The 56055-nt window shown below is 69.0% G+C and carries 53 protein-coding genes, 2 tRNA genes and 4 pseudogenes (2 of these 59 only partly in view); 37 read left to right on the top strand and 22 right to left on the bottom strand.

Annotation, left to right across the window (positions count from 1 at the left end):
* Positions 1-399: the beginning of a LacI family DNA-binding transcriptional regulator gene (locus tag GB932_RS06960; protein WP_231916050.1), read on the bottom strand. It extends 699 nt beyond the left edge of the window; 399 of the gene's 1098 nt are visible here — the first part of the coding sequence; its start codon is at positions 397-399; its stop codon lies beyond the left edge, outside the window.
* A 160-nt stretch (positions 400-559) separates the two neighbouring features.
* Here GB932_RS06960 and GB932_RS06955 point away from each other — a divergent pair, with 160 nt between their 5' ends.
* The 5 genes from GB932_RS06955 (at position 560) to GB932_RS06935 (ending at position 5984) form a co-directional block, all read left to right on the top strand.
* Entirely contained in the window at positions 560-1717 is a 1158-nt protein-coding gene (locus GB932_RS06955) for an extracellular solute-binding protein (RefSeq protein WP_231916049.1), read from the top strand.
* Positions 1718-1818: 101 nt separating this feature from the next.
* Positions 1819-2676 carry an ABC transporter permease gene (locus GB932_RS06950; protein WP_231916048.1) on the top strand — a complete coding sequence of 286 codons (858 nt, stop codon included), beginning with the start codon at positions 1819-1821 and terminating at the stop codon, positions 2674-2676.
* Positions 2676-3497 carry an ABC transporter permease gene (locus GB932_RS06945; RefSeq protein WP_156759957.1) on the top strand — a complete coding sequence of 274 codons (822 nt, stop codon included), beginning with the start codon at positions 2676-2678 and terminating at the stop codon, positions 3495-3497. The genes GB932_RS06950 and GB932_RS06945 overlap by 1 nt, the downstream gene beginning before the upstream one ends.
* Positions 3498-3504: 7 nt before the next feature.
* Positions 3505-4539 carry an ABC transporter ATP-binding protein gene (locus tag GB932_RS06940; protein WP_156759956.1) on the top strand — a complete coding sequence of 345 codons (1035 nt, stop codon included), beginning with the start codon at positions 3505-3507 and terminating at the stop codon, positions 4537-4539.
* The gene (locus tag GB932_RS06935) at positions 4536-5984 is read left to right on the top strand and encodes an inositol monophosphatase family protein (RefSeq protein ID WP_156759955.1); all 1449 of its coding nucleotides are present in this window, start codon (positions 4536-4538) and stop codon (positions 5982-5984) included. The genes GB932_RS06940 and GB932_RS06935 overlap by 4 nt, the downstream gene beginning before the upstream one ends.
* A gap of 9 nt (positions 5985-5993) precedes the next feature.
* Here GB932_RS06935 and GB932_RS06930 read toward each other — a convergent pair whose 3' ends face one another.
* The 3 genes from GB932_RS06930 to GB932_RS06920 are packed head-to-tail and all read right to left on the bottom strand — an operon-like array spanning position 5994 to position 9616.
* Complete coding sequence (locus tag GB932_RS06930) at positions 5994-7634, bottom strand: DNA repair helicase XPB (protein WP_156759954.1); 1641 nt, start codon at positions 7632-7634, stop codon at positions 5994-5996.
* A gap of 27 nt (positions 7635-7661) precedes the next feature.
* Complete coding sequence (locus tag GB932_RS06925; RefSeq protein ID WP_231916046.1) at positions 7662-9329, bottom strand: helicase-associated domain-containing protein; 1668 nt, start codon at positions 9327-9329, stop codon at positions 7662-7664.
* Positions 9330-9355: 26 nt separating this feature from the next.
* On the bottom strand, positions 9356-9616 hold the full coding sequence (locus GB932_RS06920; protein ID WP_156759952.1) for a multidrug ABC transporter ATPase: 261 nt from the start codon (positions 9614-9616) through the stop codon (positions 9356-9358).
* Between the two features lie 118 nt (positions 9617-9734).
* On the opposite strand from GB932_RS06920, the gene GB932_RS06915 reads away from it, so the two are divergent.
* From GB932_RS06915 to GB932_RS06870, 10 genes are all read left to right on the top strand, one after another.
* Positions 9735-10115: a cold-shock protein gene (locus GB932_RS06915; RefSeq protein WP_156759951.1), complete on the top strand. Its 381-nt coding sequence runs from the start codon at positions 9735-9737 to the stop codon at positions 10113-10115.
* Positions 10099-10626 (top strand): DUF3027 domain-containing protein, encoded by a 528-nt coding sequence (locus GB932_RS06910; RefSeq protein ID WP_156759950.1) that lies wholly within the window; start codon positions 10099-10101, stop codon positions 10624-10626. The genes GB932_RS06915 and GB932_RS06910 overlap by 17 nt, the downstream gene beginning before the upstream one ends.
* A gap of 37 nt (positions 10627-10663) precedes the next feature.
* Positions 10664-11773 carry a phosphoserine transaminase gene (gene serC, locus GB932_RS06905; protein ID WP_438616702.1) on the top strand — a complete coding sequence of 370 codons (1110 nt, stop codon included), beginning with the start codon at positions 10664-10666 and terminating at the stop codon, positions 11771-11773.
* A gap of 80 nt (positions 11774-11853) precedes the next feature.
* Positions 11854-12573 (top strand): iron-dependent transcriptional repressor DtxR, encoded by a 720-nt coding sequence (locus tag GB932_RS06900; protein ID WP_156759948.1) that lies wholly within the window; start codon positions 11854-11856, stop codon positions 12571-12573.
* Positions 12574-12769: 196 nt separating this feature from the next.
* The gene (locus tag GB932_RS06895; protein ID WP_156759947.1) at positions 12770-13711 is read left to right on the top strand and encodes a M23 family metallopeptidase; all 942 of its coding nucleotides are present in this window, start codon (positions 12770-12772) and stop codon (positions 13709-13711) included.
* 163 nt (positions 13712-13874) lie between these two features.
* Positions 13875-14099, top strand: coding sequence for a hypothetical protein (locus GB932_RS06890; protein WP_156759946.1), 225 nt, complete (start codon positions 13875-13877; stop codon positions 14097-14099).
* Entirely contained in the window at positions 14081-14578 is a 498-nt protein-coding gene (locus GB932_RS06885) for an HNH endonuclease (protein ID WP_156759945.1), read from the top strand. The genes GB932_RS06890 and GB932_RS06885 overlap by 19 nt, the downstream gene beginning before the upstream one ends.
* 65 nt (positions 14579-14643) lie before the next feature.
* Entirely contained in the window at positions 14644-14982 is a 339-nt protein-coding gene (locus GB932_RS06880) for a histone-like nucleoid-structuring protein Lsr2 (protein WP_156759944.1), read from the top strand.
* 55 nt (positions 14983-15037) lie between these two features.
* Positions 15038-15110 (top strand) — tRNA-Arg (locus GB932_RS06875).
* Positions 15111-15187: 77 nt separating this feature from the next.
* Complete coding sequence (locus tag GB932_RS06870) at positions 15188-17140, top strand: ABC1 kinase family protein (RefSeq protein WP_156759943.1); 1953 nt, start codon at positions 15188-15190, stop codon at positions 17138-17140.
* 13 nt (positions 17141-17153) lie between these two features.
* Here GB932_RS06870 and GB932_RS06865 read toward each other — a convergent pair whose 3' ends face one another.
* A complete protein-coding gene (locus GB932_RS06865; protein WP_156759942.1) occupies positions 17154-18005 on the bottom strand; it encodes a LuxR C-terminal-related transcriptional regulator in 852 nt (283 codons plus the stop codon).
* 164 nt (positions 18006-18169) lie between these two features.
* On the opposite strand from GB932_RS06865, the gene GB932_RS06860 reads away from it, so the two are divergent.
* Both GB932_RS06860 and GB932_RS06855 read left to right on the top strand, forming a co-directional pair.
* Positions 18170-18520, top strand: a complete 351-nt coding sequence (locus GB932_RS06860; RefSeq protein ID WP_156759941.1) for a DUF485 domain-containing protein — start codon at positions 18170-18172, stop codon at positions 18518-18520.
* Positions 18517-20142 (top strand): monocarboxylic acid transporter, encoded by a 1626-nt coding sequence (locus tag GB932_RS06855; protein WP_197517359.1) that lies wholly within the window; start codon positions 18517-18519, stop codon positions 20140-20142. The genes GB932_RS06860 and GB932_RS06855 overlap by 4 nt, the downstream gene beginning before the upstream one ends.
* 101 nt (positions 20143-20243) lie before the next feature.
* Here the strand turns inward: GB932_RS06855 and GB932_RS06850 are convergent, their stop codons facing one another.
* Positions 20244-20855 (bottom strand): DNA-3-methyladenine glycosylase I, encoded by a 612-nt coding sequence (locus tag GB932_RS06850; RefSeq protein WP_156759940.1) that lies wholly within the window; start codon positions 20853-20855, stop codon positions 20244-20246.
* A 192-nt stretch (positions 20856-21047) separates the two neighbouring features.
* On the opposite strand from GB932_RS06850, the gene GB932_RS06845 reads away from it, so the two are divergent.
* Positions 21048-24746 (top strand): AAA family ATPase, encoded by a 3699-nt coding sequence (locus tag GB932_RS06845; RefSeq protein WP_231916045.1) that lies wholly within the window; start codon positions 21048-21050, stop codon positions 24744-24746.
* 4 nt (positions 24747-24750) lie between these two features.
* Complete coding sequence (locus GB932_RS06840) at positions 24751-24945, top strand: hypothetical protein (protein WP_156759939.1); 195 nt, start codon at positions 24751-24753, stop codon at positions 24943-24945.
* Positions 24946-25151: 206 nt separating this feature from the next.
* On the opposite strand, the gene mscL is transcribed toward GB932_RS06840, so the two are convergent.
* The 3 genes from mscL to GB932_RS06825 all read right to left on the bottom strand — a co-directional run bounded on the left by mscL (position 25152) and on the right by GB932_RS06825 (position 26525).
* Positions 25152-25526: a large conductance mechanosensitive channel protein MscL gene (gene mscL / locus GB932_RS06835; RefSeq protein WP_231916044.1), complete on the bottom strand. Its 375-nt coding sequence runs from the start codon at positions 25524-25526 to the stop codon at positions 25152-25154.
* An 81-nt stretch (positions 25527-25607) separates the two neighbouring features.
* Complete coding sequence (locus GB932_RS06830; RefSeq protein WP_156759937.1) at positions 25608-25892, bottom strand: FmdB family zinc ribbon protein; 285 nt, start codon at positions 25890-25892, stop codon at positions 25608-25610.
* Between the two features lie 51 nt (positions 25893-25943).
* Complete coding sequence (locus GB932_RS06825) at positions 25944-26525, bottom strand: 5-formyltetrahydrofolate cyclo-ligase (RefSeq protein ID WP_197517358.1); 582 nt, start codon at positions 26523-26525, stop codon at positions 25944-25946.
* Between the two features lie 93 nt (positions 26526-26618).
* Here GB932_RS06825 and galU point away from each other — a divergent pair, with 93 nt between their 5' ends.
* Both galU and GB932_RS06815 read left to right on the top strand, forming a co-directional pair.
* A complete protein-coding gene (galU, locus tag GB932_RS06820) occupies positions 26619-27506 on the top strand; it encodes a UTP--glucose-1-phosphate uridylyltransferase GalU (protein WP_156759935.1) in 888 nt (295 codons plus the stop codon).
* A 48-nt stretch (positions 27507-27554) separates the two neighbouring features.
* The gene (locus GB932_RS06815; RefSeq protein ID WP_156759934.1) at positions 27555-28178 is read left to right on the top strand and encodes a GNAT family N-acetyltransferase; all 624 of its coding nucleotides are present in this window, start codon (positions 27555-27557) and stop codon (positions 28176-28178) included.
* Here GB932_RS06815 and GB932_RS06810 read toward each other — a convergent pair.
* Both GB932_RS06810 and GB932_RS06805 read right to left on the bottom strand, forming a co-directional pair.
* Entirely contained in the window at positions 28175-28906 is a 732-nt protein-coding gene (locus GB932_RS06810) for a response regulator (RefSeq protein ID WP_156759933.1), read from the bottom strand. The genes GB932_RS06815 and GB932_RS06810 overlap by 4 nt on opposite strands.
* Positions 28903-30147, bottom strand: coding sequence for a sensor histidine kinase (locus tag GB932_RS06805; protein ID WP_156759932.1), 1245 nt, complete (start codon positions 30145-30147; stop codon positions 28903-28905). Before GB932_RS06805 ends, GB932_RS06810 begins: the two co-directional genes overlap by 4 nt.
* A 155-nt stretch (positions 30148-30302) precedes the next feature.
* On the opposite strand from GB932_RS06805, the gene GB932_RS06800 reads away from it, so the two are divergent.
* From GB932_RS06800 to GB932_RS06780, 5 genes are all read left to right on the top strand, one after another.
* Positions 30303-31283, top strand: coding sequence for a Bug family tripartite tricarboxylate transporter substrate binding protein (locus GB932_RS06800; protein ID WP_231916043.1), 981 nt, complete (start codon positions 30303-30305; stop codon positions 31281-31283).
* Positions 31280-31924, top strand: a complete 645-nt coding sequence (locus GB932_RS06795) for a tripartite tricarboxylate transporter TctB family protein (RefSeq protein ID WP_156759931.1) — start codon at positions 31280-31282, stop codon at positions 31922-31924. The genes GB932_RS06800 and GB932_RS06795 overlap by 4 nt, the downstream gene beginning before the upstream one ends.
* Positions 31912-33441: a tripartite tricarboxylate transporter permease gene (locus tag GB932_RS06790; RefSeq protein ID WP_156759930.1), complete on the top strand. Its 1530-nt coding sequence runs from the start codon at positions 31912-31914 to the stop codon at positions 33439-33441. Before GB932_RS06795 ends, GB932_RS06790 begins: the two co-directional genes overlap by 13 nt.
* 61 nt (positions 33442-33502) lie before the next feature.
* On the top strand, positions 33503-34432 hold the full coding sequence (locus tag GB932_RS06785) for a large exoprotein (RefSeq protein ID WP_156759929.1): 930 nt from the start codon (positions 33503-33505) through the stop codon (positions 34430-34432).
* A 51-nt stretch (positions 34433-34483) separates the two neighbouring features.
* Positions 34484-34559, top strand: a tRNA-Ala gene (locus tag GB932_RS06780).
* An 80-nt stretch (positions 34560-34639) separates the two neighbouring features.
* On the opposite strand, the gene GB932_RS06775 is transcribed toward GB932_RS06780, so the two are convergent.
* A complete protein-coding gene (locus GB932_RS06775) occupies positions 34640-34786 on the bottom strand; it encodes a hypothetical protein (protein ID WP_156759928.1) in 147 nt (48 codons plus the stop codon).
* Between the two features lie 9 nt (positions 34787-34795).
* On the opposite strand from GB932_RS06775, the gene GB932_RS21665 reads away from it, so the two are divergent.
* From GB932_RS21665 to GB932_RS06750, 5 genes are all read left to right on the top strand, one after another.
* The gene (locus GB932_RS21665; RefSeq protein WP_438616701.1) at positions 34796-35047 is read left to right on the top strand and encodes a hypothetical protein; all 252 of its coding nucleotides are present in this window, start codon (positions 34796-34798) and stop codon (positions 35045-35047) included.
* 378 nt (positions 35048-35425) lie between these two features.
* Positions 35426-36118 carry a GntR family transcriptional regulator gene (locus GB932_RS06765; RefSeq protein WP_156759927.1) on the top strand — a complete coding sequence of 231 codons (693 nt, stop codon included), beginning with the start codon at positions 35426-35428 and terminating at the stop codon, positions 36116-36118.
* Positions 36118-37644: an MmgE/PrpD family protein gene (locus GB932_RS06760; protein ID WP_156759926.1), complete on the top strand. Its 1527-nt coding sequence runs from the start codon at positions 36118-36120 to the stop codon at positions 37642-37644. Before GB932_RS06765 ends, GB932_RS06760 begins: the two co-directional genes overlap by 1 nt.
* The gene (prpB, locus tag GB932_RS06755) at positions 37644-38543 is read left to right on the top strand and encodes a methylisocitrate lyase (protein WP_156759925.1); all 900 of its coding nucleotides are present in this window, start codon (positions 37644-37646) and stop codon (positions 38541-38543) included. The genes GB932_RS06760 and prpB overlap by 1 nt, the downstream gene beginning before the upstream one ends.
* 14 nt (positions 38544-38557) lie before the next feature.
* Positions 38558-39742, top strand: a complete 1185-nt coding sequence (locus tag GB932_RS06750; RefSeq protein WP_156759924.1) for a bifunctional 2-methylcitrate synthase/citrate synthase — start codon at positions 38558-38560, stop codon at positions 39740-39742.
* A gap of 455 nt (positions 39743-40197) precedes the next feature.
* Here GB932_RS06750 and GB932_RS19405 read toward each other — a convergent pair whose 3' ends face one another.
* From GB932_RS19405 to GB932_RS06740, 3 genes and pseudogenes are all read right to left on the bottom strand, one after another.
* A complete protein-coding gene (locus GB932_RS19405; protein WP_306769941.1) occupies positions 40198-40566 on the bottom strand; it encodes a glycoside hydrolase family 3 protein in 369 nt (122 codons plus the stop codon).
* Positions 40567-40576: 10 nt separating this feature from the next.
* Positions 40577-40828: pseudogene (locus GB932_RS22605) on the bottom strand (SUMF1/EgtB/PvdO family nonheme iron enzyme); the annotation flags it as partial.
* Positions 40829-41097: 269 nt separating this feature from the next.
* Positions 41098-42192 (bottom strand): NmrA family NAD(P)-binding protein, encoded by a 1095-nt coding sequence (locus GB932_RS06740; RefSeq protein ID WP_156759922.1) that lies wholly within the window; start codon positions 42190-42192, stop codon positions 41098-41100.
* Positions 42193-42378: 186 nt separating this feature from the next.
* Here GB932_RS06740 and GB932_RS06735 point away from each other — a divergent pair, with 186 nt between their 5' ends.
* On the top strand, positions 42379-43014 hold the full coding sequence (locus tag GB932_RS06735) for a TetR/AcrR family transcriptional regulator (protein WP_197517357.1): 636 nt from the start codon (positions 42379-42381) through the stop codon (positions 43012-43014).
* Between the two features lie 23 nt (positions 43015-43037).
* On the opposite strand, the gene GB932_RS06730 is transcribed toward GB932_RS06735, so the two are convergent.
* The 5 genes and pseudogenes from GB932_RS06730 to GB932_RS06710 all read right to left on the bottom strand — a co-directional run bounded on the left by GB932_RS06730 (position 43038) and on the right by GB932_RS06710 (position 48711).
* Positions 43038-44012 (bottom strand): NmrA family NAD(P)-binding protein, encoded by a 975-nt coding sequence (locus GB932_RS06730; protein WP_197517356.1) that lies wholly within the window; start codon positions 44010-44012, stop codon positions 43038-43040.
* A gap of 49 nt (positions 44013-44061) precedes the next feature.
* A complete protein-coding gene (locus GB932_RS06725) occupies positions 44062-45084 on the bottom strand; it encodes an alpha/beta fold hydrolase (RefSeq protein WP_156759920.1) in 1023 nt (340 codons plus the stop codon).
* Between the two features lie 653 nt (positions 45085-45737).
* Positions 45738-46927: pseudogene (locus GB932_RS06720) on the bottom strand (IS3 family transposase).
* Between the two features lie 115 nt (positions 46928-47042).
* Positions 47043-47639 (bottom strand): TetR/AcrR family transcriptional regulator, encoded by a 597-nt coding sequence (locus tag GB932_RS06715; protein WP_156759919.1) that lies wholly within the window; start codon positions 47637-47639, stop codon positions 47043-47045.
* 100 nt (positions 47640-47739) lie between these two features.
* Positions 47740-48711 carry a DNA-directed RNA polymerase subunit alpha gene (locus GB932_RS06710; protein ID WP_156759918.1) on the bottom strand — a complete coding sequence of 324 codons (972 nt, stop codon included), beginning with the start codon at positions 48709-48711 and terminating at the stop codon, positions 47740-47742.
* A gap of 160 nt (positions 48712-48871) precedes the next feature.
* On the opposite strand from GB932_RS06710, the gene GB932_RS06705 reads away from it, so the two are divergent.
* The 3 genes and pseudogenes from GB932_RS06705 to GB932_RS19590 form a co-directional block, all read left to right on the top strand.
* The gene (locus GB932_RS06705) at positions 48872-49711 is read left to right on the top strand and encodes an oxidoreductase (protein WP_156759917.1); all 840 of its coding nucleotides are present in this window, start codon (positions 48872-48874) and stop codon (positions 49709-49711) included.
* Between the two features lie 13 nt (positions 49712-49724).
* Positions 49725-51125: a dihydrolipoyl dehydrogenase gene (gene lpdA / locus GB932_RS06700; protein ID WP_156759916.1), complete on the top strand. Its 1401-nt coding sequence runs from the start codon at positions 49725-49727 to the stop codon at positions 51123-51125.
* A 159-nt stretch (positions 51126-51284) separates the two neighbouring features.
* Positions 51285-51719, top strand: a pseudogene (locus GB932_RS19590) (carboxymuconolactone decarboxylase family protein); the annotation flags it as partial.
* A gap of 168 nt (positions 51720-51887) precedes the next feature.
* On the opposite strand, the gene GB932_RS06690 reads toward GB932_RS19590, so the two are convergent.
* Positions 51888-52331 carry a winged helix-turn-helix transcriptional regulator gene (locus GB932_RS06690; protein WP_156759915.1) on the bottom strand — a complete coding sequence of 148 codons (444 nt, stop codon included), beginning with the start codon at positions 52329-52331 and terminating at the stop codon, positions 51888-51890.
* Between the two features lie 199 nt (positions 52332-52530).
* Between GB932_RS06690 and GB932_RS06685 the strand changes: the two genes are divergently transcribed.
* Both GB932_RS06685 and GB932_RS06680 read left to right on the top strand, forming a co-directional pair.
* Positions 52531-53472 carry an SLAC1 family transporter gene (locus GB932_RS06685; protein ID WP_197517355.1) on the top strand — a complete coding sequence of 314 codons (942 nt, stop codon included), beginning with the start codon at positions 52531-52533 and terminating at the stop codon, positions 53470-53472.
* A complete protein-coding gene (locus tag GB932_RS06680; protein ID WP_156759913.1) occupies positions 53469-54983 on the top strand; it encodes an aldehyde dehydrogenase family protein in 1515 nt (504 codons plus the stop codon). The genes GB932_RS06685 and GB932_RS06680 overlap by 4 nt, the downstream gene beginning before the upstream one ends.
* Positions 54984-55385: 402 nt before the next feature.
* Here the strand turns inward: GB932_RS06680 and GB932_RS19390 are convergent.
* A pseudogene (locus GB932_RS19390) lies at positions 55386-56055 on the bottom strand (IS3 family transposase) (it continues 368 nt past the right edge of the window).

Genomic DNA, 56055 nt, shown 5'->3' with positions numbered 1-56055 from the left:
GGAGCTGAGCGCATCGGGATGGTCACGGGCGTGCGCCCGGCCCGGCAACAGGAGCTGGCCGTATCCGAGCTGGTCGAGGCTGTCCGAGAGGCCGTCCATCGTCGCGAGGGCGACCGGGTTCTGGAACGCGAGGCCGACGCGCTCGGCGATGACGATCCCGACGATTCCGCTCCGGCCTCGGCGCAGCGACCGTGCGACGGGGTGCGGGCCGTCGTAGCCGAGCGTCGACGCGGCTGCGAAGATGCGCTCTCGGGTCGCGTCGCGCACGCGCGGCGAGCCACGGAACGCGAGCGATGCCGTGGAGGTCGAGACGCCCGCGCGCGCCGCGACATCCGCGATCGTCGCGCGCCCTGCGCGGCCGCGCCCCCGTGCCGCATCCGCCGGTGGAGTGATGTTCACGATGCCACCGTACTGTGCGATCGCAACGTTTCGATACGTTCTCCTCGCGAACGGACGCCTGTCGCCATCCGTTCACCGATCGGCCACCCGACGCACGAACGATCGAAACGGTGCGATGACCGTCGCGCCCACACCCCCTCCACAGAAGGAACCGTGCATCGTGAACATCCCTCGCGCATTCTCGATATCCGCGGTCGGCCTCTGCGCCGTCGGCGTCCTGGCGGCGTGCGGCCCCGTCGCAGCGACCGGAACGTCCGCCGACACGACGACCGACGACAGCTCATCCCTCACCGTGTTCATCTCCGGGGACACCAACGTGCAGGACCTGTGGGAGAAGGGCATCATCCCGGCCTATGCCGAGGTCGAGCCGGATGTCGCGGTCACCACCACGATCGATCTCCACGGCGAGCACGACCAGCAGACCGTGGCGAAGCTGACGACAGCGACGGAGGCCGGCGACGCGCCGGGCTTCGACGTCGTCGACGCCGGGTTCGTCGTGTCGAGCGCCGCCGAGGCGGGTGCCCTGCTCGAGGTCGATGCCACCAGCGTGGCGGGCCTCGAGACCGTCCCGGAGGCGACGATCGACGCGGGCAAGGGCGTCGGGATCCCGTACCGCGCCTCGTCGGTCCTCCTCGCCTACGACACGACGAAGGTCGACGAGCCGCCGCAGACGCTCGACGAGCTCCTCGACTGGGTCGAGGACAACCCGGGCGAGTTCGCGTACAACTCGCCTTCGACGGGAGGCTCGGGCGGCGCGTTCGTCACGACGGTGCTCGACAGCTACCTGTCGGACGCCGATCAGGAGGCGATGCGCGCGGGCTACGCGAAGGAGCTCGAGGAGGGCTGGGACGCCGGGTTCGAGCGCCTCGTCGAGATCGGCGACTCCGTCTATCAGGGCGGGGTATACCCGAACGGCAACAACCAGGTGATCGAGCTGCTCGCCGGCGGCGAGATCGCGATGGCTCCCGTGTGGAGCGACCAGTTCATCACGGGACAGGCGACGGGGCTGATCCCGGAGTCGGTGGGGTACACCCAGATCAGCGACCCGAGCTTCACCGGCAGCGCGTCGTACCTGGGGATCCCGAAGACGAGCCCGAACACGGAGGCCGCGATCGATCTCGTGAACTTCGTGCTGAGCCCCGAGGGGCAGCAGATCATCGCCGAGCAGATCTCCGGATATCCCGTCGTCTCCCTCGACGAGCTGCCGGACGAAGTCGCCGATCGCTTCGCAGAGGCCGATCCGACCGCGCTGCGGCCCGGGTACTACAGCGAGATCGGCGCCGACATGTCCAACGAATGGGACCAGCGCGTTCCGTGAGCGGACAGACGCTGACCATCAGCGCGGGCGGGGTCGCCGCGCGTCCCGCCCGCCCAGCGACCCGGAGGACGGAATCCCGGCGACGGGCTGTCGGCTTCTCGATGGCGCTGCCGCCCGTGATCCTCATCGCGCTGTTCGTCGGGCTGCCGGTCCTGCTGTCGATCGGGTTCAGCTTCGGGATGACGGGCGGCCTCAACAGCACGGCGGCGGCGATCGGTCAGAACGTGTACGAGGCCGACGGCCTCGCCACGGTCGAGGCGTACGCGCAGCTGTTCGCGGATGCCCGGTTCGGCCGCGATCTCGTCGCGACCGTCCTCGTCACGGTCGTGACGACGGCGGCGACGCTCGTGCTCGCGATCGGGATCGCGGTGCTGCTCAGGCTGCGTGGAGGGTGGGCGGCGACTGCACTGTCGGGCCTCGGGATCGTGCCCCTGTTCATCCCCGTCGTGATCGCGTCGTGGGCGATCCTCACGTTCTACTCGGGCGACGGGTTCGTGCGCAGCGTCTTCGCGCAGTTCGGCGTGGACGGACCCGTGTTCGGCTTCACGCTCACGGGCGTCGTCATCGCCTCCGTCTGGGTCAACCTGCCGTTCGCCCTCCTCATGGCGACGTCTGGCATGCAGGCGGTTCCCGATGCCCTGATCGATGCGGCGCGCGACTCGGGCGCGTCGCGCCTCGCGATCGTGCGCGACGTGCTCGTGCCGATGGCGGGCATCCCGCTCGTGATCGCGGCGACCTTCACAGCGATCGGCGTGCTCGGACAGTTCACGGTGCCGTACTTCACCGGTCCGAACGCGCCGCAGCAGCTCGGCGTCGACATCAGCAAGTACTTCCAGTCGTTCAACCAGCCGCAGCAGGCGGCGGCGATCGCGGTCGTGGTGTTCCTCATCGCATCGGGGGTCGCCGCGCTCTATGTGTGGGCGAACTTCCGGAGCGCGAAGCAGGAGGGGCGCGTCTGATGGCCTCGCTGATCCGTCGCATCGGAGGCCGCGTCCTCGCCGTGGTCCTCGTCCTCGCGGTCGTCGGCTTCATCATCGGGCCGCTCGTCTGGCTCGCCGCCCATGCCTTCGCCACAGAGTGGACCTACCCGTCGCTGCTGCCTGAGGGGGTGACGCTCGACTGGTGGCGGATCGTGCTCTCGGATCCCAGCCTGTTCGCCGCGATCCAGAACTCCCTGTTCTTCGCGCCGATCACGGTGCTCGTCTCCGCCGTCGTCTGCCTGCCCGCCGCGTACGCGTTCTCCCGGTTCGACTTCCCCGGCCGACGGGTCTTCCTCATCGGCCTGTTCGCGACGAACGCCTTCCCCAAGATGGGGCTGTTCGTATCGATGGCGACGGTGTTCTACGGGCTGCGGCTGATGGAGACGGCGCTCGGCATCATCATCGTCCACGTGATCGGCACGGTCGTCTTCATGACGTGGATCCCCGCTGCCGCATTCTCCGCCGTGCCCCGATCGCTCGAGGAAGCCGCCCGCGACGCGGGGGCAGGCAGGCTGCGCGTGTTCCTCACCGTCACCCTGCCGATGGCGCTGCCCGGGATCCTCGTCGCCGCCGTCATGTCGTACCTCGCGTCGTTCGACGAATCGCAGGGGACCTATCTCGTCGGAGCGCCGTCGTTCATGACGATGCCGACGGAGATGTATTCGCTCGTCCTGAACTACCCCAAGCAGGTCGCCGCGGTCTTCGCTCTCCTGCTGTCCATCCCCTCCGTCGTCCTGCTGCTGCTCACCCGCCGCTACATCATGGGCGGACAGCTCGCGGACGGCTTCCAGATCCGCTAGGAGAACCGTGACCTACACGACACCCCCGACGACGCCCGGCGTGCGGCTCGCCGGGCTGACGAAGATCCTCGGCGGTCGCACGATCGTCGACGGCCTCTCCCTCGCGATCGAGCCCGGCGAACTCGTCTCCCTCCTCGGACCCTCGGGATGCGGGAAGACGACGACCCTGCGGATGATCGCGGGCTTCCTGTCGCCGGACGACGGCCGCGTCGAGATGGCGGGGCGCGACGTCACGGCGCTCGGGCCGGAGAAGCGCCCCAGCGCGATGGTGTTCCAGAACTATGCGCTGTGGCCCCACATGACGGTCGCGAAGAACGTCGCCTACCCGCTGCGCGTCGCGCGGAGACCCCGCCGCGAGATCGCCGAGCGCGTCGCCGATGCGCTCGAGCTCGTCGGCCTGTCGCATCACGCCGACAGCCGACCCGCGCGCATCTCCGGAGGCGAGCAGCAGCGCGCGTCGCTCGCGCGGGCCCTCGTGCAGCGGCCGAAGCTGCTGCTGCTCGACGAGCCCCTGTCGAATCTCGACGCGAAGCTGCGCGTGCGCGTGCGGGAGGAGATCCGCGATATCCAGCAGCGCCTCGGCATCACGACGGTTCTCGTGACGCACGACCAGGAGGAGGCGATGGCCGTGTCGGACCGCGTCGCCGTCATGAACGCGGGGCGGATCGAGCAGATCTCCGCGCCGGCCGACCTCTATCGCGCCCCCGCGACCGAGTTCGTCGCGGGATTCATCGGCGCGAGCAACAGGATCGACTCGCTCGGCCTGGGAAGCGGGGAGGACGGCGTGCACTACGTCGTGCGACCTGAGGACATCGCGCTCGCCGAGGACGGCATCCGGGCGTGCGTGACGCGCGTGCTGCCGCATGGGCACTTCGCCGAGGTCGCGCTCGACGCCCGGGGGCGTGAGCTGCGCGCCTACCTCAGCGGATCCGTGCCCGCCGTGGGTGACGAGGTGTGTGTGCGCTTCGATCGCGCCCTGCGGTACGTCGACGGCGCGCTCGACGGCGCCGTCGACCTCGTCTCCGAGAGGATCGCCGGATGAGCAGTCCGCGCATCGTCGCGCACCGCGGCCTGCACGGAGTCGGTGCGGCACGGGAGAACACTCTCGCAGCGATCCGCGCCGCGGTCGACGGGGGCGCCGACGTCGTCGAGGTCGATGTCCGCCTCACCTCCGACGGAGCCGTCGCGCTGCTGCACGATGAGACGTTCGACCGGCTCTGGGGAGATCCTCGGCGGGTCTCCGAGACGACGCTCGTCGAGGTCCGCGAGCTCGGTGGCGGCGAACGGCGCGTGCCCCTGCTCGCGGAGGCCATCGAGGCCATCCGCGGCACCGGCGTGCCCCTTCTCATCGACATGGATCATGCTGGTGTCGCGGCACCGGCGGCACGCGTCGTGGAGAGGAGCCGCGCGGAGGACATCGTCGAGTGGTGCGGGGCGCACGCGGCCATGCGCGTGATCCGCGAGGCGCTTCCCGACGCCGTCATCCATCAGCCCTGGAGCGCCGCCGCGCCCCCGGTCGCCGAGGATCTCGCGGAGCTCCGACCGGCGTTCGTCAACGTGCCACACCTGCTCGTCGGCGAGGCGTTCGTCGAGGCGGTGCACGCGCTCGGCCCGCGCGTGGCGTGCTGGACCGTCGATGAAGGAGCGCAGGCGGCGCACCTCGCGGAGATCGGCGTCGACTCCGTCACCACCAACCACCCCGAGCGGGTCCGCGACGCGGTCCCGGACGAGACGGCGCGGCGGCTGGCGATCGTCGAGCAGCTCGCCGTCGACGCGGCGGAGGCCGCGCGTCGTGCGCGGTGCGACGGAGTCGGCATGGTCGAGACGAAGCGGGATCCGGCAGATCACGTGACGGAGGTGGATCGCGCGATCGAGGGGTGGGTGCGCGCCGTGCTCGGCGCGCAGTTCCCCGAGCACGACATCGTCGGGGAGGAGTTCGGCGGCGAGACCGACGGGGTCGCGCCCTGCTGGTACCTCGATCCCGTCGACGGGACGGCGAATCTCGCCAACGGCATGCCGTGGACGAGCTTCTCGCTCGCGCTCGTCGAGCGAGGAGACCCCATCGTCGGCGCCATCGTCGACCCCGCGGGGGGTGCGCCCGTCGTCGCGGCGCGTGGCCGTGGCGCGCGGCGCGCGGGGGAGCGGATCGCCGTCGGGCCGGCGTCCGGGGATCCGCTCGTCGGACGGATGGTCGCGACCGAGCTGGCCGGCGCGGTGCCGTGGCCCGGGTTCGCGTCCCTCCTCGAGCAGCTCGCCGATCGACACTGCACGCTTCGCGTCCTCGGTTCCGGGACGGCCGCGCTCGCGGGGCCGGCACTCGGGCGCGGCGTCGCGGCGCTCGTGCACCGGTACAGTCCGATCGACCACGCCGCGAGCCTCGTCATCGTCCGCGAGGCGGGCGGAGTCGCCCGCGTGCTCCCCTCGGGCGTCGCGCTGACGGCGGCGAGTGAGGAGTCCGCGGCGGCCGTCGAGGGACTGCTGGCTTGACGCCGCCGCTCAGGCGGCGATGTCCTGCGTGTCGAGGATCGTGTAGCTGTAGCCCTGCTCGGCGAGGAAGCGCTGCCGGTTCTGCGCGAACTCCTGGTCGACCGTGTCGCGGGCGATGAGCGTGTAGAAGCTCGCCGTGTGATCGCTCTGCTTGGGTCGCAGGAGCCGGCCGAGGCGCTGTGCCTCCTCCTGTCGTGAGCCGAAGGATCCGGACACCTGGATCGCGACCGACGCCTCCGGCAGGTCGACGGAGAAGTTCGCGACCTTCGACACGACGACGAGCTGCAGGGATCCGTCGCGGAACGCCTGGAACAGCCTCTCGCGCTCGTCGACGGGCGTGGCGCCCGTGATCTGCGGTGCGTCGAGCGCGTCGCTGAGCTCCTGCAGCTGGTCGAGGTACTGGCCGATCACGAGGATCTGCTCGTCGGGGTGGCGTGCGACGATCTCGCGCACGGCGTCGATCTTCGCGGGCGCCGTCGCGGCGAGGCGATACCGCTGGTCGTCGGCCGCCGCGGCGTACTCGAGGCGCTCGGACGCCGGCAGGTCGACGCGCACCTCGTAGCAGGCTGCGGGGGAGATGTACCCCTGCTGCTCGATCTCCTTCCAGGGCGCGTCGAAGCGCTTGGGGCCGATGAGGCTGAACACATCGCCCTCGCGGCCGTCCTCGCGCACGAGCGTGGCCGTCAGGCCGAGGCGGCGGCGGGCCTGCAGGTCGGCCGTCAGCTTGAACACCGGCGCGGGCAGCAGGTGCACCTCGTCGTACACGATGAGGCCCCAGTCGAGGGCGTCGAGCACGTCGAGGTGCGCGTACTGGCCCTTCCGCTTCGAGGTGAGGATCTGGTAGGTCGCGATGGTGACGGGCTTGATCTCCTTCACCTGGCCCGAGTACTCGCCGATCTCGTCCTCGGTGAGCGAGGTGCGCTTCAGCAGCTCGTCACGCCATTGGCGCGCCGAGACCGTGTTGGTGACGAGGATGAGCGTCGTCGTCTTCGTCTGCGCCATGGCGGCCGCACCCACGAGCGTCTTGCCGGCGCCGCAGGGCAGCACGACGACGCCAGATCCGTCGTGCGCGAACGTGTCGACGGCCTTCTGCTGGTATGGCCGCAGGTGCCAGTCGCTCTCGTCGAGCGCGATCTCGTGGGGCGTGCCGGGTGTGTAGCCGGCGAGGTCCTCCGCCGGCCATCCGATCTTGAGCAGCTCCTGCTTGATCTGGCCGCGCGCCCACGCGTCGATGACGAAGGAGTCGGGATCCGGGTGCCCGACGAGCAGGTTCTGGATCCGCTTGTTGCGCGCGACCTCCGCGATGACGGCGCGGTCGGTCGTGCGCAGGAGGAGTTCGCCGTCGTCGCCGCGCTCGATCGTGAGCCGCCCGTACCGGCCGACGGTCTCGCGCAGGTCGGTCGACACCGAGGGCGGGACGGGGAATCGCGTGTATCGCTCGAGCGTGTCGAGCATGTCGTCGGCGGTGTGCCCGGCGGCGCGCGCGTTCCACAGGCCGAGCCGCGTGATGCGGTAGGTGTGGATGTGCTCGGGGGCGCGCTCGAGCTCGGCGAACACGGCGAGGTCGTGCCGCGCCGTCTCCGCGTCGGGGTGCGCGACCTCGAGGAGAACGGTGCGGTCGCTCTGGACGATCAGCGGGCCATCAGCCATAACGGTCGATTTTACGCGTCGGCGGCGTCAGGCGCGTCGCACGGCCGAGATGAGGGCGATCGGAAGGGTGCGCTCGACGTCGGCGGCGGCATCGCGGCCGCGCAGCCGCCCTCCGCCGAGTCCCGTCGGCTCGAGGGTGAGCTCGCGCACGCTGCCATCGGGCATGTCGACGGCGACGATGAGGGTCGTCCTGTCCTTGATCGCCCCTTCGAGCTCGCGCTCGAGCCAGGCCGCGTCGGCATCGGATCCCTGCCCGTCGCGCAGCCGCGCGATGAGGTCTGCATAGTCCTGCCGCGGCGAGGTGTCGTCGGCGACGCGGTGGCGGTCGAGCGAGACGACCTCGCCGTCGTCGTCGAGCACCACGACGGGGTAGCGCGCATCGGAGAGCGCCCAGTAGGCGACGTCGCGCGGGGAGCGGGTGCGCAGCAGGGATCCGTCGAGGACGAGCCCGAGCGGGCGGAGAGCCTGATCGACCGACAGGGTGCGCAGCAGGTCATGGTCGGGCGTCGAGACGACGGTGTGGCCGGTCGACGGATCTCGCGAGATGCGGACGAGCCCATGTCGCTCCGCGGTGCGCTCGATGAGGTAGTCGAGGGGCTGGGGGACCCCGGTGAGCGACAGCTCGGCGAGGAACGCACGGAGCGTCCGGGCCGTCTCGCCCGCGCTCAGGGCGCGCGAGAGGGAGCTCTCCGTGAAGCGATAGGTCGATGCCTGTGCGTGCGATTCGCGCGAGGCCATCCGGCGCAGGCGCACATCGAGCGACGGGGAGAGCGGGCCGGGGCTGATCGCGGTCAGATCGTTCTGCAGGTAGACGTTGTCGACCTCGTGGGGAAGCAGGGCGACGAGCGGCGCGGGATCCGGCTCTCCGCCTTCGCGCGCTGGGCGCGCCCAGGACGGCTCCGTGGGCGGCTCGCCGTCGGCGACGAGGCCGATCAGACGGGCGAACTCGAGCCATCCGCGTGCCTTGTCGGGCCAGGCCGCGTCGAGGGGGTACGCACCGTCCCACAGCGCGGGGTCGATCCAGCCGCCGTCGCCGGACCGCAGGCCGAGCGGAAGCGCTGAGCGCAGCAGCCGTGCGAGGGCGGCCCATCTCTCGGGCGTCGAGGTCCGCACCCAGTCGGCGCCCGCGCTCGTGGTGTGGATCTGCCGGTCGTGTCCCCGCATGAGGCCGGTGGCTGCGGCGAGCCGGACGAGCGCGTCGGCGTCCTCCGGGTTCTCGACGATCTGCTGCTCGACGAGGCGGCGCTTGTCGGCCTTGCCGAGCGCGCCGGTGCCGATGCGGGCGAGCGGCGCCGACAGTGCGGCGATCAGGATGTCCGCGAGCGAGGTGATGGTCGTGAACGCGCGTTCCGCGGCGTGGCCCGCGGCGACGGGATCCGCGGGGCGCGGTTCCGACGCCGGAGTCGGCGCGAGGGAGACTCCGTCGAGCGCCGTGGCGACGGTCGGCAGGGCGATGCCGTCGTCGTCCGTGAGGGCGAGGGTGCGCCGGGGCTCGCGTCCGGCGAGGGCGGCGAGATCGTCGCGGGGGAGGGCGGAGAGCGCCGCGGCGACGGCATCCGGCTGGAGCAGCGCCTCGGCGACGTCGAAGAAGTCGTGCCACGCGGCCGCGGGGTTCGCTGTCGGCGAGAGGCGACGTTCGAGGAACAGCTCCGCGAGCGCGTGATCGTCGGCGGCTGCGAGGCGTTCGGCGATCATCCGTGCGACGGTGCTGTCCGCGGATGTCACTGGCGGTTCGCCCTGCTCCGTCGGATGAAGCTCATGATGAGAAGCGCGAGCAGGAGGAGGAAGGCGACGATGGGGCCGACCATCTGGACCATGAAGACCGCGGGCCAGATGCCGTCGTATTCTTCGACGCCGGTGGCACCCGCGATGATCACCGCCGCGAAGCAGGCGATCGAGAGCACCAGGATCCCGAGCGACATCGCCGCGAGGATCCTATCGATGCGTCGCACCGCGGGGGCGCCGTCGGGCTTGCTGCTCACCCCTCCACACTACGGCACGTCTCACGGCCGCCGCCCGCGGTAATCTGGGGGCGAGGGTGCGCGAGCTCCCTCTTCGTCATTCACCGCAGCATTCACGGCAGTTCTCAGCGAGGTCACGATGCCCACCGGCAAGGTCAGGTTCTACGACGAGGAGAAGGGCTTCGGCTTCATCTCCTCCGACGACGGACAGGACGTCTTCCTGCATGCGAGCGCGCTGCCCGCCGACACGGCGGTCCGCAGCGGCATGCGTCTCGAGTTCGGCGTCGCCGACGGCCGTCGCGGCCCGTCGGCCCTGTCGGTGCGGATCCTCGATGCGCCCCGTGGCGCCCCGAAGGCCGCGAGGAAGGCGCCCGACGACATGGCCGTGATCATCGAGGACCTCGTGCGCCTGCTCGACGACATCGGCGGGGATCTGCGCCGCGGTCACTATCCCACTGGTTCGCACTCGCGCAAGGTCGCGGCTGTGCTGAGAAAGGTCGCCGATGACATCGACAGCTGACACCGACGAGCGCCTGCTCGCCTCGCGCGATCTGGCGCTCGACGCGCTGCGCGAGATCACACCGGAGGAGACGATCGGCGAGCCGGCGGCGCACAGCGTCACGGACGGCGTCGTCTCGCTGCGGTTCAACACGGCGCTCCTCGGATACCCGGGGTGGTTCTGGACGGTGTCGCTGGCTGCCGTCGACGGTGAGGACCCGACGGTTCTCGAGGTCGAGCTTCTGCCGGGCGACGGCGCGCTCCTCGCGCCCGACTGGATCCCGTGGTCGCAGCGACTCGAGGACTACAAGGCGCACCAGGCAGCGGCCAAGGCCGAGGAGGAGGCCGCGCGCGAGGACGACGATGAGGACGACGACCTCGACGAAGACGACGTCCACGACGACGGATCCTCGATCCTCCATGCGGGTGACGTGGACGGGGTCGACATCGACGAGCTCGACGAGGACGAGGACGGCGACTCGGACGACGACGATGACGAGGATTCCGATGGAGACGAGGCGGGCGACGCCTGAGATCGAAGGGTGTCCTGCGGCGTCATAGGATGGCATCATGACGCTCCAGATCCCCGCCGACCTGCTCCCCGCCGACGGACGCTTCGGATGCGGACCGTCGAAGGTCCGCCCCGAGCAGCTCTCGGCGCTCGCGGCGGCCGGGTCGTCGCTCCTGGGCACCTCCCATCGTCAGGCGCCCGTCAAGAATCTCGTCGGAAGCGTGCGCGAGCACCTCGCCGAGCTGCTCCGTGTGCCGGACGGATACGAGATCATCCTCGGCAACGGCGGCTCCACCGCGTTCTGGGACGCCGCGGCGTTCGGCCTCGTCGAGGCGCGCAGCCAGAACCTCACCTTCGGCGAGTTCGGCGCCAAGTTCGCGAAGGCCGCGGGCGCGCCGTGGCTGGAGGCGCCCGATGTGCGCTCGTCCGAGCCCGGCTCGATCGCCCTACCTGAGCCCGTCGCCGGTGTCGACGTCTACGCCTGGCCTCACAACGAGACCTCGACGGGCGCCACGGCTCCCGTGACGCGTGTCGCGGGCGACGACGGCGCGCTCACCGTGATCGACGCGACCAGTGCGGCGGGTGGCATCGACTTCGACGCCGCGCAGGCCGATGTCTACTACTTCGCGCCGCAGAAGAACCTCGGCTCGGACGGCGGTCTGTGGCTCGCGGCCGTCTCGCCCGCCGCGATCGAGCGGATCGAGCGGATCGCCGCCTCGGGGCGCTACATCCCCGCGTCCCTCGATCTCGCGACGGCGCTCGAGAACTCGCGGAAGAACCAGACCTACAACACTCCGGCGCTCGCGACGCTTCACCTGCTCGACAGCCAGCTCGCCTGGATCCTCGCGGGCGGGGGCCTCGCGTGGGCGGATGCCCGCACGCGCGAATCGTCGGGCGTGCTCTATGACTGGGCCGAGGCGTCCGACGTCGCGACGCCGTTCGTGCAGGATCCGGCGCACCGCTCGCCGGTCGTCGCGACGATCGACTTCGCCGACGGGGTCGACGCGGCCGCGATCGCGCAGACGCTGCGCGCCAACGGCATCGTCGACACCGAGCCGTACCGGAAGCTGGGCCGCAACCAGCTGCGCGTGTCGACGTTCGTCTCGATCGACCCCGACGACGTGCGCCGCCTCGTGCAGTGCATCGAGTACGTCCTCGCGAACAGCTGAGCGTTCTCCCTCTCTCCGGTCCCGACCCACGCGTGGGAGGTTAGGATCGCCTTACCCGTTCTGGTGACGAAAGCGCAGCGATGACCGATCTGATCGACACGACGGAGATGTATCTCCGCACCGTCCTCGAGCTCGAGGAGGAGGGCATCGTCCCCCTTCGCGCCCGCATCTCGGAGCGGCTCGGCCACTCCGGCCCGACCGTCTCGCAGACGATCGGTCGCATGGACCGCGACGGGCTCATCCGCGTCGGCGACGACCGACGCCTCGAGCTGACGCCGGACGGTCGGCGCAAGGCGATCGAGGTGATGCGCAAGCATCGCCTCGCGGAGCGGCTGCTGAGCGACGTGATCGGGCTCGACTGGGCCTATGTGCACGAAGAGGCCTGCCGCTGGGAGCACGTCATGAGCGAGCTCGTCGAGCGCCGGCTCGTCGAGCTCCTCGGGCACCCCGACGAGTCGCCATATGGCAACCCGATCCCCGGCCTCGGCGAGATCGGCGAATCCGGCGTGAGTCGCCGCTTCGACGAGGGCGTCGTGTGCGTCGTGAAGAAGCTCGAGGCCGAGGGCGGTCCCGTCACCGGCACGGTCCGGCGCCTCGCAGAGCCCGTGCAGGTGGATCCCGAGCTGCTGCAGCAGCTGCGCGACGCGGGCGTCGTGCCCGGTGCGCACGGCGACTTCCGCTTCAGCGAGGGGTATGTCCTCGCCCAGATGGACGGCGTCGACGAGGCGCTCGAGCTGCCCGTGGAGCTCGCCTCGCACGTGTTCCTCGTCGCCGAGGAGACGGCGCCTGCGGGCGCGTGAAGAAGATTCTCACGCCCTCAGCGTGACAAATTCGTTATCTTTCGTTACCGTATGGTGACACCCGGCAACCGAGCCGGGAGCCCCCTGTGGGAATCGCCTCGAGTGGTTCGCTCTTCTCGCAGGGTCACACTGTGCCCCCAACCCAGTGCTGCGAACCTGCATGTCCCGGCGTGCGAGGCGACGGAGGAAACTGATCTTGACAGACAACGAGTCGGCTCGGAACGAGCTCACCCGCACGGACGCCCAGACACCCGCAGAGCGTCCCCTGAGCAATCGGAAGATGGTGGCGGCCGCGCGCAAGGATCTGCGCCGCGCGGACCGAGCCGCCAAACGCACCGGTTCTGCAGTCGCCTCTCGTCGCCTCACCCCCGTTCGTGCCGTCGGCACGCTCGCAGCGGTCTGCGCTCTGATCGCCGGCGTGGCGATCCCGGCGTATGCGGCGACGCAGCAGCAGACGGCCGCGGAGGCGAGCGTCCGTGACGAGGCCGCCGTCGACGCGCAGTCGTTCGAGGTGAGCGCCGACGTCGCGACCGCCGACCTGGCCACGACCAGCTACGCGGCCCGCACGGCCGAGGAGATCGAGCAGATCGAGGCCGAGCGAGAGGCGCTGGAGCGAGCGCGTGAGGCGCAGCGCCAGGCCGAGGAAGAGGCCGCGGCGAACCAGGACGACGCGGGGGCGGGCGAGCCCGCCGGCGTGCCTCAGTCGCCCGCCGCGCCGGCGCTCCCGGACGCTCCTGCGCCGACCGTCGTCGACGGTGCCGTCAACCCGCTCCCGGCGGGCTCGTACTACGTCTCCCGCTCGGTCAGCGCCGGTCACGCGGGAACGGACATGGTCACCCACGACCAGTCGGACGGCGCCGTTCCGATCTACGCCGTCAAGTCGGGAACCGTCACGGTCTCGAGCGAGGCCCACTACGGATGGGGCGTCACGGTCGCGATCGATCACGGCGACGGAACGCAGACGCTCTACGGACACATGACGTACGGCACCCGCCAGGTCGAGGTCGGACAGACCGTCGAGGCGGGCCAGGTCATCGGATACGTCGGCTCGACGGGACGTTCGACGGCCCACCACCTGCACATCGAGCTGCGGATCAACGGCGCCATCGTCGACCCGATGGCCTACCTCCCGATCTGATCGGATCCGTTCCAATCGCCCGTCTCGCGCCCGCGAGGCGGGCGATTCGCGTCTGTCGTGTTCGAAGCGTCGAAGAGAATTCACCTCCCCTTCGCCGCTCGGGCGTGTCGCATGCGCTAACCTGTTCGCGTCGCCTGCAGCCACACGCGCGAGAGGAACGGCCATGGACATCTGCCCGAGCATTCGAACCACGGATGCGCTCGGTCGCTATGTTCTCAGGCATCGCGTGCATGCGAGCCGCGAGATGATCGTGGCTCACCCCCAGGCGCTGTCCGTGCGACAGCGCCTTTTTTCGTCTGTGCGTGCCTGCGGCGACGTCATTCGACTGGACCCGGAAGCCATCCGGGACGTGATGAAAGGCGGCAGCCTGTGCGCACGCTCGTACTGAATGCGGGATACGAACCCCTCGCCATCGTGTCATTCAAACGCGCTCTCGTGCTCGTGATGAACGACAAGGCGAACGTGATCGTCCGCGATGAGGAATCGCCCGTATGGGGTGCATCCGAGGCCTACGACAGGCCGGCCGTCATCGTCCTGACGCGATACGTGCGCATTCCGCATACTCGTCGGGTCCCCGTCACGCGGCGTGGTGTGCTCCGGCGTGACGGGCATCGCTGCGCCTACTGCGGCCGCAGCGCGACGACGATCGATCATGTCCAGCCTCGGTCGCGCGGCGGCGAGGACTCGTGGGAGAACCTCGTGGCGGCGTGCGTGAAATGCAACAACGTGAAAAGCGATCGCACTCCGCAGGAGATGGGGTGGTCGCTGCGATTCCGGCCGGCGCCGCCGCGCGGCGTGAGCTGGGTCGTGCGGGGATCCGAACGCGCCGATCCCTCGTGGAGCCCTTATCTCGAAATGGCCGCGTGAGCTGATCTCGCAGAATGCGCCGCGAATGAGCGTATTCCGTTCGCGAATGCATTATCGTTGAGCGCATGGCACGGAAGATCATTCACCAGCTCGTCGATGATATCGACGGAACAGTCCTCGAGATCGGTCAGGGCGAGAGCGTTCATTTCTCGCTCGACGGCAGGAGCTACGAGATCGACCTGACCGATGAGCACGCGACGCAGCTCCGCGATGCGCTCGCCCCCTTCGTCAAGGCGGGTCGTCGCGCGGGCGGCGCGGCACGCAGCGCGCGGCCGCGCGGCGCCGCAGCGGGCAAGCACGACCTCGGCGCGGTACGCGCGTGGGCGCGCGAGAACGGTCACGAGGTCAGCGACCGCGGTCGCGTCCCCTCGGCGATCCTCGAGGCGTACGAAGCCGCGCACTGACGAATGTCGCAGGTCGCGCCCGTCCCAGTAATATGGGGCGGGCGCGCTCGCGCACGCCCCTGTAGCTCAGTGGATAGAGCGTCGGTTTCCTAAACCGTGCGTCGCTGGTTCGAGTCCAGTCAGGGGCACTCTGGGTCGTGTTCGACCGTGGGTGATTCCGAGGTCGCATGCGAGCGCCGGCGATTCCGAGTGAGACCGGGGGACGATGGTTTACCTGTTCGGCAGCATCCTCGCCAGCATCGTCACCCTGTGCCTGGCGGTCCTCGTCGGCGCCGTCATCCGGCGCCTTCTCGATGGTGTGCCCGGGCCGCTGCGCAGCAGTGTGACCGGGCTGGTCGTGCTGATCGTGCTCGCAGAGACGGCCGTGCCGATCGCCGACGCGGCGGGACTGGGTTCCGTGGATCCTGCGCGACCCGAGCAGGTGCTGGTGTGGCTGCTGCTGAGCGGATTGGTGCTCGCGGGTGCGATCGTCGGAGCGCTCGCGGTTCTCGTGGTCGTCGAGACACTGGTGCCGAGCGGCGCGCTCCCCGGGCCCGTGACGCTCGTACGGGAGTCCCGTGCGCGCGTGCGCCGACTGCTCCGCTACGTTCGGCTGGCCTGGATCGCGTCGACGTCGGGCCTGCTGCGGGCTGCACGACAGGGGCCGGAATCGCCGCAGTTCGCGCGGGCCGTCGTCGAGACGCTCAGCCGATCCGGCGCGACGTTCATCAAGATCGGCCAGGTCCTGTCGACGCGCGCCGACCAGCTTCCGCGCGCGCTCGCCGGAGAGCTGGCGCGACTCCAGAAGGACGTGGAGCCGGTCGACGGTGCCACAGTGCAGGAACTGCTCGCGGAGCAGTGGGATCGGCCCCCGGGATCCGCGCTTCGTTCGATCGAGAGCGAGCCGCTCGCGGCCGCGTCGCTGGCACAGGTCCACGCGGGGGTGCTCCACGACGGAACCGAGGTCGTCGTGAAGGTGCGTCGACCCGGCGCGGCCGAGGATGTGCGCGTCGACTGCGACATCCTGCGTCGGTTCGCGGCACGGGCACAGCGCCGCTGGGCGTGGGCGCGTGCGATGGACATCGACGCGCTGGCGGACGGGCTGTCGGCGTCTCTGTTGGAGGAGATCGACTACCGTCACGAGGCCGACAACACGCGGATGCTCCGCTCGCTGGCGGACGAGCACAGGCTCCTTGAGGTGCCGCAGGTCGTCGACGAGCTGTCCGGGGACGCGGTCCTCGTGATGACTCGCCTGCGGGGTGTGGCGCTCGTCGAGGGGATCGATGGCCTCAGCCGGGGGCGTCGCACCGAACTCGCCCAGTCGCTGATCACGTGGGCCCTGAGCAGCGTTCTCGTCGACGGCGCCTTTCACGCCGATCTGCATCCGGGCAACATCATGCTGCTCGACGATCAGCGGATCGGTGTGCTCGACCTCGGAGCGATCGGCGTGCTGGGCGCCGAGAGGCGGCAGCTGCTGGCCGTGCTGCTGTTCGCGCTGCTCAACGACGACGACGTGGCGGCGACGAACGCGCTGACGATGGTCTTCGCCGTCGAATCCGATGTCGACCGGTCCGCGCTGCAGGCGGACCTCGGGCGGCTGATGACGCTGCATGCGCGCGGCGGGGAGATGCGCGACTCGCTGCTGAGCGACATCACGTCCTTCCTGCGGACCTATCGCATCGGCGTCCCGGGAGATGTCGCGGGTGCGTTCCGAACCCTCATGTCGCTCTGGGCGACCGTACGGGCGCTCGATTCGGACGCGGAGTTCGCGTCCCTGCTCCGAGAGGCGATCCCACCGGTTCTCGAACGGCTCACGTCGTCGGGGCGGGTGGCCGGCGCGCTCGCCGCGGAGGCCATGGTCTCCGCGGCGGTGCTCCGGCGTCTGCCCGCGCGGGCGGAGTCGATCAGCCGCCAGCTCGCCGCCGGTGAGTTCGTCGTGCGGACGCGGTCGTTCACCGAGTCGGCGGACCGATCATGGGCGGCGGCGATGATCGATCGTTTCGGATCCGCGGTGCTGGCCGCGGTGCTCCTGTCGCTGGCCGTCGTGCTGTTCGTCGTGCCCGTCGATGTGCCGCCGGTCGCGGGGTCGATCGGGCTCGACATCGTCCTCGGCGCCATCTCGGCGGTGGCAGGCGCGGTTCTGGCGCTCCGGCACCTGATCCGGGTCTTCACGAGATAGCGGCGGTGAGGAGCTACGGAAGCACCCCGAGGCGCCGCGCGGCCGCGACGGCCGCATGTCGGGTCGATGCGTCGAGCTTCGACATCGCGGATCCGAGGTACGCCTTGACCGTTCCCTCGCGCAGCCCGAGCTGATCGGCGATCTGCGCGTTCGTCGACCCGAGAGCGGCGCAGGCGATCACATCCGTCTCGCGGGGCGAGAGGTGCACATCGGCGGGTGCCGCGGTCGCGGACGCGGTGCCGGAGAGCGCGGCGAGGCGCCGCTCGACCTCCTGCAGGCGGCTGCGCAGTGCATCGTCGCCGAGCTCGGCGGAGATGCGACGCAGCTCGGTGTAGCTCGCACGGAGCTCCTCGCGCTGGGCGGAGGAGAGCGCTCGGTCCGCGGCACCGGCGGCCTCGGCCGCCGCCTCCACGGCGAGACGGCGCTCGACCGCGTCGTGCTCCGCGAGCTCCCGCCCGAGCTGCTCCGCCACGCGCACGGCCGGTGCCGCCGAGACGCCGCCGATGCCCCAGGTGCCCCAGGCGCCGCCGTAGAGGATGCCGCGTGGGCGGCCGTCGACGAGCACGGGAACGGCGATGAGCGTGCCGATGCCCTCGCCGAGGATGTACGTGTCGTAGTCGTGCGTGATCTGCCGAGCCGTCGCGTAGTCGCCCGTCATCCGGGGGCGCAGCTCGGTCACGGCGCGGCCGCCGAGCCCGCGCTCCGGCGCGACCGACAGGCCACGGAGCGACGAGGTGCGGGTCCCGACGATCGAGGTCACGCGCGTGACGCCGGCAGCGTCACGCAGCCCGCCGAAGGCGATCGGGAAGCGCGTGCGCCGCGCGAACTCGTCGACCGCGCGCGAGAGCAGGCGAGATTCGGTCACGAGGAGCTCCTTTGCCGTCGTCGTGGGGCTACTGACTTTCGGGGGTGACGTGGTCCGTCCGCGGATCCGTAGCGTCGAAGCTACCACCGGGCGCCTCTCGGCGCCGGGACAGATCGATGCGGCGCGATGGTGCGCCGCACGCGGACATGCGGCAGGGAGGCCACATGACGGACAACGATATCGGCACCTCTCAGAAGGCGGCCATCGACTACATCGAGGTCGAGGAGTCCCCGCGATTCCGACGACTCAAGAGAACCCATCGATCGTTCGTGTTCCCGATGGCGGTGCTCTTCCTGCTCTGGTACTTCGCATACGTGCTCCTCGCCGGCTGGGCGCCGGACTTCATGGCTCAGCGCGTGTCGGGCGACATCACGATCGGTCTGCTGCTCGGGCTCGCGCAGTTCGTCACGACGTTCGCCATCACGATGACCTATGTGTCGTTCGCGAACAGGAAGCTGGATCCGGTCGCGGCCGACATGCGAGCGGACCTCGAGAAGGCGGAGGCGGGCGCATGAGCGACTGGATGGCGACGGCGACGACGGCCGTCACAGCGGCCGTGCAGGAGATCGAGAGCAATCCGATCCTCAACATGTCGATCTTCGCGGCGTTCGTGGCGGTGACGATGTTCATCGTCATCCGTGCGAGCCGCAACAACGCGACGGCCGCCGACTACTACGCGGGCGGGCGATCGTTCTCGGGGCCGCAGAACGGCTTCGCGATCTCGGGCGACTACCTGTCAGCGGCATCGTTCCTCGGCATCGTCGGGGCGATCGCGATCAACGGATACGACGGCTTCCTGTACTCGATCGGATTCCTCGTCGCGTGGCTCGTCGCGCTCCTGCTCGTCGCCGAGCTCATGCGCAACACGGGCAAGTTCACGATGGCCGACGTCCTGTCGTTCCGGCTCAAGCAGGCGCCTGTGCGCATGGCCGCCGCGATCACGACGCTCGCCGTCTGCTTCTTCTACCTGCTCGCGCAGATGGCGGGCGCGGGCGGGCTCGTCTCGCTGCTCATGGGCATCGACGGCAGCATCGGCCAGTCGGTCGTCATCGCGGTTGTGGGCATCGTCATGGTGCTGTACGTGCTCATCGGCGGAATGAAGGGCACGACCTGGGTGCAGATCGTCAAGGCCTTCCTCCTCATCGGCGGCGGCATCGTCATGACGATCTGGGTGCTCGCGCTGCACGGCTTCAGCCTGAACGCGCTGCTCGAGTCCGCCGTGGCCGCCAACCCGCAGGGTGAGGCGATCCTCGGCCCCGGCCTGCAGTACGCGAACCCGATCGACTTCCTGTCGCTCGGCCTCGCGCTCGTGCTCGGCACGGCGGGGCTGCCGCACGTGCTCATGCGGTTCTACACGGTGCCGACCGCGAAGGAGGCTCGCCGCTCGGTCGTGTGGGCGATCTGGCTGATCGGCCTGTTCTACCTGCTGACGCTCGTGCTCGGCTACGGCGCCGGCGCCCTCGTCGGCCCGGAGCAGATCCTCGGATCCCCGGGCGGCGTCAACTCGGCCGCGCCCCTGCTCGCGAACGCCCTCGGCGGGCCCCTGCTCATGGGATTCATCTCGGCCGTCGCGTTCGCGACGATCCTCGCGGTCGTCGCAGGGCTCACGATCACGGCATCCGCATCGTTCGCACACGACATCTACGCGAACGTGATCAAGAAGGGAAAGGTCTCCGGTGACGGCGAGGTGAAGGTCGCGCGCGTCACGACCCTCGTCGTCGGCGCGCTCGCGATCATCGGCGGCATCGGCGTGCAGGGCCAGAACGTCGCGTTCCTCGTCGCGCTCGCATTCGCGGTCGCGGCATCGGCCAACCTGCCGACGATCCTCTACTCGCTGTTCTGGCGCGGATTCACGACCACCGGCGCCGTGCTCAGCATGTACGGCGGACTCGGCGCGGCGATCCTCCTGATCGTCCTCAGCCCCGTCTTCTCCGGGGCGGAGACGAGCGTGTTCCCCGGCATCGACATCGCGGTCTTCCCACTGTCGAACCCCGGAATCATCTCGATCCCCGTCGGATTCCTGCTCGGATTCCTCGGCTCGTTCATCGGGCGGGGAACGGAGGATCCGCGGATCGCGGCCGAGATGGAGGTGCGCTCCCTCACGGGCCACGGCGCCGAGAAGGCCGTGGACCATTAGCCAATGGTCCTCGAGCGGATCCCCGGGGCCGAGCTCCCGGGGATCCGCCGTATCCGACGCGGACAAGGAGGGGGAGATCCGCGGCGGAGCCTGAACGGAACCTACCAGACGCCGCTCGAACCGCGACGGTGGCTGCCGACGAGGTGGGTGTCGACGATCCCGATGGCCTCCATGAGGGCGAACATCGTCGTCGGCCCGACCCAGCGGAAGCCCCGCCGCTTCAGCTCCTTCGAGAGCGCGATCGACTCGTCGCTCGTCGACGGCACGTCGGCCGGGGTGAGGGGCGCGGGCGTCTCGGCTGGACGGTGTCCCCACACGAGCTCTGCGAGGTCGGTCCCGTCGTCGCGGAGGGCGACCGTCGCGCGGGCGTTGTCGATCGTGGCGAGGATCTTCGCGCGATTGCGGATGATCGACGCATCATCGAGGAGCCGGGCGACGTCCGCGTCACCGAACGCCGCGACGGCATCGGGATCGAAGGCCGCGAACGCGTCGCGGAACGCGGGCCGCTTTCGCAGCACGATCGCCCAGCTGAGCCCCGACTGGAAGGCCTCGAGGCTCAGCCGCTCGAAGACCCCGCGCTCGTCGCGCACGGGCATGCCCCACTCGGTGTCGTAGTACTCGCGCAGGAGGTCGCTCTGCTCGGCCCAGACCGGTCGCGCGCGGCCGTCGGCGCCCGTGATGACGCCTGCCGCGGATGTCTCGTCGTCGCTCATGCCACCATCCTGACGCGTCGCGCCGGCGCGCGCCTGCGCCAGAGAGGGGGCGTTGTGGATGGATCCGCGGGATCCGCGAATGTGCGCGCGCTGACCGCCTGATGAGCGCGAGATCCGAATCCGGACGTGATATCGCCGGAACTGCGGCGATCCGACCCGGGAAATGCGCACCTCGTGCGTAGCCTTGCGCGTGTGTGGCGTATCAAGGGCTCAGCGGCGCTGTCAGGAACGGAGGACGGCGTGAATCCGAGCGATCTGCAGGTGGCCGAACCCGGCGTGCCGATCGCGCACGTCGCCGACGAAGAACGAGAGCGCCTGCGCGAATCCGCCGGCCGTCTCGGGGGCGAATCAGCGCTCCTGCGATATCGCGAGGCGCCCGAGTCGTTCATCGAGATCACCACGGCGCACCCCGGAAGCCTGCCGCAGTTCATCACGGGGCGCTCGACGCTCCTGTCGAATCTCTTCCGCGACGAGGTCGCGCTCCGCGGAGCGCGCCTCGCGGCGGAGCGGATCGCGGCGAAGAACGTCGAGCTGCGCACAGCCCGGGGGATCGACGCGGTGCGTCTCGCCGTGGGCCTCGCGTCGTGGCGGGTCGGATCCGAGCGCTTCACCGCGCCGGTCCTGCTGCGCCCGCTCGGCCTGCGGCGCCACCACTCCGACTTCGAGCTCAAGCTGCGCGGCGGGTTCACGGTCAACCCCGAACTGCTGCGCGCCGCTCGCGACCACTTCGGCGTCGACCTCGACGGCGAGGCGCTCGCCGCGCTGGCATACCACGACGGGCTGTTCCAGCCGCAGCCCGTCATCGACCGGCTGCGGGCCCTCACGTCCCACGTCGAGACCTTCTCGGTCAAGGCGCGCCTCGTCGTCTCCACCTTCGCGGATGTCGCCGCGCCCATGGTGCGCGACCTCGAACGCGTCGACCACATGCTGCTGAACGCGCTCGCCGGGCACGAGGACGACCTGCGCTCCGTCCGCGCGTCTCGGCCGGTCGCGATGCCGACCGACCCCGACGACCGCGCCCCCGCCTCGGACACGCTCCTCCTCGACGCCGACGCCGAGCAGGAGGCCGTCCTCGCGAGGATCACGGCGGGCCAGTCGCTCGCCGTGCACACGCTCCCCGGAACGGGAGGGACGCAGACCGTCATCAACGCCGTCGGCCAGCTCGTGCGGGCCGGCAAGCGGGTCCTCGTCGTGAGCGCCCGCCGGTCGACGCTCGACGGCGTCGCGCACCGCCTCCGGGGGATCCACCTCGACGGCCTCGCGGTCACGCCGACCGCCCTCCGCTCCGACCTGATCCGCGCGATCGGCCGCAACGAGAAGACCGCCCAGCCGAACGTCTCCGACATCGACGACGCGCTCGTGCGCCTGCGCGCCGTCCTCCGCGACTACCGCGACGCGCTCGTGCGCACCCGCGACGACCTCGGCGTCTCCGTCCTGGAGATCACGCGCGAGCTGACGCGCCTGGCGTCGCTCCCCGTTCCGCCGTCCTCGACGGCCCGGCTCAGCGCCGACGCGCTCGCGAAGCTCGCGGGCGATCGCGGCGACGCCGCGCGCACGCTCGCCCTCGCGGCCCGCCTCGGCGAGTTCCGAGTGGGGCCGGACGACTCGCCCTGGTACGGCGTCAGCTTCGAGACGACCGACGAAGCGCGCGAGGCGCACGCGCTCGCGGGCCGCCTGCACCGTTCCGGTGTCCCCGAGCTGCTCGAGCGCGGCTATGAGCTCATCTCGCAGACGCGCATGCGCCCGTTCGCGACGCTCGACGAACTCGGCGAGTATCTGCGCCTCCTGCACGGCATCCGCGACTCGCTCGACAGGTTCCAGCCCGTCGCGTTCGAGCGGCCGCTGTCCGACATGATCAAGGCGCACGGATCGCGCCGCGACGCCTCCGGGATGTCGGGAGCGCAGCGCCGGCGCCTGAAGCGTCTCGCGCGAGAGCTCGTCCGCCCCGGCGTGCACGTCTCGGACATGCACGCCGCGCTCACGCGGATCCAGCACCAGCGCGCGCAGTGGAAGCATCTCGTCGAGAGCGTCAGCGCCCCCGAGATCCCCCTCGGCCTCGCCGATGTGCAGGTCGAGTGGCAGCGGGTCGAAGGCGATCTCGCATCCCTCGACGAGGCGCTCGGCCGCGGCACGCGCCTCGCGTCCCTTCCCGTCGAACGCCTCATCCGCACCCTCGCGGGCCTCGCCGCGGAGTCGGACGTATTCGAGAACATCGTCGAGCGAGCCGAGCTGCGCGCGACGCTCGCCGATCTCGGCCTCGCGCCCCTGCTCACCGAGCTCTCCGTCCGGCACGTCGACGAGGAGCGGGTGGGGGAGGAGCTCGAGTTCACGTGGTGGCAGTCGGCGCTCGAGCACCTGCTGCGCACCGACACCTCGCTGCTCGGCGCCTCGACGAGCGTCGTCGACCGGCTCGAGAAGGACTTCCGACTCGTCGACGAGGCGCACGCCGCCGCGTCGGGGCGCCTGCTCGCATGGCAGCTCGCCGCCCAGTGGAAGATCGGGATCGTCGACGAGCCCGACGAATCCGACCGGCTGCGGCGCGCCCTCATGCGCGGCGAAGTCACCCCCGACCAGGTGCAGGCCGATGCGCCCCGGATCCTGCGCACCCTCGCGCCTGTCTGGCTCGCCTCGCCCTACGACGTCCCGCTCCTGCCCGACGACGAGCCGTTCGACACCGTCATGCTCGTCGACTCGGCGGCGATCGACCTCACGGAGGCCGCTCCCGCGATCCGCCGCGCTTCCCAGGTCGTCGCGTTCGGCGACCCCGTGACGCAGCGCCCGACGCCGTTCGACGTCTCGACCGCCGCGGCGCGCGTGCGCCCCGCGGACGAGCCCGCGACGGATCGCCGCAGCGCCTTCGAACGGATCGCGGAGATCCTGCCGGTCGAGACGCTCACCCGCAGCTACCGGGCCGGCGGCGAGGACCTCGCGCGCCTCGTGAACGACGCGTTCTACGGCGGTGAGATCCAGTCGCTGCCGTGGGCCGGCTCGTATCTCGGCCGCGGCAGCCTGACGGTCGACTACGTCGAGGGCGGGGGCGGATCGCCCGATCCCGAGACCGGCGCAGTCGAGAGCCCCGACGCCGAAGTGGCGCGCGTCGTCACGCTCGTCGTCGAGCACGCGATCAACCGCCCCCGGGAATCGCTCATGGTCGTCACCGCGAGCCGGCGCCACGCCGACCGCGTGCGCGCGGCCGTGACGGCGGCGTTCGCCGGCCGGAGCGACGTCGCCGACTTCATCGCACGCGAGACCGCCGAGCCGCTCGCCGTGCTCACGCTCGAGGAATCGGTCGCCGAGAGCCGCGACCGCGTCGTCTTCTCCCTCGGATACGGCAAGACCCGCCACGGGCGGGTGCTCAGCGACCTCGGCGACCTGTCAGGCGACGACGGCGAGCGCCTGCTCACGGTCGGCATGACCCGCGCCCGCCGTTCGATGGTCATCGTCACCTCCGTGCGGCCGCCCGACATCGACGACGGCCGATTCTCGAACGGCGCGGCCCTGCTCATGGACCTCCTGCGCACCCACGAGGAGCGCGCGAAGGAGCTCCGCCGAGAGGACGACGCGGATCCCCTCACCCGTGCCCTCGCGCGCGAGCTGCGGGCCATGGGCGCGGCCGTCGAGGTCGACTACCGCGGCCTGCTGCCCCTCGTCGCACAGGCGAACGGCAAGGCCGTCATCGTCGAATCCGATCCGGAATCGCGCGAGGAATCCCTCCGCGAGTCGCTGCGCCTGCGCCCGCAGGTGCTGCGGCGCCTCGGCTGGCATTATGTGCGGGTGCACGCCTTCGACCTCTACAGCGATCCGCGGGCCGTCGCCGAGCGCGTCGCCGCCGTGCTCGGGATCCGCGCCGACGTGGACCGGGTCGGCGACGAGACCGCTCCGCTCGACTGATCCGATGACCGGCGACGAGCGCCAGCGCATCGAACGGGTGCGCGGGGCGCGTCGCGCGCGCCTCACGCCCGTCGAGGGAACCCTGAGCGACTCAGAGGCCGAGGCGACGCTGCGCGACGACGAGCCGGACCCACCCGAGGAGGGCCCGAAGGGCGCGAACGACGCCCGTCTCCGGCAGGACAAGCCGCCCCACTATTGAGTCTTGCCGCCGGAGGGGCGACAAGACTCAATCGTCTGATGGGCGGATCCGGCTTCGCCGTCCGCCGGGTCCTGCCGCCGGAGGGGCGACAAGACTCACCCACACCCAATACATGACGACGCCAGAATTCAGTGGATTCGGCCGCGAAAGCGATTTCTGCGGCGTCGGCCCCGAATTCTGGCGTCGTCGTGTACGAGGCGCGTGGGCTACACGCGGTTCTCCTTCTCGGCGAGGAGGTCGCGGATCTGGGTGAGCAGCTCCTCCTGCGTCGGCGGGATCTCCTCGGCGGGGGCGCCGGCCGCGCGGCGCTCCGCGAGCTTGTTCATCGGCACGACGAGCAGCAGGTACACGACGAGCGCGATGACGAGGAAGTTGATGGCGGCCTGGATGATGCCGCCGATGCCGAGCTCAGCGGTCGCGAAGATGCCGGGGATCTCGATGACCCACTCCGACAGGCTGCCGCTGGGCACGAACGCCCCGAGCAGCGGGTTGACGATGTGGTCGACGAACGCCGTGACGATCGCGGTGAAGGCCGTGCCGATGACGACCGCGACCGCGAGCTCGACGACGCTCCCGCGCATGATGAACTCTTTGAATCCCTGAATCACTTTCGTGTCCCCCTCTGGGCCGTCGGCCCGTTCTCGGATCAGCCGGACGACGGGTCAGTCGCCGGACGATGCGGCGCCGGCCGTCGCAGGGGACGGCGTCGCCGAAGACGATGATGCACCGTCGGAGGAGGATCCGCCGGTGGACGCGCTGGATGACGTCGTGGCGCGCGAGTCCGTGCGGTAGAAGCCCGAGCCGTTGAAGGTGACGCCGATGGATCCGTACTGCTTGCGCAGGCGCCCGTCGCAGGACGGGCAGTCCGTCAGCGAGGCCTCGCTGAACGACTGGACGGCATCGAAGGCGTGCCCGCAGTCGGTGCAGGCGTAGGCGTAAGTGGGCATGTAGGTGGGGGCCTCTCCGGGGGATCGCCTGGCGTGCCCCAGAAGGGCGCCTCAGCGATCGAACGACAGCGTGCGAGTGGGCGTCACGACCCCCGTCACCGGCACATCGTGTGCCTCGTGCGGAACGCGATCGACCACGTCGGCATCATAGAGCACGGCGTACACGGATCGCCGTGAGCCCAACGCCGCCAGCGCGCGGTCGTAGAACCCGCCGCCCCACCCGAGGCGCATCCCCTCGGCGTCGACGGCGGCTGCCGGCACGAACAGCAGATCCGCCTCCGCGACCGCGCCCGGCCCGAGGGGCGCCCCCGTCGTCTCGGGAACGCCGAGGGCGGCGACGCGCTCGCCGCCCGTGTGCTCGGCCCAGTCGAGCACGCCGTGCGGGCGGATGATCGGCAGGAGCACGCGGATCCCCGCACCGGACGCGTACGCGAGGAGAGCGCGCGTCGGCGGCTCGACGGGACCGGACAGATAGCACGCGATCGTGCGCGCGCCCGCGCGCGCGAGGAGCGCCGCGCCCTCGCGGGCGATCCCCGCATCGGCCTCCCGTCGCTCGTCATCGCCCATCGCGCGCCGCGACGCGCGGATCCGCTTCCTCATCGCGTCCTTCCGGGCGCTCGTCGACATCGTCATGTGCTCCACGGTAGGCCGTGACGCGCGTGAAGGCAGGCGACCCGGAAGCGGGATTTCCAGGGAGTCGCCGCCACGTCGCATATGGTGATGTGCATGGAACCTGCGAAGATCAAAGCTGTCATGCCGGTTGCGGGTCTCGGCACCCGTTTCCTGCCGGCGACCAAGGCGACGCCGAAGGAGATGCTCCCGGTCGTCGACAAGCCCGCGATCCAGTACGTGGTGGAGGAAGCGGTCGCCGCAGGCATCCGTGACGTTCTCATGATCATCGGTCGCAACAAGAACGCGATCGCCAACCACTTCGACTCGGTTCCCGAGCTCGAGGAGAAGCTCACGGCGAAGGGCGACGACAGCAAGCTCGGCAACGTGCGCAAGTCGAGCGACCTCGCCGACGTGCACCTGCTGCGCCAGGGCGAGCCGAAGGGCCTCGGCCACGCCGTGTACCGAGCGAAGCAGCACGTGGGCGACTCGCCGTTCGCCGTCATGCTCGGCGACGATCTCATCGACGAGCGCGACCCGCTGCTCCCGAAGATGATCGAGATCAACGAGAGCCGGAAGGCCATGGTGGTCGCCCTCATGGAGGTCGACCCCGAGCACATCAGCCTCTACGGCTGCGCATCGGTCGAGGCGACCGACGACCCCGACGTGGTCAAGGTGCTCGATCTCGTCGAGAAGCCCGCGAAGGAGGACGCGCCGTCCAACCTCGCGATCATCGGCCGCTACCTCCTCACCCCCGAGATCTTCGACGTGCTCGAGCACACCGCGCCCGGCAAGGGCAACGAGATCCAGCTCACCGACGCCCTCAAGGAGGTCGCGGCCGACGACGACAACGTCGACGTGTACGGCGTGATCTTCCGCGGGCGTCGCTACGACACGGGCGACAAGCTCGACTACATCAAGGCGATCATGCGCCTCGCCGCGGACCGCGACGATCTCGGCCCCGAGCTGCGTCCCTGGATCAAGGAGTTCGCCGCTACCCTCTAGTCAGAGGCGCATTCGCGCGGCGCCTCGACGTCGCGACAGGAGAGCCGGATGGACACGCTCGAGAGCTCATACGGAGCCGTGTCCATCCGGCTCATCCGCTCCCGCGACGCGCGCATCCTGCAGCATGAGCTGCTGACGAACCGCTCGTGGCTCGTCCCCTGGGAGGCGACGAACCCCGACGGCGCCGTCTCGCTCGACATGCGCGGCGCGGTCCGGCGCCTGCTGCAGCAGTACCGGGACGGCGCGGGCGTGCCGTTCGTCATGGAGCATGACGGCGAGATCGCGGGCCAGCTGAACGTGTGGGGAATCGCGCGTGGATCCCTGTCGTCCGCGACGATCGGCTATTGGGTGTCCGAGCGCTTCGCGGGGCTCGGGATCACGCCCACCTCGGTCGCGCTCGCGACAGACATCTGCTTCACGAAGCTGGGCCTGCATCGCATGGAGATCTGCATCCGCCCCGAGAACACACCGAGCCTTCGCGTGGTCGAGAAGCTCGGTTTCCGGTACGAGGGCTATCGGCCCCGATACATCCACATCAACGGAGCGTGGCGCGACCACTACGCCTTCGCCCTCACCCGGGAGGACGTTCCCCGCGGGGTCCTGCACCGCTGGACCACCGGCGGCGTTCCGAGCGATGCGGCCCGCGTGCCCGACTCGGCCGAGTCCGCCTAGCCCGGCTGCACCGCGAGCCGGTACAGCACCTCGGGGCGCCCGCGGCGGCCGAAGCGGTGCGAGATGTCGAGTTCGCCCGCGTGGGCGAGGTGGTCGAGGTAGCGGCGCACCGTGGCGCGCGAGGCGCCGGTCGCCGAGGCGATGTCGGCGACGGTCGCCGGGCGCAGGGGATCCAGGGCATCGCGGATCTCGTCGAGCGTCGATGCGGCGATCCCCTTCGGAAGCTCGACGACGGCGGTGTCCGCGGGCGGCGCGCTGCGCGTGTGCGACCGACCGAACGCGAGCAGGTCGTCGATCTCGCCCTGGCCGAGGGGGACATCGGCCTCGGATCCGCCGGGTGCCGACGCCCGCGATGCCCGGTACTCCGCGAGCCTGCTCGCGAACGCCTCGCGCGTGAAGGGCTTGACGAGGAAGCCGGCCACGCGTGCCGACGCCGCCTGCCGCACCGTGCGCGGGTCGCGCGTCGCGCTGATGACGTACACGTCGACGGCCCCTCCGCGCAGCTCGCGGATCCGGCGCAGCACCTCGATCCCGCTGAAGCCCGGCAGCTCGATGTCGAGCAGCACGAGGTCGATGTCGGGCCGCGACGCGATCTCGACGGCCGCCTCGCCGCCGCCCGCGACCGCCGCCACGACGAACCCGTCGAGCGCTCCGATGTACCCCGCGTGCAGCCGGCGGACGTGCTCGTCGTCGTCGACCACGAGGACGCGGATCGGATCCTGTGTCACGCGCGCACCTCCCGATCCGGGATCTCGACGGTGAATCGTGTGCCGCCCAGCGCGGATCCGCCCACCTCGATCGTCCCTCCGGCGTCGCTTACGGCTCGCCGCACGAGGTCGAGGCCGATTCCCCGGCCGAGGCCCGCCGGATCCGGCTTCGTGCTCGCGCCGCGCTGGAACAGGCGCGCCATCACATCGTGCGGGATTCCGGGACCGTCGTCGTCGACCGAGACGAGGAGCGCGTCCCCGGCCCGCGCCCACGTGATGCGGACGTTCGCCGCGCCGGCCTCGGCGGCGTTGCGGCAGAGGTTCGACAGAGCCGTCAGCAGCGCATCGGGGACGGCGCCCTGCGGCGGGTGGCCGGCGACGCGCAGCGTCGAGCCCGCCGTGTCCAGCTCCGACGTCAGGCCGTCGACGAGGGCACGCAGGCGCGCGTCGCCCGGGCGATGCGCTTCGGCCGCGGCGGGCGCGGGCGCGCCCGTGACGGGGGCGACGCCGCCGATGTAGTCGAGCGCCGCCGCGGTGTCGTCCTGTGCCACGAGGCCGCGGATCACGTGGATCCGGGTGTGGAACTCGTGCGTCTGCTCGCGCAGCGCGCGGGCGATGCGCCGCTGCGTCTCGAGTTCGCGCGTCTGGGCGGTGAGCGTGCGGACACGACGATTCAGTGCTCCCGTGACGAGCGCCGCCGCGACGCAGCCGACGGCGGCGGCGACGACGATCCACGGCAGCATGCCGCGGAGCGCCTCCTGGAAGCTCTCGGTCATCCGCTCCTCGAGGATCCCCACCGACACCGTCCCGACGACGTCGTCGCCCGCGAAGATCGGCACCTTCGCGCGCAGCGTCGGCCCCAGCGTGCCGGTCTCGACGCCGAGGTAGGTCTCGCCGCCGAGCGCCACGCTCGGGTCCGTGGACACACGCTCGCCGACGGCGGCCGGATCGGGATGCGTCAGGCGGATGCCTGCGTCGTCGGTGATGACGACGTAGTCGACACCTGACGCCGCGTGCACCGTGTCGGCGAGCGACTGCAGCGCGGTCGTCGCCTCGGGGAGATCCGCGGCGACCGATTCACGTACGAGGGGCAGGTCTGCGAGGCTCGTCGCGACGTCGAGGACCCGCTCCTCGATCCCCGCCCGGATGCTGCGCTGCTGCACCTCGGCCGCGACGAGACCGGTGATCGCGATGGCGGCCAGCACGATGAGGCACTGGAGCGCGACGATGCCGGCGCTGCGGAGCCACTTCGATCCCGCCATGGCTCCTCCTCGTGCGCCGCACGGAATCGCGCCGTGAGCATCAATGATCGTAATCCAGACGTGGGTGTCGCCGCGCGCGATGCGGTGCCACTCTGTCACTACCGGCAGCGACCGCCGGACAGCACCGGACACGACGACGTCTCCCGGAGGAACACGTGCGAGCACGCATCACCACGACCATCATCTCGATCGCGGCCGTGATCGTCTTCCTCGTCGCGGCCGTGCACTCGAGCCAGACGGGCGGAGAGGGCGGCCCCCGCAGCAAGATCACGCTCGTCGCCCCCGCCGACCCGGGCGGCGGGTGGGACGCCTTCGCCCGCGAATCGCAGCAGGCGCTGCGCGGCAACGGCATCACCGGCAACGCGCAGGTCGTGAACATCCCCGGCGCCGCCGGCACGATCGGCCTGTCGCAGGTCGCCGGCATGCAGGGCCGCGAGGACCTCCTCCTCGTGACGGGCGGCGTCATGGTCGGCGGCATCATCGTCGGCGACAGCGCCGTCACGCTCGACGACGTCACGCCGATCGCCCGCGTCGCCGACGACTACAACGTGCTCGTCGTGCCCGGCGATTCGGAGTTCGAGACGCTCGACGACTTCCTCGAGGCGTTCACCGAGGATCCCGGCGGCACGGCGATCGCGGGCGGATCCCTCGGCGGCATCGACCACGTGCTCTCGGGGCTCATGGCGCAGGCATCCGGAATCGAGCCGAGCGACGCCAACTACCTCGCCTACGCGGGCGGCGGCGAGGTCGTCACCTCGCTGCTGTCGCACACGACCACCGCGGGCCTGTCGGGATTCAACGAGTTCCGCGACCAGATCGAGTCCGGAAACCTGCGGGCGCTCGCGATCTCGTCGGAGGAGCGCATCGACGGGCTCGACATCCCCACCTTCCGCGAGGCGGGCCTCGACATCGCCATGGCGAACTGGCGCGGCTACGTCGCCCCGCCCGGGATCTCCGACGAGGTCCACGACGAGCTCGTCGCGATGCTCGACGAGATGCGGGCGACGCCCGAGTGGCAGGACACCCTCGCCCGCAACGGCTGGACCGACAGCTTCATGTCGGGCACCGAGCTCGACGACTTCCTGCGCGACGAGATCGCGACGACCACCGAGATCGTGAAGGAGCTGGGACTGTGAGCGCTTCGGACGCACCCACCACATCGACCCTCCGCGCGCAGCGCGTGCCGCGCTGGTACACGGGCCGCAGCGAGCTGTTCGTCGCGGCGGGCGTGATCGCGCTGGCCGTCGTCATGACGATCGGCACCGTGACGATGACGGTGCCGGACGGCGCATCGCCTCCCGGGCCGCAGTTCTTCCCGACGATCGTGACGATCCTCCTCTACGCCGTCGGCATCGGCCTCGCCATCGAGGTGCTCGCCGGCGGCCGCCGCGGGCACGTCGCCGAGGATCCCGCCGAGATCTCGGACGAGATGCTCGCCGAGATCGGGTCGCTCGACCGCACCTCGGAGATCCGCGTCGTCTCGCCCGAGGAATCCGCGCCCGAGAAGTCGAATGAGGTCTCGGTCGACTGGCGCACCCTCGGCATCTCGGTCGCGGCGCTCGCCGCGTTCATCCTCGTGCTGCCGTTCCTCGGCTGGCTGATCTCGGCATCGGCGCTCTTCTGGGTGCTCGCCTGGGCCTTCGGCAGCCGGCGTCCGCTGTTCGACATCGCGATCGCGGCGCTCATGGGCGCCCTCACAGAGCTCGCGTTCGCCGCCGGACTCGGGCTGACGCTGCCCGCCGGCATCCTGGAAGGAGCCCTGTCATGGATCAGCTGATCAGCCTCGGCGACGGCTTCGCGGTCGCATTCGCGCCGTCGAACCTCCTCTTCCTCGTCATCGGCGCGATCCTCGGGACCGCCGTCGGCGTGCTTCCGGGGCTCGGCTCGGCTATGGCGGTCGCGCTGCTGCTGCCCGTGACGTTCAGCCTCGATCCCACGGGCGCGTTCATCATGTTCGCGAGCATCTACTTCGGCGGTCTGTTCGGCGACTCGACGGCGGGCATCCTCCTGAACACCCCAGGGAACTCGTCCGCCATCGCGACGTCGTTCGAGGGGCATCGGATGGCGAAATCGGGGCAGGCCGCGAAGGCGCTCGGGACGGCCGCGATCGGCGCGTTCGTCGGCGGCACCATCGCCTGCACGCTCGTGGTGTTCTTCTCGCCGTTCATCGCCGACCTGGCGCGGGTGTTCGGACCGGCCGAGTACTTCGCCCTCACGGTCGTCGCGTTCGTCGCGATCTCGTCGGTCGTCGCCGATTCGATCGTGCGCGGCCTCGTCGCGCTCGGGCTCGGGTTCGCGATCTCGCTCGTCGGCATCGACGGCGTCAGCGGCGCCGAGCGCTTCACGGGCGGGATTCCGCAGGTGTTCGACGGCGTCTCGATCATCGTCCTCACGGTGGGGCTGCTCGCCCTCGGCGAGGTGCTGCATGTCGGCGCCTACATCCGCACAGGGGGAGGGCCGGGAAAGATCATCGACTCGAAGGGATCGCCGTTCCTCGGGCGCTCCGATTGGCGCAAGGTGATCCCGGCGTTCCTCCGTGGCACGTCGTTCGGCGTGCCGTTCGGCGTGATCCCCGTCGGCGGATCCGAGGTCCCCACCTTCCTCGCCTACGGCACCGAGAAGCGCCTCGCGCGCCGCCGCAAGGATCCCGATTTCGGCGGACGCGGCGCGATCCAGGGCGTCGCCGCCCCCGAGGCGGCCGGCAACGCGACGGCGGGAACCGCGATGGGCGCGCTGCTCGCCCTCGGGATCCCGACCTCGGCGACCGCGGCCATGATGATCGCGGCTTTCCAGCAGTACGGCATGCAGCCGGGTCCGCTGCTGTTCGAGCGCAACGCGGACCTCGTGTGGCCGCTGCTGGCGAGCTTCTTCGTCGGCCTCGTCATCCTGCTGATCATCAACCTGCCGTTCGCGGCCGTGTGGGCGAAGCTGCTGCTCGTGCCGCGACACTACCTGTACGCCGGGATCACGGTGCTCGCGATGTTGGGCGTGTACGCCGTCGCCTCGCGCACCTTCGACATGTGGGTCGCGCTCGGCATCGGCGTCGTCGGATTCATCATGCGGCGGTTCTCGATCCCGATCGCGCCCGTGCTGATCGCGGCGATCCTCGGCCCCGTGGCGGAGGTGCAGCTGCGGCGTGCGCTCGCGATCTCCGAGGGGGATCCCGTCGCGCTCGTGGCGTCGCCTCTGCCGATCGTGCTCTACGTCCTGCTCGCGATCGTCGTCGTGTTCAGCGGCGTGCGCCACCTGCAGGCGGCGCAGGCGAAGCGCCGCGAGGCGGCCGCGATCCGCTGACCCGCGGCGACACGCGGGGGGATCCGCGGATCGCGGCCACGCGTCGCCTACGGTTTACCGCATGGGTGGGCAGATTCTCGGGGGAGGCGCGATCGCGCTGGTGATCGCCGTGCTCTGGCTCGTCTACCTGCTGCCCACCTGGCAGACGAAGATGCGGTACAACGCCGCCGAACGCAACGCGGTGCGCCTCAATCAGGCGCTGCGCGTGCTCGCCGAGTCGAGCGAGACGCCGGGGGAGGTGCGCGTCGAGCTGTCCCGCCGGGAGGCCGCGAAGCAGCACCGCCTCGTGCGGCGACTCGAGGCCGAGGACGATCGGCTGCGCGAGGAGTACGACCGCGCAGAGGTCGAACGCCGGCGCCGCGAGGTCGAGGCGAAGCTCGAGCGCACGCGGAGCGATGCCGAGGCCGAGCGCCTCGAGCGGGCGATCGCGTCGGAGGAGCGTCGTGCGCGTCTCGCCGCGCTGCGGGCGGATCCGAGGGTGCGGCAGGCGCAGGCGCGCCGCCGTGCGCGCCTCGTCGCGACGTCGCTCGCGTTCATCGGCCTCGCAGCGGTGGGCCTCGGGGCGTGGCAGCTCGCGGCGACGGGCCAGTGGGCCTGGCTCGCGGTCGGCGGCGCCGCGCTCGTCGCGGGCCTCGCCACGCTGCGGCGGATGGCCTCCGTCGCGTCGCGGGCGCAGCGGCCGGTGGCCGAGGCGGCGCCCGTGCAGGCGGAGCCTACGCGCTCGCAGTCGCAGATCATCGATCCCGCCGACCGCGGGTGGACGCCTCGCCGCCTTCCCGCTCCGCTCACGGCGACCGCCGGATCCCGCGCGGCGAGCCAGGTGGCCGCGGCCAGCGCGCGCGATCGGCTCCAGCAGGCGGCTCGCGAGGAGGCCGCTCGGGCGCGCCTCGTCGCGCGGCAGCAGCCCGCTCCGATCCCGTCGCGCGCGGCCGACGACGCCGAGATCGAGCAGCACGTGCGTGAGCTCCTGGCGCGACGCGCCGCCAGCTGAGCCCCGATTTCCTGCCCGCCGCGGGCTCTGGTAAAGTCGATCGGGTTGTTAGGGGCTATGGCGCAGTTGGTAGCGCGTCTCGTTCGCAATGAGAAGGTCAGGGGTTCGAATCCCCTTAGCTCCACCAACTTGCGCTTATCGAAAGCGCAGGATGTACCGCTTCACGCACGCTGTACGAGTTGAGGACCTGCCCGCCTGGGTGGGTCCTCAACTCGTTTCTGGAGGCTCTTCCTGTGCGAGCGCAGCGAAGTCGTCGTTCAGTGTGATGTCGATCTCGTCGGGGTCGGCGCCGAGGGTGATTCTCTGGAAGATCGCGGCGTTGAGTCGTTCGCGTGACGGGGCGCCGGCCTCCATTCAGCGCGCGTGGGCGTCGTGCAGGAGCTCGAGCGCGTTCTTCAGGCGTTGTTCGAGGTCGGCGTCATCGGTGCGGAGCGCGGCGAGGTCGCGGTCGACTTGCGCGAGTCGGGTGTTCGTCTTCTTCTGCTGCCGGGCGAGGGTGTCCCGGTCGATGTCAAGCAGTGGCGGGGCCTCGCGACGCGCTATGACAAGCTCGCGGTCGTGTTCCGCGCCGCGGTGGTCCTCAACGCGGTGATCGCCTGGTCCCACCAGTGTTGATGAGACAAGCCCTAGACGTCTCCAGCTGCAACTTCCCCCGCGACGACCGCAACACCAACACCAACACCGGCGGAGACATCTCGAAGGAGTCGATCGACGACTTGATCGGCGCAGCCAACCGCATCCATCACGGCGGCGCTACCCTCAGCCGCCTCACACTGCCGCTCATTCGACGGCAGTCGCAGCTGTCCTGTCCTCGGGGTGCGATGGCCGACGCGGCCGCCACAGCGTTCGGAGCATGTGTCGGCCGCGCTGGCGTTCGTGCTTCCCTTCCACCCGTTCCGATTGCAATATCCAGAGCTATGTGTACAATAATGTGATGAACAGCGACCAGGGTAGCAAAAAGCACAATCGCTGTATACATAGAGAGGGGCTGCGGTGAGGACCAGCGACCGCGTCTATGAGGTCCTCCGCGAGGAGATCCTCGAGGGCATCCTGGAGCCCGGGGTCCCTCTCGCTGAGATCGAGCAATCCGCGAGGCTCGGCGTCTCGCGCACGCCGCTGCGGGAGGCGTTGGGGCGCCTGCAAAGCGATGGTCTCGTGACGTTGAAGGGCGCGCGCGGACTGATCGTCTCGGAACTCTCGCCGCAGGATGTCACCGAGCTCTTCGAGATCCGGGAGGCATTGGAGGTCAAGGCGGCTCGTCTCGCGGCGCTCCACCGGGACCGCGCTCGATTCGAGGACCTGCGTGACGAAATCCGCCGATCCGGAGAGATGCTCGCGGTCGACCCCTCACGTCGGGCGTTCTACGAACAGACGTCGCGGATGGATGCGGCCATCGACGAAGCCGCGGCGAACCCCTTTCTGATCGCTGCGCTGCGCGGGGTCCGCGCGCACATGGCGCGCATCCGTCGCCTGTCGAGCGACGACGCAGAACGGTTGAGCAGCGCCACCCAGGAGCATCTGATGATCATCGACGCGATCATCGAGGGATCCGAGACGATGGCCGCCTACGCGACCGAGCTGCACCTGCATCGAAGCCTTGCCAGCATCACGAAATCCCTGAATGTGCCGCCGGCAGACGCGCCCCCGTCCCTCGCCGACCACCGCTCCCGGAAAAGGATCCACTAGTGAAGACACATACTGTCCGCGCCCACAGTTCCGCCGAGGACCTGCCTCGCGCTGAGCATCTCGCGTGGAAGATCGCCGAGGTCGCCGCCGACCCCGTCGACGTGACCTCAGAGGCGACCGACATGATCGTCAACCGTGTGATCGATAACGCTGCCGTCGCGGCCGCCTCCTACGCGCGTTCGGCGCCGATGTCGGCGCGCTCGCAGGCGCTGGCCCACCCTGCGTCGGTAGGAGGAGTCGGTGCGACGGTGTTCGGGGTCGAGGGAGCGAGGTGCGTGAGTCCCGAGTGGGCGGCATGGGCGAACGGCGTCGCGGTGCGCGAGCTCGACTATCACGACACCTTCCTCGCCGCGGAGTACTCGCACCCGGGGGACAACATCCCACCGATCGTCGCTGTCGCGCAACACGCCGCTGAGCGCGGGCTCACAGGCCGGGACCTGATGCGCGGTATCGCGACGGGCTACGAGATCCAGATGGACCTCGTGCGTGCCATCAGCCTGCACCGTCACAAGATCGACCACGTCGCGCACCTCGGCCCGAGCGCCGCGGCCGGCATCGGTACGCTCCTCGGTCTCAATGTCGAGACGATCTTCCAGGCGGTCGGTCAAGCACTGCACACCACGACCGCCACACGGCAGTCGAGGAAGGGGGAGATCTCGTCGTGGAAGGCTCACGCCCCCGCGTTCGCGGGGAAGATGGCGGTGGAAGCCGTCGACCGGGCGATGCGAGGGCAGACGAGCCCGTCGCCGATCTACGAGGGCGAGGACGGCGTGATCGCCTGGCTCCTGGGCGGTCCGGAGGGCCGCTATGAGGTGTCGTTGCCCGCTCCGGGCGAGCCCAAGCGCGCGATTCTGGACTCGTACACGAAGGAGCACTCGGCCGAGTATCAGGCGCAGGCGTGGATCGACCTGGCGCGGAAGCTTCACGCGCAGCGCCCGGAGATTGGTGACCCCGAGAAGGTGGAGCGGATCGTGTTGAAGACGTCGCACCACACGCACCACGTGATCGGGTCCGGCGCGAACGATCCGCAGAAGTACGACCCGACCGCGTCGCGCGAGACGCTCGATCACTCGATCCCGTACATCTTCACGGTCGCGCTGCAGGACGGCATGTTCGACCACGATGCCTCTTACCTGCCGACCCGCGCCGCGCGACCCGACACGGTGGCGCTGTGGCACAAGGTCACGACCCTCGAGGACCCGGAGTGGACGCGCCGCTACCACTCGAACGACCCTGCAGAGAAGGCGTTCGGGGGCGCGATCGAGGTCGAGTTCCGTAACGGAGAGAGGTTCGTCGATGAGATCGCCGTGGCCGATGCGCATCCGCTCGGGACCCGTCCTTTCGTGCGGGAAGACTACATCCGGAAGTTCCGGACGCTTGCCGAGGGCGTGATCGAGCCCGTGGAGATCGAACGCTTCCTCGACATCGCGCAGCGTCTGCCCAACCTGGGACAGGGCGAATTGGCGCAGCTCACCTTCACGGTGCGCGACGCCGACGCCGTTTCCGCGCCGAAGGGACTGTTCTGATGCTCTACTCCCAGGTGCCCGCACACGAGAAGCGCCGCCTGTTCCGCGAGCGTCTCGCCTCCGGCGAACTGCTCCGGCTTCCGGGGGCGTTCAACCCGCTGTCGGCCCGGCTGATCGAGCGCAAGGCCTTCGACGGCGTGTATGTCTCCGGCGCCGTGCTGTCGGCCGACCTGGGGCTTCCCGATATCGGCCTCACGACGCTGACGGAGATCGCCGCGCGCGGCGGGCAGATCGCGCGGATGACGGACCTTCCGGCGTTGATAGACGCCGATACCGGCTTCGGCGAGCCGATGAACATCGCCCGCACGATCCAGACGCTCGAAGACGCCGGACTCGCCGGCGCCCACATCGAGGACCAGATCAACCCCAAACGTTGCGGCCACCTCGACGGCAAGGCGGTCGTCGACGAGTCCACCGCGACCAAGCGCATCCGGGCCGCGGTCGACGCCAGGCGCGACGAGAGCTTCCTGATCATGGCGCGAACCGACATCCGCGCGGTCGATGATCTCGCCGCCGCCACGGACCGTGCCAGGGCGCTGGTCGACGCCGGAGCGGACGCGATCTTCCCCGAGGCGATGCGGTCGCTCGAGGAGTTCGCCGCGATCCGCGCCGCTGTGGACGTGCCGATCCTCGCGAACATGACGGAGTTCGGCAAGTCCGAGCTGTTCTCGATCGGCCAACTGCGTGACGTCGGCGTGAACATCGTGATCTGGCCGGTGTCGCTGCTGCGGATGGCGATGGGCGCCGCCGAGCGGGCGCTGGACACTCTACTGGAGGAGGGGCATCTCACCTCGCAGCTGGGGCAGATGCAGCACCGCGCCGACCTGTACGACCTGATCGACTATGAGGGCTACAACTACTTCGATACGTCGGTGTTCAACTTCGACGTGCGCCGGTGAACGTGAGGAACGTGATGAGCGACATCAAGAAGGGGCTCGCGGGCGTGATCGCCGACGAGACCGCGATCTCCAAGGTCAACCCCGAGACGAACTCACTGCTGTACCGCGGGTACCCCGTGCAGGGGCTCGCCGCGACGCAGTCATCCGAGGCCGTGGCGTACTTGCTGTGGCATGGCGAGCTCCCCGATGAACACGAGCTCGCCGAGCTGCGCACAACCGAGCGCCGCCACCGCGCCCTGGCCCCCGAGGCGAAGGCGGTCATCGATCTGCAGCCCGTCTCGGCGCACCCGATGGACGAGCTGCGCACCGCCGTGAGCGTGCTCGGGGCGATCGACACCGCCGGCGCCGACAACGTACTCGACGCGGTCGGCACGCCCGAGCAGAACCTCGAACGCTCGATCCGGCTCTTCGCCGCCCTGCCTGCGCTCGTTGCCTACGGCCAGCGCCGTCGCCGCGGTCTCGGCCCCATCGCTCCGCGCGACGACCTCGACTACGCCGCGAACTTCCTCTGGATGACATTCGGCGAGGAGCCGGATCCCGTCGTCGTCGACGCTTTCAACCGGTCGATGATCCTATATGCCGAGCACTCCTTCAACGCCTCCACCTTCACCGCCCGCGTCATCACCTCAACCCTGAGTGACCTCTACTCCGCCGTCGTGGGCGCGATCGGCGCGCTGAAGGGCCCGCTGCACGGCGGCGCAAACGAGGCCGTCCTGCACATCCTGAAGGAGATCGGATCCGCCGAGAACGTCGTGCCGTGGCTCGACGCCGCGCTCGCCGAGAAACGCAAGATCATGGGATTCGGCCACCGCGTGTACAAGCGCGGCGACTCTCGTGTGCCCACCATGAAGGCGGCACTCGACACGCTCATCGCGCACTACGACCGCCCCGACGTCGCCGAGCTGTATGGGGCGCTCGAACGCGAGTTCGTTGAGCGCAAGGGGATATACCCGAACCTGGACTACCCGTCAGGGCCGGCGTACAATCTCATCGGCTTCGACACCGTCACATTCACGCCCCTGTTCGTCGCATCGCGCGTGACAGGCTGGACGGCGCACATCCTGGAGCAGCAGTCATCGAACTCGCTCATTCGCCCACTGTCGGCGTACAACGGTCCGGACGAGCGGTACATCCCCGGATACCGGCCTGCTGCAGCCGAGTTCGCTGCGGCCGATCGTCCCGAGGAGGCGGCCGGCTGATCTACACAGGAGCGGCCCGCGTGGGGGCCACTCGGACCGCCGCCGACTCCGCGCCGGAAGAGGCCGCAGCCATCCGCGAGGAGCACACCATCCGCGCGATGCGGATGGTGTTCCGGAATCCGCGGAGTGTGGCGTCTGCGTGAGCGCGGTGCGCACCGAACCGACAGGAGCATCGAGGAACGCGAGAGCGGCTCGCCGAGATCTTCACGCCGCCGACGAACCCTGTGTGGTCTGCATCGCCGTCGAGTTTCCAGGGCGGTGCCTTGCCGCCGCTCCGACATCCCTGCGACCCGCGGTGCTCGCGACGAAGAAACGCGGGCGGCTGTCGCCCCACCGCACGAGAATGTGTTCGACTTCGTGAGCCCGGGCGACGTCGTCGGCGATGCCCGGAGGCGTGTGCAGGCCTCCGTCTGGGTCCCGGAGCGGGCGAACGCGAGGCCGTCCTCGACATCCACCTATGCAGGGGAAGCGGCGGGGATCCCTTCGAGCGCGCCGACGCGGGCGGCCGGGCGGAGCAGGCGCAGCACCTTGCGGTCCACGTCGTCTTCGGGAACATCCCTGGCTCGCACCACCGCGAAGAGAGCCTCGCCCGCGGGCCGTCGGGGCCGGGCATGACGAGATCCTGCGAGGAACGGGGACGGTCCACGCTGCGTACGGTGGTCCAGTCGCTGATCACGACGCCGTCGAAGCCCCCACTCGCTGTTGAGTGGCGTCTCCAGCAGATCGTTCTCCGTCATGGTCGCGCCGTTGACCGAGTTGTAGGCGCTCATCACGCGCCAGGCGGGCGACTCGGTGATGGCATTTTCGAACGCCAGCAGGTACACATACTGCAGCGCCGGTCTCCACGATGAAGCACGCGAAGGGCGCGTTCGTCACCGTCGTCGCGTCGATCCGGAACGCGTCGAGCGCCACGCGGTGCAACGGAGCCTCGCCGTCCGCCGCATTGCGGTCTCCGAACGAATTGCCCATCGTGAATGCGCCAGCCGGGATGAGCGCGTGCTCGATCAGACGGCGTCCCATCGCCTTCGGCTCAGCCGCCATAGCCTGGGGCGTGCCGAGCGCGATCGAGGCCCCGCGACCGGGCATACCGAATCCGCTGCTGTTGCCTGTCAGCCCACCACACTATCGACGCCCGCCTGTGCTGGCCCGGCACACGACATCCGAACAGGTCTCTGCGAGCAGTCGCTCATCGGCGGTCCGTGGAGGAGATGACGCGCGAGCGATGTAAGAGTCCGACCTACATCGTCGAGAGCGATCCGAGAAGGCCTCCCCGGAGCCAGTGGCACAGTGGCGTCACCGGCCGGGGAGACCTTCCCGTTCCGTTCAGACGCTCACGGTGTCGTGGTAGGCGGCGCTCACAGCGCGCCCGTCCGGTTGTCAGCGCTGCCCTTGAGCACGGCGGATTCGGGCGTCCAGTTCTCCGGCTGGACCCTCTCCCACAGGCTGCCCTTCCCGAGTGCCCGGCCGAGCTCGTCCTCCCGCCGCAGCCACTCCTCAATGGTGCGGATGCGCCCGGGGTGGATCTCGTCCAGGAGCGCGTAATCGCGGGAGATGACGCCGTGCTTCCACATGTTCCAGAAGCCGGTGAAGTTGTCCCCGAAGGACATCGTGCTCTTGTCGCGAGGGTCCGCGTTGTATCCGGCGGGAAGCTCGGCGAACGCCCCGATCGGTCCGCTCCAGTAGGTTTCGAGATCGGTGTCGATGTACCGTGCCGGGTGACCGGTGACGGTCTCGAAAGACTTCGCCAGCTCGGCGTAGGTGACGTGCCCGATGGCGACCTCGAGATCCATTCCGTTGGAGCGGTCGGGGTTGTCGAAGATCCAGCGCACGTAGTAGCCGCAGTCTTCGAGCGCGACGTGCGGCACGGCGCCGTCGCCCAGGGGGACACGCCATGTCACGACGCCATCCTCGACCGAAGGGGTCATCGGGGTGCCGGGCGAGATCGTCATCTCGGCGTACGGGCCCGAGGTGAAGACCGCGGCGCCCATGCGGTTGCGGTTGGACTGGTTCTGGAAAAGGACCCACTCCGCCATCCGGCCCTTGCCGTCGTAGTGGCCGGTGCGGAACCGGGAATCGTAGCCCGACTTCTTCAGCACGTAGTCGAGGTTCCCGTAGACGAAGAACCGGACCCCCTCCTCGATTGCGATCTCGTAGCTGCGAATCGCCCAGTAGGTCTCCGTCTTCTCGCCCGTGTTGAATCCGTCGATGTTCACATAGGCGCCATCTGATTCCCGGAACCCCGCGCGGAGCACCTCCTCGTCGGCGAAGGTGCCCTCGATGAGGGTCACGTTGCCCAGCGCCAGCAGGGCCAAGGCGCGGGCAGAATTCGGATCCCGGGTGAGGACCTTCACGTGATACTTCTGGTCCGCGACCAGGGCGCGCACGATGGGCATTCCCTGCGCGCCGGTCCCGCCGATGACGAAGATCGTGGAGGTGGTGTAGTCGGTCATAGAGGTGTGCTCCAATGGGGTTAGGTCGGCCCGCGCGGTGATTCCTGTCAGTTGGCGGGCCAGCAGATCGGCATGGTGTCTCTGAGGGATGTCGTTAAGAGTGCGGGACTCCTTTCGGCTGTCTCCGAGTGCAGAACGAAAAGTGGACTGGCGCTGCCTCAGGAGATGTGCGGCTATCCTTCCGACGTGAGCTCCGAAGAGAACGTCGTCCGACTCGCCCCTGGACAGGGCTCGCGTACGCGGTTGCTTGCGGCGGTGGCGGACCTGACCTATCGCGAGGGCGTGGGAGTGGGCGTGCAGACGCTGGCCAAGGCCGCCCGGGTCTCGAAACGGTCGATGTACGAGCTCTTCGGGAGCAAGGAGGCGCTGCTGACCGCAAGCCTGGAGGAGCGGGCCCCCGACTACCTGACGCGACTGTTGCCGCCGGACGATCTCGACTCACCACGAGCGCGCATTCTCCACGTCTTCGCCCAGTTGGAGAAAGATGCGGCGAGTCCTGGGTACAGGGGCTGCCCGTTCCTGGCCGTGCAGGTGGAGCTGAAGGATCCGCAGCATCCCGCGAGCCGGGTGGCCGACAGGATCAAGGATCAGCTCGCCGCGTTCTTCTTGGACGAAGCCCGACGCGGCGGTGCGCTCGAACCGGGCGCCCTCTCTCGCCAGCTCATGTTCATCTACGACGGAGCCGCCGCGCGCGGCGGGGTGAAGGTGGACGATCTGCGCGGGATCCTCCCGCGGACGGTGGATGCGCTCCTGGACGCCGCCGGCGTGCACGAGGTACCTCTGCGCACCGATTCGGTGGACACTCCGGGGGACCCGGGGTGAGGCGGACGCCCGTTGCGTTCGACTCAACGCGCCGCGAGTTCCTGGATACGCGGGTGATTCGCCAGCGCCCACCGCACGGTCATCGGTTCGCGTCCGAGCAGGTTCTGCAGCTGGTGCGTGATCGTGCCGTAGCCGCCGCGACCGATGATGCGCGTGAGTGTCTTGAGATGTTCGGCGATATGAGGCTGCTGCCCGAGCGCGGTATCGATGTACTTCGTGTTCCACTCCTCGACGTCCTCGGGCACATACCTCACCTCGCCGCCCAAGACGGTCGCGAAATCGTCGGCGATCGCATGCATGTCCACGAAGTCCGGGCCCGTGAGCTCGTATGCCTTCGAGATATGAGGTGAGGGGTCCAGCAGGATGCGCGTGCAGGCCTCCGCCACGTCGTACGCGGCGATCGGTGCCAACCTGTGCTGGCCGAACGGCAGGCGCAGCTCGCCGTCCGCGAGGGAGCCGAGCGCGACCCAGGTGAGGATGGGGTTCTCGACGAAGAACGCCGCGCGCAGATGCACGACCGGGAGATCCGACCAGTTCAGCATCTGCTCGGCGACCCAGTGTGCTCTCTGCTGGGGCGACCATGCGGTGACGATGCCTCCGAGATGTGTCCGTCGTTCGTGTTCGGGCGCCGTCATCTTCTCGAAGGTCATGAATGACTGCTCGTACTCGGAGATGCTGACGAACGCCTCGAGATCGCCCTGCTCGCGTGCCGCCGCTGCCATCAGCCCGACCGCGTCTGTGTAGTAGGGCGAGAGTCCCATGCTGAAGTAGAGCCGGCGAACGCCCACCAGGGCGGCGCTTACATCGGCGATATCGAGCAGGTCTCCGACGACGACCTCCGCCCCAGCATCGCGCAGGGACTGCGCCCGCTCGTCGTCGCGCCGGACGAATGCCCGCACGCGTTGTCCCGCGGCGATGAGCATATCGACGACCGTTCTGCTCACACCGCCGATTTCTCCTGCAGCACCGGTGATGAGGATCGGGCTGGGCTCTGTCATTCTCGTGCTCCTTTTCCTTCTTTCCACATGGGGTCGTGGGCGTCCCTTCTCAGTCCCGCAGTTCTGCGAGGAATTCGAGGAGGGCCGCATTGACGTCTTCGGGTCGCTCTTGCTGCGTCCAGTGCCCCGCGCCGCGCAGCACGACAGGCGCGCGCATCAGCGGCGCGACCGAAGCGAGCGGGTTGCGGTCCCCGGACGCGTCGCTCAGCATGTCGGCGACCGTACGTCCGCTTTCGTCTCGCAACGAGGTCGCCATGTCGCGGTCGCCGACCACGTAGAGGGCGGGGACATCGATCGTGCGGCCGCGGAACACCGCGAGCAGTTCGTTGTTGCGTTCGAGGTTGCGGTACCAGTTGAAGCCACCGCTGAAGGCAGACTCTCCGTGCGGTGCGTAGTCCCCGACGTAGGCTCGGATGTCGTCCTCGGTGAGCCACGGGGGGAGCGACGTCGGGTGCGGCATGGCGTCTAGCAGGCCGCGGCTCGGGTCGGGAACGAGTAGTGGCTCCGGGCGGACGAAGTGCGGACTGTCCCCCGACGCGCCGACCAGGATCCTGCGGAAGGAGTTCGGCGGGTCTGCGGCGAACTCCGCATCGGCGACCCCCGGCTGCTGGAAGTAGACCTGATAGAACCTGTCGCCGTAGAGCCTGGCGGTGACGGACGGGGGCAGCATCCCCGAAGGCAGGATCGGGGGAATGCTCAGCCCGGCAACGGCCCGCACTCTGTCCGGCCGCATCATGGCCGCCGTCCACGCGACGGGGGCGCCCCAGTCGTGCCCGACGACGACGGCCCGGTCGTAGCCGAGCTTCTCGATCAGTGAAATCGCATCGCCGACCAGATGGAGCAGTGTGTAGGCGCCGATGTCACGGGGCTGCTCACTGCGTGCGTAACCGCGTTGATCGAACGCGATGACTCGATAGCCCGCGGCGGCCAGTGGTTCGAACTGATGGCGCCACGAGTACCAGCTCTCGGGCCAGCCATGCAGCAGCACGACCAGCGGCCCTTGGCCGTGTTCGACGATATGCAGTCGGAGGCCGTTGACATCGACGAAACGGTGCGTGGGGGCGGCGCCCATCTGATCTCCAGGATGCTTGTTGGGAATCGGTCCCGGATGATAAAACCGACCGGTTTTGGGAACGATAGCCACCGTCGGTGCCGCGTGCAAACCTCGGCGTGTCGACGTTCTGAGTCTGCTGAACGAACGCGTGGAAGTGTCTGGTGAGTCGATGAAACCAGCCGGTTTTGCTCCAGCTCATACCGCGGCATACAATTCGCGATGCGGAAGTGATCGCCGACAGGGAGGTGGTGGGCGCGGCGGTGGCTGGCCGGCGTCAGCGTACGGCTGCCCGCTCGAGCGCCATCTCCGCAGAGCCATTCGAGCGTGTCCGTTCCGATTCCGGCGCGCGCTTGCGCCGTCGAACAGCATGGTGAGTTCGCGAGCCACGAGGTCGGGATTGGGTGCGCCGCTGTCCGCGGCCTCGGCACGCAAGAGGTTCTTCGGCTCCTGCTTGACGCGACGGGCAGCCTGGCTCGCTGCGGGCGCGCATCCTTGAACTCTATCTGTGTCGCCAGGTACTGACAGTTCAGGATCTCGGGCGTGCTGGCCTGTCCCTCGAGTTGCTCGAAGACGTGCAGAATACGGGTCCTGGGGTCCCGTCCTGGGGTGCGGGGAGATACATCGCCATGTCGACCTCCGCGCCTTGCTCCAGGGTCTGCTGAACGGATGAGTCAGGCCGCGAGGGCCATGGGCGGTCTCATCGTGGCCTCGAACTCGACCGGTGTCAACGTCCCCAGACGGGCCTGTCGCCTACGGCGGTGGTAGGTGCGTTCGATCCACGTCACGATCGCGATGCGCAGTTCCTCGCGCGTCGCCCAGGAACGCCGGTTGAGGACATTCTTCTGCAGGAGGCTGAAGAACGATTCCATCGCAGCGTTGTCGCCGGCCGCGCCGACTCTGCCCATCGATCCGACCAGGCTGTGACGGGCCAGCGCGCGCACGGTCTTCCGAGCGCGAAACTGACTGCCTCTATCGCTGTGAACGACACAGCCGGCGACGTCGCCGCGCAGCGCGACCGCGTTATCGATGGCGTTCACGACCAGGCGGGACTTCATCCTCGAGTCGATCGAGTAGCCGACGATCTTGCCGGAGAAGGCGTCCCCCGTCGCGCAGTGGTAGAGCTTGCCCTCGCCGGTCTTGTGCTCGGTGATGTCCGTCAGCCACAGTCGGTTCGGCGCATCGGCGACGAACTCTCGCCGCACGAGATCGTCGTGCACGGGCGGGCCGGGCTTCTTGCCCTTCCCGCGGGCCTTCTTCTTCCCGAACGCCGACCACCAGCCGTTCTGCGAGGTGATCTTCCACGCCGTCCGGTCCGACATCGCCTCCCCGGCGCTACGGGCTTCGTCGGCGAGGAAGCGGTGCCCGAACTCGGGATCGTCCCGGTGGGCGTCGAACAGCGCGTTCGCGCGATACGCCTCGGTGATTTCAGCCTCGGTGATCGGGCTCTTCAGTCAGCGGTAGTACGGCTGGCGAGCGAGCTTCAGTATCCGGCACGTCACCGTGATGGGGATCTCGTCGACGGCGAGCTCTCTCACGAGCGGGTAGAGCCTTTTCCCGGCAGATGCGCCTGGGACACATACGCCGTCGCTCGGCGGAGGACGTCGTTCTCCTGCTCGAGGAGACGGATCCGCTTGTTCGCCTCCCGCAGCTGCTCGGCCTGCTCTGTTGAGGGCATCGCAGTAGTCGGGTGTTCCTCACCGCGGTCGATGCGGGCGCGTTGGAGCCACTTCTGCAGGGTCATGGGGTGAACGCCGAAGTCTTTCGCGATCTGCTCGATCGTGACGCCGGGCTCACGATTCTCCGCAACGCGCACGACGTCGTCGCGGAACTGCTGAGGATAAGGGAGCGGGCATGGTGTCATCCTTCCAGGCACGCCCTCCGGGCACGCCACCTCAGATGTCACCCACTCGTTCAGCAGACCCGTCGCTCGGCGCAGCCGGCCTGTGTGGGGTCGCCAATTGCGACGATCGCGTCGCTTAGATCCTTGTCGAGTCAGCAGCGACGCAGTGGAGGCGAATGAGTACGAGCACCCCGGACAGTCCGTGGTCGAGCATCGTCGCGGCCAGCTCAGGATCGTCGATTGCTCGCGAGAGCTGGAGGGTTCCGGTCATCGCCGCGAAGATACTAGCGGCACGTGCGCGAGCATCTTCAGCGGGGATGAAGGCGGCGATGTCATCGATGATCGCGAGCATGCCAGTCGTGTAGCGGTGTCGCGCTGGGGTGCCGCCGCGGATGACGTCGTCGAGCAGTGCGGCAGAGGGGCATCCCTCTTCATGATCGGTGCGGTGCTCGGGGGAGAGGTAGGCGCGGGCGAACTGCTCGAAGCCTTCACGGGTGAACGGTGCAGCCCCATAGGCTTCTCGCTGACGCTGGAGCTGGTCGGCGAGCACGGCGCAGACCAGCTCTTCCTTCGAGTCGAAGTGGTTATAGAACGCGCCGTTGGTCAGTGCCGCATCCGACATCAGGGCAGAGATGCCCGCTCGGTCGATCCCTTCGCGTTTGAAGCGACGGCCAGCGCGTTCGATGATGCGCTGCCGCGTGGCTTGCTTATGTTCGCTGCTGTATCGCACCATCAGTCCTCCAGCATCGCACGTCAGGGCTGCCCCCCCCCGTTTCGGAGGCGGATCCGTGATGAGGCCGTGCAGCACTTCTCCCTCAGACTCACCGTCAGTTTCATCGATCTGAGAAGTAGGTAAGGTCGAAGCCTGTCATCGAGTCCTTGAGGGACAGGCCGAGGGAGCTGAGTCTGTCTTTGACCTCGTCGATCGACTTCTGTCCGAGGTTGCGGATGCTCATAAGTTGCGCCTCGGAGAGAGCGACAAGATCAGCGACGGTGTGGATGCCGTGGCGCTTGAGGCTGTTGTGTGAGCGGACCGACAGATCGAGGTCCTCGATGGGCAGGGGGAGCTCGTTCACGGGCATCTCAGCTACTGGCGCGGCGCCGATCTCGATGCCTTCGGCTTCAACGTTCAGCTCATGGGCGAGACCGAACAACTCGACAAGCGTACGGCCGGCCGACGCGACGGCGTCGCGGGGTGCGATCGACGACTTCGTCTCGACATCCAGCGTGAGCTTGTCGAAGTCGGTGCGCTCGCCTGCGCGCGTCGCCTCGACGCGGTACGCGACCTTGAGGATGGGTGAGTAGATGGAGTCGATCGGGATCTGCCCGGCCGCGGCGTAGTCGTTGCGGTTCTGCGTGGAGGAGACGTAGCCGCGGCCACGCTCGATCGTCAGCTCGAGCTCTAGACGTGCTTCATAGTTCAACGTTGCGATGACCAGATCCGGGTTGTGGAACTCCACGCCCTCCGGGGCGGTGATGTCCGCCGCTGTGACCTCGCCTGCGCCCGTCTTTCGCAGGTAGGCCGCGACGGGCTCGTCACGTTCGCTCGAGACGACGAGCTGCTTGATGTTGAGGATGATCTCCGTGACGTCCTCCTTCACGCCGGGGAGCGTGTGGAACTCGTGCAGTACGCCGTCAGCGCGGATGCTCGTCACTGCGGCGCCAGGGATTGAGGAGAGAAGGCTGCGGCGCAGCGAGTTTCCGATCGTGTAGCCGAATCCGGGCTCGAGCGGCTCGATGACGAACCGGCTGCGGAACTCGGAGATTTTCTCCTCGGCGAGTACCGGGCGCTGTGCGATGAGCACGATGTGTTCCCTTCGTCAGGGGGCCGGCGACGACGTCAGTGGGACTTATTACCTGGATGCGGGATCCTCACGTCCCTCGCGCCATGTCGTCGGCGTGCCTCTACGATTGCCTTACGATCATAATTCAATCGTTGACGGGAACGTCGAGACGGGAGTAGCGATGAACGAGCGAGCTAACGGGCGAGCCGGCGGTGGCCGCCGCGTGGCGGTCGTGACCGGTGCAAGCGGGGGTATCGGACGGGCGACGGCCCGCACGCTCAGGGAAGCCGGCTTCACCGTCGTGGGTACAAGCCGAAACGGTGAAGCCGGCGAGACGGGGGGAGGCTCCGGGTTCGCCGAACTCGATGTGACCGATGACAGATCGGTGCGAGGCCTCGTCAGCGACGTCATCGCGCAGTTCGGGCGAATCGATGTGCTGGTCAACAACGCCGGCGCCGGTCTGGCGGGTGCGGCAGAGGAGACGTCCTTGGAGCAGGTGCGGTCAGTGTTCGAGGCGAACGTGATGGGAGTGATCCGGATGACCAATGCGGTCCTGCCGCACATGCGTCAGGGCGGGCGCGGCCGGATCATCAACATCTCATCCGTTCTCGGCCTGATCCCGGCGCCATTCATGGCGGTGTACGCGGCGACGAAGTTCGCCCTCGAGGGATACTCCGAGTCGATCGACCATGAAGTCCGCGGGTACGGCGTACGCGTGTCGCTCGTGGAGCCCGGTTACACGAGGACCGGGTTCGAGTCGAACACGCAGTGGGGTGAGACGCCGCTGCCCGCGTACGAGGAGCAGCGTGAGACGGCGCGGAAGGTGATCGCGGAGGCGATGCGCACCGCAGACGCCCCGGAGGTCGTCGCCGAGACGGTCCTCACCGCGGTGACTGCGCCGGCGCCTAAGGCGCGCTACGCGGCCGGACGCACGGCCAAAGCGGCGACGATGCTGCGTCGACTCGCCCCGGCCTCCGTCTTCGACGCCCAGATCCGCAAGCTCAACCAGCTGGCGAAGTGAAGGGCGAAGACTCATGACTCAGCACTATGACGTCGTCGTCCTCGGTGCCGGCCCTGGGGGCTACGTCGCTGCGATCCGCGCCGCACAACTCGGCAAGACCGTCGCCGTGATCGAGGAGAAGTACTGGGGCGGCGTCTGCCTCAATGTCGGCTGCATCCCGTCCAAAGCCCTGCTGCGGAACGCGGAGCTTGTTCACACGTACACGCACGATGCGGACTTGTTTGGCATGAGCGGGGAGCTCAGTTTCGACTACGGCGCGGCGTTCGATCGCAGCCGGCGCGTTGCTGACGGGCGGGCGAAGGGCGTGCACTTCCTTATGCGGAAGAGCAGCATCACCGAGATCGACGGTCGCGGCACCTTCATCGACGACCGGTCCCTCCTTGTCCTCCTTAACGGTGGCGGGACGGAGGCCGTCACCTTCGACGACGCGATCATCGCCACCGGCGCCACCCCGCGGCTGCTACCGGGCATCACGCAGAGTCGGAACGTCGTCACCTACGAGTCGCAGATCCTCTCTCGCGACCTTCCGCGCTCCCTGGTCATCATCGGTGCCGGGGCGATCGGCATGGAGTTCGCCTTCCTGATGCGCAGCTATGGCGTGGACGTCACGATCATCGAGGCTCTTGAGCGCCCCCTCCCGAACGAGGATCCGGAGGTAGCACAGGAAGTCAGCCGGCAGTACGCCAAACACGGCATCCGGATCCTGACATCCACGACGGTTGAGTCGGTTGTGGACTCCGGAGACTCGGTGGTCGTCGCTTACTCCGCCCTCGACGACGAGCAGAGCACGACAACCGCCGATCGTGTTCTGGTGTCCGTCGGCTTCGCGCCGAACGTCACCGGATACGGGCTGGAGCGCACAGGAGTCACGCTTAGCAGCCGCGGAGCCATTGAGATCGACGACTTCATGCGCACCAGTGTCCCGCACTTGTATGCGATCGGCGACGTGACCGGCAAACTCCAACTCGCTCACGTCGCCGAGGCGCAGGGGGTCATTGCCGCCGAGACGGTCGCCGAGGCCGACACTATGCCGCTCGGCGACTACCGCATGATGCCGCGCGTCACCTTCAGCCACCCGCAGGTTGCGTCATTCGGGTTCACCGAGGCGCAGGCTCGGGATGAGGGGCATGATGTGCACGTGGCGAAGTTCCCGTTCGTCGCCAACGGCAAGGCGCAGGGTCAAGGGGCCCCAAGCGGGTTTGTGAAGATCCTCGCCGATGCGACCACCGGCGAACTGCTCGGCGCCCACATGGTCGGCACCGAGGTCTCCGAACTGCTCCCCGAGCTCACGCTGGCACAGAAGTGGCAGCTCGGAGCCGCAGAACTCGCACGCAACGTCCACACGCACCCCACCCTGTCGGAGACACTGCAGGAAGGCTTCCACGGCCTCATGGGACACATGATCAACCTGTGAGCGACTCCGGCCCCATCCCGGCCAGGCCGGCAATGGACAAGAGGAAGTTCGATGGTGGCACGGTACCCGGAAGACGGGATCGTTCCGTCTCGCGGGCAGCATCAGCCGACTGGGATCTGCTCGCCGCCATAGCTCGACAAGTCCCTTCCTGAAGTCCGGCAGGCGATCGCCGCATACGCCTCCGTCGTCAACCAGCAATCTGCAGAACGAGGGCTCACCCCGCAAGAGGACGAGCTCGTCAAAGTGCGGATCACCCAGATGAACGGCTGCGCCTACTGCCTTGATCGTCACGGTCGCCTAGCACGCATAGCGGGCAGGTCGCAGCAACGGCGCGACGTCCTGCCCGCAAGGCGTGAGACTTCGGTGTTCACCACGCAGGAGGCAGCCATCCTCGCCATCGCCGAAGCGGCGACCGCCCTGCCCCTCGGGCACGACGCCCGCGCAGAACTCTCCTCCGCACGCTCCGTCCTCGACGACGAACTGTTCGCAGCGGTCGAATGGGTGGTCATCATGATCAACACGTTCAGCCGTGTCTCAATCCTGAGCAACCATCCAGTGGGGTCTGCCGCACGGATGGGACGCTCTGTTACCTAGCCGTGCACCAGACTGTCGCTCCCAGCGCACACTTGTCGCCGTGGCGCGCGCCCGCCAAGCATGCCACAATTCGCGCGCCGCCACCGCCGCATAGCGGGGATCGTCGCAGCGGTCGGCGTCAACAGGGCGAACTCGTTGGACAGATGATCTTTGGCATCTCCACCCGTGTCAGCCCATGGTCTGTGTCATGAAGTCCGAGGCCGCCAGTCCTCCGCAGTTCGCGCACACCACTTCCACATCCAGGGCGTGACCGCAGGTGTGCTCGAATCTCGCTGGTGGACCTTCGGGGCCGGACAGGTGAGCGTCTCCCCATTGCCGCAGCACAGCGAGCACTGGCGCGAGGGAGCGTCCGAGTTCGGTCAGGTGGTACTCGAAGCGTTCGGGACGTTCGCTGTAGCGCCGCCGGTGGAGGATGCCGCGTTGTTCGAGTCTGCGCAACCGTGTCGTGAGCACGTCACGCGGCGCTCCCGTGCGCTCGACGATCTGAGCGAACCGATGACGGCCGAGGAGCAGCTCCCGCACGATGAGGAGCGACCACTTTTCTCCGACGATCTCCAGGGTTCGCGCGACGGAACACGACTGAATGCCCTCGCTTCTTCCGGACCCGCTCATTCTCCCATGATAGGGACAGGCGCCGTACGGCGTCCGACTTCACGCGCCCGAGCGGCGGTGTCGTCGCAGTGCGACCCGGCAGGGGAATAGAGTATCGGTGTGAGTTTGAAGTTCCAACCATCCCCCAGAAGCCGGTACCTTCATGCATCAGCGTAGGAAGGGGCAGAAGACAGAACGGACCCCTGTCCCGTTCGGGGTCTTGGCGATCTCACTCGGCCTCGCAGGAACCGGCTCGGCCTGGATCGCTGCGGACCGGTCCTTTTCCCTGTCTCCGCTGATCGGCGAGCTGCTTTTCGCTGCGAGCGCTCTCCTGTGGGCACTGACGCTTGTCATGCGGTTCCCGTTCACCCCGCGGCGGTGGAGTCACCTTCTGGCAGACCTGGATCATCCGGCATCGGGACCGTTCCCTGCGTACGTACCGGTTATCGCGCTTCTGCTCACTGCCCATTACGCACCCTGGTTGTCTCCGCCGATGCCAGTGCTGTTGTGCCTGCTGTGGGCGGCGATGCTCACCGTCCTGTGCGGCTACCTCCTCGCCCGATGGCTCGGCGGAGAGTTGAATCTGGCCGACATTCACCCGGGCTACGCGCTGCCGGTCATTGCGGGCCCGTACATCGCCAGCACCGCGCTCGGCACGGTCGGCCTTCGTGACGCGAGCCTCGCCGCATTCGGTGCGGGTACCTTCTGCTGGATCGTCATCGGCACCGTCATCGCCGGGCGCCTCATCGTCGGCGGGCCGCTGCCAGCAGCGCTCACGCCGACACTGGCCGTCACGACCACCCCGCCCATTACCGCAGCGCTCGCATGGTTCACCTATATGGGAGGGGGAGTGGATAGCGTGCAGGTTCTGCTCCTAGGCATTATCGCCTTGTTGGTCGTCGTGCAACCCTTCTTCATCCCTGCGTACCGGCGTGCACCATTTGGTATGTCATGGTGGGCGATGCTTTTCCCCGCCGGGGCGCTCGCCGGCTACAGCCTCCGCTGGGACGCGGCGCTGCACTCGGCGACATCCACTTGGATTGCCATCGCGGCGTTGACGACGGCGACGTCCGCTCTCGCCCTTCTCGCGTCCATATCCCTGGTGCGCGCAGCCCGACCCGCGCGCCCATCTGCCGCGCTGATTCCTGAGGAGACATCGTGACTCGAAACCAGCTGACCCGCCTCACCGCCGGTGCAATCATTCCCTACGGCGGAAACCGCTTCACGGCTGTGTCGGAGGATCTTGCCGAGGCTTTCCAGGCGGGTGACCATCTGCATGTGGTGCAGTCCACCGGTGCTCTGTTGCGTATACCCGCGGCGGTGCGCGCGCTCGTCGACACCCACGTCGACGCCGCGGTGGCCGCTGCAGTCGCTCTGCGCGCGGCACCCGACGAGCGGATCAGGGGCTTCTACCACGGCTTCGCAGACGCGATCGAGGACGAGCGCGTCTGGGCACAAGTTTCTGCGGCCAACGCCGCGGACATCTCCCGCGCAATCGCACTCGGGCGCTCGACTACACGCCTCGGCCTTTCCGAGCCTGTGCGCCGCGACATGATCGCGGGTCTTCGCGACTGGGCCGACCGCATCTCGTCGTCCTCGCCCCGGGGAAAAGAGATCGCGCAGGTCGACCACGGCGACTGGAGCGTGCGTGTCCTCGCAGCCCCCCTCGGCGTGATCGGATTCGTGTTCGAGGGACGACCGAATGTGTTCGCCGACGCCGCGGGTGTTCTGGCCACAGGGAACACCGCTGTGCTCCGCATCGGCGGCGACGCGCTTGGCACCGCGCTCGCGATCGACTCTCTGGCGCTGCGCCCTGCGCTTGAGAAGGCGGGGCTGCCCGAGGGGTCCATCTCCCTCATTCCGACGCGTGACCGTTCGGCCGGGTGGGCGCTTTTCAGCGACGCCCGCGTGGCGCTTGCGGTCGCTCGCGGGTCCGGCCCCGCCGTCGCCCAACTGGGGAGCGTGGCACGGCAGAGTGGTATCCCCCTCAGCGCTCACGGGACTGGTGGTGCGTGGCTTCTTGCAGACGAGACTGCCGACGCCCAGCGTCTGTCGCTGGTGGTCGAGCACTCGCTGGACCGCAAGGTCTGCAACACGGTCAACGTCGTCGCGGTTCCTCGTTCCCGGGCTGCGCAACTGATTCCGGTGGTCAGCGCCGCGGCGGATCGGGTGGCGGGAGAGCGTGGCTGTGTGGCTCGTCTGCATGTGACCGATTCCGCGCGAGAGTTCGTTCCGCCGAGTGAGTTTGTCCGCGCGATCGACGTGCACCGTGCGGAGGGCACCATCGCTGAGCCGCGTACCACGATCCTCTCGGAGTCGGATCTGGGTGTCGAGTGGGAATGGGAGGGCACTCCTGAACTCACAGTCACGGTCGTCGACGATCTCGAACACGCGATCGCACTGTTCAACAGGTACAGCCCGCAGTTCGTCGTCTCGCTGGTGTCTGAGGATTCCGCGGCGCATGCGCGAGTTCGGCTCGAGGTCAACGCCCCCTTCATCGGCGACGGGTTCACGCGCTGGGCCGATGGCCAATACGCGCTCTCTCAGCCCGAGTTGGGGCTGTCCAACTGGGAAAGTGGCCGCCTCCTGAGTCGGGGTGGGATCTTGACCGGTTCCGACCTCGCGAGCCATCAGACCATCGCCACCACGCCGAACCCACACCAGCGGCGCTGAATAGCGAGCGCGGCGCCGCTCTCGAGTACGGTTGGCCAACGACCGAGCCATGCGGCCAGGTTGTGAACCTCAGTGCACGCGCGCTACGTCCAGCAAGGTCGCCGCGGTGATGGTGTGCAGAGCCCGTCAAGGTCGTCGGCGCCGTTACCGACGCGGGCACTGGCGCCGTCGAAGAGTGTGCTGAGCTGGCGAGCCACGAGGCCGGGATCGGCCGCGGTACCATGCGCGGCCGCCGTGCGGAAGAATCACTGCAGCTCCTGCTCAACGCGGGCGGCGGGTCGCCTCGCCGGGTGACTCGCATCTTTGGGTTCGATTCGCGCGGTAAGGTATTGGCAACCGGGGCTGACGCACGGAGAGGTGACACCTTGACCTGCCCCAGGGATTCGGTTCCACTCCGGGGCGCTAACTCGCGGCGGGGACGTCGTTGATTTCGAGTATCTCGTACGTGATCGAGGTGCGGTAGCCGAGGGCGGAGTTTCGGCTCTGGCGATTGTGGAAGATCTCGACGTATTCGAAGATCGCGTCAACGAGTTCGATACTGGTGTTCCACTTCTTCCTGTTCAGCAGCTCGATCCGCATCGATGACCAGAAACTCTCCATCATCGCGTTGTCGAGCCCGTCGCCGACCGATCCGAACGAGGGCAGCTACCCAGCGGAGCGGATCTTCTCTCCGAAGGGCCACGAGGTCGATTGCGTCCCGTGATCCGCATGGACGATGCCGCCCGGCGCGGGGTGACGATTCCGGATGGCCATGTCGAGCGCGTTGATGACAAGTGTGGTCTCCTGCTTGGAGTCGATCGACCAGCCCATGATGCGAAGACTGTAGGCGTCAAGCACTGCGGCGCAGTCGACCCAGCATTCGCATGTGCGACTCTGCGTGACGTCGGTGTCCCAGAGGTCGTTCGGACGGGGGCCGGGCGCACTTGCGATTCACGAGATCGTCGGCCTTGACGACGCGACGGAGCCGCTTGGTGCGGACCGGGTCGGGGAGCTCGTAGATCCCGGCCAGACACATCAGCTTGTGCACCGTCCGCTCGCCGACGTCGACCCCCATCGCCATCGTCAAGTCGGC

It is taken from the genome of Microbacterium karelineae, assembly GCF_009745985.1.
Classification (GTDB): Bacteria; Actinomycetota; Actinomycetes; order Actinomycetales; family Microbacteriaceae; genus Microbacterium; species Microbacterium karelineae.
Note: the sequence above shows the minus strand (reverse complement) of the source record. Positions and strands in the feature narration are given on the sequence as shown.

Bases quoted from the DNA above. Each gene is read 5' to 3' on its own strand.
- GB932_RS06805 (WP_156759932.1), bottom strand. From the start codon at position 30,147: ATGGCGGGATCGAAGTGGCTCCGCAGCGCCGGCATCGTCGCGCTCCAG.
- GB932_RS06900 (WP_156759948.1), top strand. From the start codon at position 11,854: ATGACCGATCTGATCGACACGACGGAGATGTATCTCCGCACCGTCCTC.
- GB932_RS06850 (WP_156759940.1), bottom strand. From the start codon at position 20,855: ATGAGCGACGACGAGACATCCGCGGCAGGCGTCATCACGGGCGCCGAC.
- GB932_RS06870 (WP_156759943.1), top strand. From the start codon at position 15,188: ATGGTTTACCTGTTCGGCAGCATCCTCGCCAGCATCGTCACCCTGTGC.
- GB932_RS06890 (WP_156759946.1), top strand. From the start codon at position 13,875: ATGGACATCTGCCCGAGCATTCGAACCACGGATGCGCTCGGTCGCTAT.
- GB932_RS06740 (WP_156759922.1), bottom strand. From the start codon at position 42,192: ATGACCGACTACACCACCTCCACGATCTTCGTCATCGGCGGGACCGGC.
- GB932_RS06785 (WP_156759929.1), top strand. From the start codon at position 33,503: ATGGGTGGGCAGATTCTCGGGGGAGGCGCGATCGCGCTGGTGATCGCC.
- GB932_RS06950 (WP_231916048.1), top strand. From the start codon at position 1,819: ATGGCGCTGCCGCCCGTGATCCTCATCGCGCTGTTCGTCGGGCTGCCG.
- GB932_RS06690 (WP_156759915.1), bottom strand. From the start codon at position 52,331: ATGAGCGGGTCCGGAAGAAGCGAGGGCATTCAGTCGTGTTCCGTCGCG.
- galU (WP_156759935.1), top strand. From the start codon at position 26,619: ATGGAACCTGCGAAGATCAAAGCTGTCATGCCGGTTGCGGGTCTCGGC.
- GB932_RS06935 (WP_156759955.1), top strand. From the start codon at position 4,536: ATGAGCAGTCCGCGCATCGTCGCGCACCGCGGCCTGCACGGAGTCGGT.
- GB932_RS06815 (WP_156759934.1), top strand. From the start codon at position 27,555: ATGGACACGCTCGAGAGCTCATACGGAGCCGTGTCCATCCGGCTCATC.
- GB932_RS06925 (WP_231916046.1), bottom strand. From the start codon at position 9,329: ATGATCGCCGAACGCCTCGCAGCCGCCGACGATCACGCGCTCGCGGAG.
- GB932_RS06715 (WP_156759919.1), bottom strand. From the start codon at position 47,639: ATGGTGCGATACAGCAGCGAACATAAGCAAGCCACGCGGCAGCGCATC.
- GB932_RS06910 (WP_156759950.1), top strand. From the start codon at position 10,099: ATGACATCGACAGCTGACACCGACGAGCGCCTGCTCGCCTCGCGCGAT.
- GB932_RS06945 (WP_156759957.1), top strand. From the start codon at position 2,676: ATGGCCTCGCTGATCCGTCGCATCGGAGGCCGCGTCCTCGCCGTGGTC.
- GB932_RS06730 (WP_197517356.1), bottom strand. From the start codon at position 44,012: ATGACAGAGCCCAGCCCGATCCTCATCACCGGTGCTGCAGGAGAAATC.
- mscL (WP_231916044.1), bottom strand. From the start codon at position 25,526: ATGCGCGGGAGCGTCGTCGAGCTCGCGGTCGCGGTCGTCATCGGCACG.
- GB932_RS06790 (WP_156759930.1), top strand. From the start codon at position 31,912: ATGGATCAGCTGATCAGCCTCGGCGACGGCTTCGCGGTCGCATTCGCG.
- GB932_RS06705 (WP_156759917.1), top strand. From the start codon at position 48,872: ATGAACGAGCGAGCTAACGGGCGAGCCGGCGGTGGCCGCCGCGTGGCG.
- prpB (WP_156759925.1), top strand. From the start codon at position 37,644: ATGCTCTACTCCCAGGTGCCCGCACACGAGAAGCGCCGCCTGTTCCGC.
- GB932_RS06855 (WP_197517359.1), top strand. From the start codon at position 18,517: ATGAGCGACTGGATGGCGACGGCGACGACGGCCGTCACAGCGGCCGTG.
- GB932_RS06860 (WP_156759941.1), top strand. From the start codon at position 18,170: ATGACGGACAACGATATCGGCACCTCTCAGAAGGCGGCCATCGACTAC.
- GB932_RS06725 (WP_156759920.1), bottom strand. From the start codon at position 45,084: ATGGGCGCCGCCCCCACGCACCGTTTCGTCGATGTCAACGGCCTCCGA.
- GB932_RS06880 (WP_156759944.1), top strand. From the start codon at position 14,644: ATGGCACGGAAGATCATTCACCAGCTCGTCGATGATATCGACGGAACA.
- GB932_RS06750 (WP_156759924.1), top strand. From the start codon at position 38,558: ATGAGCGACATCAAGAAGGGGCTCGCGGGCGTGATCGCCGACGAGACC.
- GB932_RS06840 (WP_156759939.1), top strand. From the start codon at position 24,751: ATGACCGGCGACGAGCGCCAGCGCATCGAACGGGTGCGCGGGGCGCGT.
- GB932_RS06830 (WP_156759937.1), bottom strand. From the start codon at position 25,892: ATGCCCACTTACGCCTACGCCTGCACCGACTGCGGGCACGCCTTCGAT.
- GB932_RS06915 (WP_156759951.1), top strand. From the start codon at position 9,735: ATGCCCACCGGCAAGGTCAGGTTCTACGACGAGGAGAAGGGCTTCGGC.
- serC (WP_438616702.1), top strand. From the start codon at position 10,664: ATGACGCTCCAGATCCCCGCCGACCTGCTCCCCGCCGACGGACGCTTC.
- GB932_RS06775 (WP_156759928.1), bottom strand. From the start codon at position 34,786: ATGGAGGCCGGCGCCCCGTCACGCGAACGACTCAACGCCGCGATCTTC.
- GB932_RS06825 (WP_197517358.1), bottom strand. From the start codon at position 26,525: ATGACGATGTCGACGAGCGCCCGGAAGGACGCGATGAGGAAGCGGATC.
- lpdA (WP_156759916.1), top strand. From the start codon at position 49,725: ATGACTCAGCACTATGACGTCGTCGTCCTCGGTGCCGGCCCTGGGGGC.
- GB932_RS06930 (WP_156759954.1), bottom strand. From the start codon at position 7,634: ATGGCTGATGGCCCGCTGATCGTCCAGAGCGACCGCACCGTTCTCCTC.